A 57671-nucleotide genomic window follows, 5' to 3' on the forward strand; every position below is an offset into this window, starting at 1 on the left:
GGTCGCCCTCGACGGCGTGGTCCGCTGGCCGCTTCCCGGCAGCGAGTTCCCGCCGAGCGTGCTGCGCACGCTGAGCCAGGACCGCCCGGTGCGGCTGGCGTTCGGCTCTTGCCGGGTCGCCGAGATCGCCCCGCGGAACCTGAGCAGGCGCGTTCGCGAGCAGGCCGCGAAGGAGCAGGCAGCGGCGGGTACCTGCGCGCTGAACGCCGAGGCAGCCACGCTGGCCGGCGTGCCGCGCGACCGCTGGCCTGACACGCTGCTGATGATCGGCGACCAGGTCTACGGCGACGAGCCGGGCCCGGCCACGCGGGAGTTCATGGCCGCGCACCGCCAGCGGGCGGCTGCTGCCCCGGTGCCGGACAACGCAGTGGCGCCGGACAACGAGGTCGCGGACTTTGAGGAGTACTGCGCCCTGTACCGGGAGGCGTGGAGCCAGCCGGCAGTCCGCTGGCTGTTCTCTGTCATCCCGACGGCGATGATCTTCGACGATCACGACGTGCACGACGACTGGAACACCTCCGCCCAGTGGCGGGCCGAGGCCACTGCCAAGCCGTGGTGGGGCAGGCGGATCGAGAGCGCCTTCCAGAGCTACTGGGTGTACCAGCATCTCGGCAACCTGCCGCCGGCCGAACTGGCGACCGACGACACGTGGGGCAAGGTGCGCCAGCAGGGCGACGCGGCACCAGTTCTCGCCGACCTGGCCCGCCGGGCCGACGAGCGGGCACCGGGTGTCCGCTTCTCCTTCGCCCGCACGTTCGGCGCGGTCCGGGTCATCATGCTCGACTCGCGCAGCCGCCGGGTGGTCGACGGTACCCGGCTGATCGTCGACGACGCGGAGTGGCAGTGGTGCACCGACGCGGTCGCCGGTGACTGGGCGCACGTGGTGCTCGCCTCCTCGGTGCCGCCTCTGCTGCCGCGCGGCATCCACACCCTTGAGGCGTGGAACGAACGGGTCAGCGGCGGTGCCTGGGGGCGCGGGGCGGCACGCTTCGGCGAGCGGCAGCGGCAGGCGCTCGACCTGGAGCACTGGCCCGCGTTCGGCCAGTCGTTCATCAGGCTGGAGCGGCTGCTCGGCGAGATCGCCACCGGCCAGCGCAGCCCGGCGGGCCGCCCGCCGGCCTCGCTGACGATCATCTCCGGCGACATCCACCACAGCTACCTGGCCGCGGTGGACCTGCCCAAGCACATCGCGGGCGCCCCGTCGGCGGGCACCGCGGCTGACGGCGCGATCCGCAGCGCGGTCTACGAGGCGGTCTGCTCGCCGTTCCACCAGGCGATGCCGCCGAAGATGGTCACCGCGCAGAAGCTGGCGAGCAGCCGGCTCGGCGGGCTGATCGGCACCGCCATCTCCTCGCTGGCCGGCGCGCACATCCCGAAGATGCGCTGGCGGATCACCGAGGGCCCGTGGTTCGAGAACATGATCGCCGTCCTCGAGTACAACGGCACCACCGCCCGCGTCCGCTTCGACCGCTCCCGCAGCGACGAAGCGGGCACCCCCCGCCTGGAACTGGCCCGCGCCGCCCGCCTCACCTGACGCCCCAGCGCCCGCCTCACCTGGCCTGGCCCGGCCCGGCCCAGCCCGAAGACAGTGGATATTTAGCTACATCCGGGTGTACCTAAATATCCACCATCCTCAAGATCGTTGATAACAGCATCAAGCGGCGGCAGCCGCCGGTCGGCGCGGCGGCAGCCGCCGGTCGGCAGGGCGGCAGCCGCCGGTCGGCAGGTCTTAGTTCGCCGGGAACGCGTAGGCGAGGGCGTCCGCGATCGCAGTGGCGCGGTGCGCGTAGCCGAGCGACGTGTAGTGGATGCCGTCGTTGATGAACCAGGCCTTCTGCGCGACGGCGGGCCAGTCGTAGATGCGCATGTTCGGGTGCTGCGGCAGTTCCTTCTTGAGCGCGTCGTTCCACAGCCGCATGTTCGCCTCGGCGTACGGGCCGGAGGACAGCAGCGAGCTGACCTCGACCCACATGACCGGCTGGTTGCCGATGAGCTTCATCATCTTCTGGATTCGCTGCACCCGGCCGATGTTCGAGCCCACGTACACGTCTGCCGTGTCGTTGGTGCCGAGCGCGAGCACCCAGCAGCCGTGGTAGCCGGTCTTCAGCAACTCGCTGGCCATCTGGTACGCGTTCGGCGTGCCGGGCAGCGCCTCGACGATCGAGGTGGCGCCGACCACCTTCATGATCGAGTGCCTGATGCCGACGTCCGCGTAGCGCGCCATGATCCGGTTGGCCGGGTTCGGCTCGTAGTCGGCGGAAACGAGACCGTCGGACGTCGAGTCGCCGATGTGCACCACCTGGGTGCAGGAGGTCCGCGGCGGCGGCGTCGGCAGCGCGGGCACGATCGCCGCCGAACCGCCTGCCGCGACCGGGTCGACCCCGGCCGAGGTCACCGGCACGGCCGCGGCCGGCTGCTTGCCCTGGCCGGAGGCCGCTCCGGTGTTGGAGAGCTGTGCGCTTGCCGCGGAGCCCGCCTGCGTGTCTCCGCCGGCAGTACCGCCCGCCGCCGTGGTGCTGACCCGCCCGCCGGACGGCGTGCTGTTCGCGGCGAGCCGGGTCGACGCGCTCACGCCGGCAGCGAGCACCGCCGCGGCGAGCAGGCAAACCCCGGCGATCGCCTGCGGCGTTTCCGGCAGCCACGCACGCCAGGTCCGCCTGCCCCGCCCGCCCGAGCCGGCACCGCGGCCCGAGCCTGCACCGCCGGCCGGGCCAGCGCCCTCACCGACGGCGCGATCGTCCGCCGAGCCGTCATTAACCGGGCCGACGTTAGCCGGGCCGTCACTAACCGGGCCGTCATTCACGGTGCCCCCCTTCACGGTGTGCTTTGCGATGTGCTTCCCCGCCCCGGCCGGTGCGGTCAAGTGCTTGCGGAAGCCGGTCCTGATCGGTTCCTCGATGAGCGTCCAGGACGCCGCGGACACCGCGACGGTCCCGGCCACCACGGCAAGCGCCCGGAGCGGGCTCGCCGGGTTCGCCGCCGCGCCGACCGCGACGGTCAGCACGATCAGCGGGAAATGCCACAGGTAGATGCCGTAAGAACGGACGCCGGTCCAGCGCAGCGGCCCGATGCCGAGCGCCCGCCCGATGAGGCTTCCCGGGGTAACCGCCGCGGCGACCACCGCCGCGGTGGCGACGGAGAGCAGTTCGAGTCCCCCGCGGAACATGAAGTCCGAGTACTGGTTGGTCCGCCACACGAGCAGCACGATCACCGCCAGCCCGGCCAGGCCCGCGAAGTCGAGCGCCCACCGGGCGGCGGCGGGCACGCTGCGCCCGGCCGCTGTGCGCCCGTCGCCCGCCGCGATGCCGCGGGTGGGATACACCATGGCGAGCGCCGCGCCGATCAGCAGGCCGAAGGCCCGGGTGTCGGTCCCCTCGTAGATCCGCGTCGGGTCGTAGCCGGGGTGGAAGAGCCGGGCCATCAGGACGGCGGAGACTGCGCCGAGCGCCAGCGTCGCGCCAGCCATCCACCACCGGGCGCCGCGGCTCAGGTAGGACGCCTGCGGTCCCGCGAGCCCGCCGGGCTGGTCGGGCAGCGCCCGGCGCTTCTTGAGCGCCCGGTAGCCGAACGCGAAGACGAGCAGCAGCACCACCCACGGCCAGACCAGGTAGAACTGCTCCTCTACGGCGAGCGACCACAGGTGGTCGAGCGGCGTCGGCGGCGCGAACCGCGCGTAGTACGAGGCGTGCTGGCCGATGAACCACCAGTTGCTCACGTAGAACACGGACGCGACGACGTTGCCGCGGAACCCGGGCAGGAACGTCCGTGCCGACAGCGTCACCCACACCGTGACCACCGCCAGCATCACGAAGAGCGCGGGCAGCAGCCGCCGCGCCCGCCGCAGCCAGAAGTCGCCCAGCTTGATCCGCCCGCGCGACGCCCACTGGCCGACCAGGATGTCGGTGATCAGGTAGCCGCTGAGCGTGAAGAAGACGCCAACCCCGAGCAGTCCGCCCTGTGCCCAGCCGTACCCCAGGTGGTAAGCGACCACCGCCGCAACCGCGATCGCGCGCAGCCCGTCGAGCCCCGGCAGATACCTCTGGTCGTCCCGCACTGGTTGTGGCACAGCGTCCCCCGATTAACCGCCCGATTGCCAAGCCATGACTTATAGTTACCGTGCGGCTACATAGAGAAACCAGGGAGGGATGGCCGTGGTGGCCGGTCGCTGTCCCGCGGCGGCTTTCCGATCGGGTAAATCAGCCCATACCGAACGGGTCCGGGGCTTCCCCTACTCCCGGACCACCGCCGCCATCAGGCGTGGCAGGCCAGGAAACGTCATGCGTAGCAGGCTAGGAAGCGTCATACGTAGCAGGCCAGAAAACGCAGCAGCCGGCCGGTGAACTCCGCAGGCCGCTCCAGGTTGAGCAGATGTCCGCAGTCCGCGAATTCCTGCCGCTCGGCGTCCGGGATCTCCCGTGCGAGCACGCCGGCGATCTCCCGGTATCCGGCGACATCGAGCGCACCGCCGAGGATCAGCGCCGGCGCCGCGAGCCGGGGCAGGAAGCCAGTCAGCGGCGGCAACTGCGGGGCGGCGGGCAGCGCGCTGTCCCACTGGTGCGCGGGAAAGCGCGCGACCATCGCCGTCAGCTGCTCGCGGGCCGCGGGATTGCCCTGCGTGGCACGGAAGATCTCGTGGTTCAGCCACCAGTGCTTCGCCGCCTCGATGCCCTCGCGGCCTGCCACCGCGGCGGCTTCCTCGGGCGGCCGCGGCGTGCGCCACGGGTAGCCGGGCAGTCCGGGCGAGGCGAGGGTGATCGTGCGCACCCGGCTCGGGTGCAGCGCGGCGGCCGCCAGCGCGATGTTCGCGCCGAGCGACAGCCCCGCCAGGTGCGCCCGGCTGATGCCGAGCGCGTCGAGCAGCGCGACCAGGTCCGTCACATGGTCCCGGTTGGCGGCGGGAAGACCAGACTCGCCGAACCCGCGTAGGTCGTACCGGATGGTCCGGTACCCGCGGGCCAGGTCGGGAAACTGCGGGTCCCACATCGACCGGTCGAAGCTGAACCCGTGGATCAGCACCACCGGGTCCCCGTGGCCCGCCTCCTCGCCGGCCAGCAGGCCGTCGGGCACTCGCACCGGGAACCGCGCGTCGGCCGCGGCACCCGCCCCCGCCGCCCGCGCCTCACCCATGCGTCGCGTCCGCGCCGGTCGCCCGGGTCACCCCGCGACCGGGGCGCGCGCCGGGTCGCGGAACACCGGAATGATGCGCCGCTCGCTGATCCGCCAGCGCTCGTCGTCGCACCAGCTCAGCACGTCGTCGAAATCGGCGACCAGGTAGACGCCCACGTCGTCGACGGGAGCGGGCTCGTTGACCGCGTAGTTGACCCAGGTGGAACGGGCGCGGACCCGGGTCGGCCACCTGCCCGAGGGGCTGCCGGGGTCAGCGTCGCCGCCGTCCTCGCTGACCCGCAGGCCGCTGTAGATGTGCCTGGTGGATCGCAGCACAACCCGTTTGGCGTACCGCCTTTTGATCGCCGCCCGGCCGCGCAGCTCGACCGCGCCCGTGATGAACAGGGCGTCCTCGGTGAAGAGCCCGGCCACCGCGTCGTAGTCGCCGTGGTCGAGATGCCAGGCCCAGTCGGCGAGCACCGCGTCGATCTCCGTGCGCAGCAGCGCCCGCCGCCACGCCAGGGCCGCGAGCAGGGCGTCGCTCACGGCATCTCCACGGGGTTGCTGAGGGTGCCGATGCCGGAGATGGTGACCTCGATCGGGCCGCCGAGCCTTGTCAGGTTGACGTTCTGCACCGCGGCGCCGCCGGACGCGGACGCCTTCAGTGCGGTGCCCATGGCGATGATGTCGCCGGGCTCGAGCGTCTGGTAGCCGGACAGGAAGGAGATCACGCCGTCCACCTTGTGCGTCAGGTTCGCGGTGGAGTCCACGGTGATCACCCGGCCCTGGTGCACGCAGGTGACCGTGAGGTCGTGCGGGTCGGGTATCTCGTCGGCGGTCACGATCCACGGCCCGATCGGCCCGAAGCCGTCGGTCCCCTTGTACCGGCCGGAGTAGCTGACCCAGGTATCGACGTACTCGATGCCGTCGCCCCCGTCCTTCGCCGGGTGGATGGCACGGTAGTGGAACGTGTCCTCGGTCCGCATGTCGGGCGACGTCAGGTCGTTGATGATGGTGTAGCCGAACACGTGGTCCATGGCCCGGGACAGCGGGATGTCCGCTCCTTTGGTGCCGATGACCACGGCAAGCTCCGGCTCGGGGTGGACGCGGCCGAACTCCTTCTTCAGCCTGACCGGCCTGCCGTGGCCGAGCAGCGAGCTGGCCGGCTTGCTGAACGTGGCCGGGTGCCCGGGCCCGCTCATGATCCGGCTGGCGTTCGCGCTGTTGTTCAGCGCCACGCAGATGATTTTGCCCGGGCGGGGCAGCGGCGGCAGCCAGCTCAAGGAGGCGACGGGTACGGCCTCCTCGGCGCCGGCCTGCGCCGCCAGCTCGACCGCGGGCCCGGCGTTCGCCCAGTCGCCGATCAGGCCCGCCACGGTTGTGCCCGGCGCGAGCAGCACGGCGCGGGTGTCGTCGAGCGCGACCGCGACCCGCTGCGTGCCGTCCGCCTCCACGGTGCCAAGCTTCACGAGTTGACCTCCGGTTGCGTTGTCTCGCTGTCGTCAAGATCGGTGTCGTCGAGAGCGCCGGGCTCGGCCATCACCAGCGCGCCGCACCCGGTGATGGAGGGAACGGCCTGGAACGTGTAGACCGGCCTTGCCCGCGCCGACAGCGCCGCCCGCATCGCGAACCACAGGATCAGCTCCGCCGCATCGGTGCCGCCGAGCCGCATGTACTCGCGCACCGGGATCGCGGCGAGCTCGTCCAGGTGGTCGGGCAGCCGGGCGAGGAAGTACCGGTCGAGGTCCTCGTTGGCCATGCCGAACCGGCCGCCGCTGATCTGGTGCGACATGCCGCCGGTGGCGATGACGAGCACTCGTTCGGCGCCGGGGAACGCCTCCACGCTGGCCCGGATCGCGGCGCCGAGCGACCTGAGCCGGCTCGCGGCGGGCAGCGGCTGGCGGACCATGTTCACCGCGATCGGGGTGACGGTGACCGGCCATGCGCCGTCGGTGCGGCGGAACACGTACGGCAGCCAGGAGAAGACGCCGTGGTCGATCGCCAGGTCCTGGCTGACGGTCAGGTCGAACTCGCGGGCGGTGAGCTGCTCGGTGAGGTGCACACCCCACCGGGTGTCGCCCGCGAGGTCGGGCAGGTCGCGCGGACCCCAGCCCTCGTCGGCCTGGCGGAACCGCTCGCCGACACCGATGGCCAGTGCCGGGTAGTTGTCCAGGTCGAAGTAGTTGAGGTGGTCGTTGTACACGACGACGAGGTGGTCGGGCGCGAGCCGCACGAGCAGCTCCTCGACCCGCCGCGTGCCGTCGTACCAGGGCTGCCAGCGCGGGCTGAACCCGTCTTGCGCCGCCATGCCGCGGTCGTACTCCACGCCCATGGACGGGGTGTGCGAGATGCCGATCCCGCCGATCACCGTGGCCACGTCAGCGCCCGGCCTCGGGAAGCCCGCCCGTGCCGGGAAGCCTGCCGGCCTCGGGAAGCCCGCCCGCGTCGGGAAACCCGCCGGCCTCGGGAAGCGCGCCGGGCTCGGGAAGCGCGCCGGGCTCGGGCGGGCCGCTGGTGTCCGGCAGGCCGCTGACCCGGCGCGGCGTCGCCGCGATCAGCTCCTCGCGGGTGCAGCCCGCGTTGTGCGCGCCGATGGACCATAGGTCCTGGCCGACGGTGGCCGCGAGCTTGAGCATGGCGTGCAGGTGACCGCCCGCCTTGAGCAGCCCGGTCCAGTCCCTGCCGAGCACCAGCCCGGTCTGCTCCGCGGTGAGCCCGTAGCGCTCCAGGTAGGCGAGCTCGCCGGCCAGGAACTCCGCGCGGCTGGCTGGCGACCGCAGGCTCAGCGCGAACCGGTTGAGCGCTTGCCCGCGCAGCGCCCGCTCCGCGGTGAATTCGATCGTGCCAGGCTCATCGAGGTCGAAGCCGGGCAGGCCGAGATCTCGTCCCTGCACACGACCGATCCTAGGCACCGGACCGGCGCGAGGTAAGGGCCGCGGGACCGGCTCAGCCCGGACCCCAGGCCCCCGGCCTGCGCGGTTGTGCCCGCGTAATAGGCGGAGCACGGGGGCACGCAACCTGGCGGCGATTTGCGGCGTCTTTGGGTCGGTGCAAGACGGGATCTAACGCCCCGGGCGGGGGCAAAAGGGAAGGCGTGCCGTGTTCACAGTCAGGTCCATTCGTTTCCTCGGTGCGCTCACGGCGGCCAGCATGCTGGCCGCCTGTGCGGTCACTCCCGCCGCCGGCGCGGTGCACGCCAAGCATCCTGGCGTCGGCGCGACGCGGACCGTCAAGCAGCCTTTCCCCGGCAAGCGCCACGGCGGCGAGGGGCCCGCGGGGCCGCCGGCGAAGCGGCCGGGCGGGCGCACCGCGAAGGCGCCCGCCGCGACGCACCTGGTTTCGGCCGGCTGCACCGCCGCGCCGTACGGCGCGAACTTCTACGCGCCGGACCTCGGCGCCAAGACGGTGGCGCTCACCTTCGATGACGGCCCAGGGCCGAGCACGCCGGGAATCCTCGCGGTGCTGCGCGAGCACGGGGTACCCGCCACGTTCCTGAACATCGGGCAGAACGCGGCCGCCTACCCCGCCCTGGTCCGCGAGGAGGCATCGCACGGCTTCCTCGTGGGCAACCACACCTGGAACCACCCGAACATGCCGGGACTCTCCGCCGCGGCGCAGGCCGTCGAGATGGACGAGGCGAGCGCCGAACAGGAGAAGCTGATCGGCTGGGGGCCATGCGTCTTCCGGCCGCCGTACGGCAACTACAACGCGACCCTGCTGTCCCTGGCGCAGCAGCGCGGCATGGCGGTGTGGATGTGGTCGGTCGACACCGAGGACTGGAAGGCGGACGGGTCGGCCGCGAGCTCGTGGGTCAACCGGATCATCTCGCTCGCCGAATCGGAGGGCGGCGGCCAGCTGCACCCGGTGGTCCTGATGCACAACGCGCCGTCAGGCGACCCGGCGACGGTGGCCGCGCTGCCAACGATCATCAGCTACTTCCGGATGCGCGGCTACACGTTCGTCAACCTGGCAGGCGACACCGGCACCGGCTACTACGTGGCCACCTCGGCAGGCGCCGTGCACGGCTACCGCACGCCGCGGGCCGGCGGCTCGGTCGGCGGCCGGGCGGCCGGCCTGGCGACGGACCCGGACACCGGCGGCTACTGGCTGCTCAAGGCCAACGGCAGCGTGGTGGCTCACAACGCGCCGTTCTACGGCCAGCTGTCGGGCAGGCTGCCGAGGCACGTGACCGCGGTCGCGATCGCGGCGGATCACGGCGGCTACCTGGTGCTCACCTCAGACGGCGGCGTGCACGCCTTCGGCGCGCCCTACCACGGGCAGCCGAAGGGCAGGATGGGCAAGCTCAAGCCGGTCGGCCTGGCCGCCGACGCGGCCACCGGCGGGTACTGGATCCTGAACTCCGGCGGCGGCGTCTGGACCTACGACGCCACGGATTACGGCTCGCTGGCCGGCAAGCATTACCAGGTCACCGCGATCGCGGCCAGCGCGAAGGGCGGTTACCTGCTGCTGACGGCGGCCGGACGGGTGTTCGGCTTCCACGCCGACATGCACGGCTCGCCGGCGCACGGGGTCGGCCGCGGCGTCACCGCGGTCGCGCTTGCCGTGGCCCCGGCGACCGGCGGCTACCTGATCCTGCTGTCCAACGGACACATCCTCGGTTACGGCGCCCGCACGCACGGCTCGCCTGCCGCAGGCCTCCCGCCCCACCAGACAGCCACCGCCATAGCCGCGGCCTGACCGGGCCGCCGCCGCCTGACCTGGCCGCCGCCTGACCTCGCCGCCGCCCACCCCCCTCAGCGCCCGGACCTCTCTCTGCTTAACCGGCCGTCTCTGCTTAACCGGCCGTGCGACATTCACCGCAAATCGGACGTGATCGCGCGTGCTGCCACTCCACGGCTATGGATATTTCTGATGTTTAAGAGCACACTAAGCGCACATATCGGTTCGTGAGGGGAAACAGGTGCCCCATGTCGCGTTCGGTTCTGGTGCGAAAAATCCGTAGTCTCCACCGTCGCGGCCTCGGCGGCCGCTCCCGTTTCCTTGCGCTAGCGCTCGTGGCCGGGGGACTCGCCCTCGCCATGGCGCTCCCCGCAACCGCCGCCACGGCGACCCCGGGCGCGAAGAGCGCGCCGGCCGCGCAGAAAACCGCGGCACTCCCCAAGTCCGGCATCTGGACCGCGCTCAGCACCGGCATGACAACCGAGGCGCCCGCCCCCGCGCTCTGGGTCGCGCCGAACGGCGTCGGCTGGGACGTCTTCCCCCGCGAGATCTCGCCCAACGTCTGGACCTACGAGGCGACGCAGGTCGGCACCAGCGGCAAGGTCATCAAGGGCCCGGCCGACATCTTCGCCACCCACTGGGGTTCGCTTGAGTTCCCCGCCACGCTGCTCGGCGTCGGCGCCAAGCCGCTGCTTGTCTTCTCCGGCGCGCAGGGCAGCAGCGGCGTGTACAGCCTCGACTGCGTCTACGGCGCCCTGGGCAGCGGATCTGCGAAGTGGGCACTCGAGTCGTGGTCGCTGTCCGCCAGCTGCGTCAACCCGGTGGCGGCGGCCGCCGAGTCGAACGCGAACGCGAACGTGCTCGCCGCCGCCTGGCCTGGCGGCTTTCCCGGCGGCAACGGCGTCCTGTACCGGATCGGGCTGTCAACCATCATCCCCGCGGTGCCCGCTGACCAGCACATCGCGCTGAGCAAGGCCGACGCGGGCCAGGCCGCGACGGTCAACGACCAGGCGGGCAACCACCATTTCTACGTGGCCTGGACCCGGATCTTCTCCACCCCGGGCAGCGCGGACGGCATCTACGTCAAGGACGTCACGGCGAATGGCGTGATCCGCAAGGCACCGGGCAGCGGAACCGCGTCGTCGAGCACCGACTTCCCGGTGTTCGGCCGGCTCGCCTCCGTCAACAGGAACGGCAAGGGCGGCGGCGTCTACCTGGCCTACTGCGCCAACAAGTCGCCGTGCCCGCAACTCGAACTGTGGAAGGTAGGCGCGGCCAAGGCGTTGGCCGTGCCGTCGTCGGCCAACGCCCTGAACCCCACCCTGGCCCAGGGACCGGGCGGGCGCATCTGGGTGGCCTGGTCCAACAGGCAGTCGAACAGGGTGTTCGTCACCCGCACCAACAAGGCGGGAACCAGGTTCGGCGCGGTGCGCAGCTACGCCACGCCGTGCTTCGACGGCGGCCTGCTCGGCCTCGGCGGCAGCCCGCTCGCCAAGCTCGACATCGGCATGACGTGCGTGAACAACGCGCTCAAGCAGGAGCAGTACGTCACCCAGGTGCTCGCCGGCCTGAGCCTGTCCTTCCCCGGCACGGTGCACCTGGGCAGCAAGGGCGTGACGGTCAAGATCACGGTGACCGACGCCGGTGACCCGGTCGCGGGCGCCACCGTGAAGTTCGCGGGCAAGACGCTCAAGACCAACGCCAAGGGCCAGGTGTCGGTGACGCTGGCGAAATCCGCCAAGACCGGCGGCTACAAGATCTCGGTGACCGCGCCGAACTACGCCGCCGCCGGCGGCACAGTGTCCGTCAAGAAGTAAACGGGTGCGTAAAGAAGCAAGCAGTGCAGGCAGGAGCCGCGCGAGGACAACCCCGCGCGGCCCTCGCCTGACACAACGCCTAGTTCCTGCGGAACACGTCGCTGACCCAGTCCGCGATGTACGTGGACACGTACGGCAGGTTGTCGAGCCCGATGTGCTCCGCGCCGCCCTCTTCCTGCGTGAAGATCCGCAGCTCGCGCCGCGGGCTGGCGGTGGCCTGCTCGTAGGACTGGTGCGCGTAGGAAACCGGGATCTGCCTGTCGTTCGCGCCGTGGCAGATCAGGAACGGCACGGAAATCTGCGACACCACGCCGTCGAGGTGGATCTGGTCGGCGAACTTGATGAACGTGTCCAGGTCCGGCTGCCCCCACACCCACAGCACGTGCTCCCAGTAGTGCGGCACCGGGCGCTCGCCCTCCCGCTCGAGCCGCCGCCGCTGCACCGCGCCCCAGTTGTGGTTGGCGCCCCAGGCGACGACGAGCGCGAGCCGCTTCTCGAACGCGGCGGCGCGCGGCGCGTAGTACCCGCCGAGCGACCAGCCGGTCAGCCCGATGCGAGCCGGGTCGACGTCGGACCGGGTCAGCAGGTAGTCCACGCAGGCCGACGCCCACGCCTCGGTGTCCACCCGCGCGGGCAGCCCCTGCAGCCGCAGCGCCTCGCCCGATCCGGGGCAGTCCACCATCAGGCAGGAGATGCCGCGGGCGGCAAGCTCCGCCCAGTGTTCGCAGGAGTACATGTGCTCCTTGGTGGAGTCCAGCCCGTTCCACAGGATGATCACGGGGGCCGGCCCGGAGGCGGTGGCCGGCGCAGTGCTCGAGTGGGCGGGGCTGAAGTAGGCGGGCAGCGTGGTGCCCTCATACGGGATCGCCACCCGGGACACCAGCGGGTCCCGGTACTTGAACGACAGCGCCGCCAGTTCGAGCACCCGCCGGTAGACGGCGGAGCGGCCGGGTGCGGAGGCGCTCTGCATCCGTTCCGCCTGGCACAGGTAGTTGGTGGCGCGGAAGTACAGGTCGCCTGCGGTCTTAGTGTGGCCGGCCGCGAGCGCGGTCTCCGCCGCGCCGCACAGCTGGTCGGTGAGCGCCGTCCAGGCCGCGAGGAAGTCCCCGGTGCCCGCGTCCTCGCCGCGGGCGGCGGCGTCGCGGATCGGCCGGCAGGCCCGGTCCACCTCGTCGATGAGGCCGCCGCTGTTCAGCGTGGCGACCACCGACAGGTTCCACACGTAGTTGCCGGGAAAGTATTCAAACACCGTGGCTTCTCCAGTTCAGGCGGCTGGCGGTCTGTCGTACGGATCGGCGTCAGACCGGCGGCGCGGTGAACAGGCCGCGGTCGGGGTCGTTGAACGACTTCTGCGCGACGAACTCATTCATCTGGTTCGCGGTGCCCCACTGGTCGGCGACCTCCGGGTTGCTGAAGTCGTACAGGTGCGGGTGCCAGGTGTCCTCGTCGATCTGCTCGAGCTCGGTGGTGTACTCGACGGTGTTCCCGTGCGGGTCGAGGAAGTAGCTGAAGGTGTTGTTGCCGGCCAGGTGGCGGCCGGGTCCCCAGATCTTCTCTACGCCGGCGCGCAGCAGCCGGCCGGTGCCGCGCATGTACTCGTCGATGCCGCGCAGCTCGAACGAGGCGTGGTGCAGCGACGGGTGCGGGCCGCGGGCGAACGCGAGGCTGTGGTGCCAGGAGTTGATCCGCATGAACCACATCATCTCCCCCATGCGCGGGTGCATGAGGGTGTCGGTGAGCGCGAAGCCCAGGTGCCGCTCGTACCAGGCCCTGGTCTCCTCGGGGCTGGCGGAGTTGACGACCACGTGCGACAGCCGGACCGGGATGGACTCGCCTTCGGCGATCTTGCGGTGCGTGCGCACACCGACGCCCGAGCTGACCTCGATGGTGCGGCCCTCGTTGTCGAAGAACCGGAAGCCGTAGCCGCCGCCAGGCGTCTGCAGCGCGGCAGGCTCGCTGACGAGCCGGACGCCGTTGCCGGCCAGCCGGGCGGCGAGCGTGTCGACGTCGGCATCGCTCGCCGCGCCGAACGCGATCAGGTCGGTGCGCTTGTCGTCGGCCTGCCGCAGCCGGACGACGTAGTGCTCGGGCGAGCCCTCGGCGGCGAGGAAGGTCAGCCCGGTGTCGCTATGCTCGGCGGTCAGGCCCCAGGTCCCGGTGAAGAAGTCAAGCTGCTTCGCGTGGTCGGGCACCGCGAGGTCGATATGGCGCAGGTGGGTGATGAGCCGGTCTGTCACGGCGTTCGCTCCTTGGTGTGTCAGGCGGGCTGGCTGACCAGCGCGGCGATGCTGGCCATCAGGCCGGGCAGGTCACCCTGCACGTGGTCGAGCTGCCACTGGCCGAGCTGGCAGGACGCCTCGACGACGGTCTTGGCCCGGTCGAAGCGGCGCGCGGTGAACGCCGCCCACAGCGCGTCGTCCGGCGCGTCGTGCGACAGCAGCAGCTCGGTGAGCACGGCGGCGTCCTCCAGGGCCTGCGCTCCGCCCTGGGCGAGGGTGGGCGGGCAGGCGTGCGCGGCGTCGCCGATCAGCACGACCCGGCCGCGGTTCCACGGCGCGGGCACGACAAGCGACTCGAACAGCGTGTAGCTGATCACCGACGGGTCGGTCAGCGTCGCCCTGATGTCGTCCCATGGCCCGTGGTAGTGCTCGGCCAGTGCGCGCATCGCCGACAACCGTTCCGCAGGAGTGAGTGAGGAACGGTCCGTGGCGTCCTCCACCAGGTACGCGTAGAGCGTGTCCGCGCCGGTGGGGCAGTACCCGGCGATGTACGCGGGGCCGCCGTAATACAGGTCGGTCCGTGTGACGCTCGCGGGCCGCGGCCCGAACGCGCGGAAGATGCCCATGCCGGTGGGCCGGGGCTCGTCGGTGACGCCGATCATGCCCCTGGTGGCGGACCTGATCCCGTCCGCGCCGACGACCAGGTCATAGCGCCCGGCCGAGCCGTCGGAGAACGTCACGTCCACGCCGGACTCGTCCTGGGCGAGCGAGCGCACCGAGGTGCCGAACCTGAGCTTCGCGCCTGCCGCGACCGCGCGGTCCGCCATGATCCTGGCGAGGTCGGGCCGGGGCAGGCCGAGCGTGGCGGGCAGGTCGCCGCCGCCGGTGCGCGCGTCGGGGAACTCGGCGATCAGCGTGCCTGCCGGGTCGGGCGCGCGCAGCCCCAGGTCGTTGAACGGGTAGCCGGCCGCGAGTACCTCATCGAGCATGCCGAGGCGGCGCAGCTCGCGCAGGCCGTTGCCCTGCATGGTGATGCCCGAGCCGACGGTGGTGATCTCGGGCTTGACCTCGATCAGGTCGACGTCGGCGCCGGCGGCGGCGAGGCCGGTCGCGGTCGCGGTGCCTGCCAGGCCGGCCCCGGCGACAAGCACGTGTCTGACAGCGGGCATACGGGGTTACCTCCACGTCTTCGTGTGACCACAACTATGGACCGGCCAGCAGGATTTATGAAATCGATTATACAAATTGGTACCATTCACCGGCCGAATACCATCGCCGGTATAAACCTCGCTGCCTTAGTCCAGCCGCATAAGTCGGTAAAGTCTCACGCTTCGGCCGCGCACCGGACATCGATGACGGCGTGCCGCCCACCTAGGTACCCGGGTGTCGCATACTTTGTATGCCATGGCAGAGGACTGGATGCAGGACGCGACTAGAAGGGCGAAGGCGGCGCTTATCAGCACCACCGAGCCCAACGCGGCGCGCGTCGCTGACTTCCTGTACGGCGGCCAGAGCAACTTCGAGGCAGACCGCAAGGCGGCGCGGACCCTGGCCGCGGCCGCGCCGTCGATCGTGGACATCGCGCCCGCGGTCCGCGCCTTCCAGCGACGCGCCCTGACCTTCCTGGTCGCAGAGGCGGGAGTCACGCAGTTCCTCGACATCGGCTTCGGCCTGCCCCTGGTGGGCGCCACCCACAACGTCACGCAGTCACTGGCCCCCGAGTCCCGCATCGCGTACGTAGACAACGACCCCATGGTGCTGTCGCATGCCAGGGCACTGCTGAAGTCCGCGCCAGGCGGTGCCGTCGGCTATGTCGACGCGGACGTCCGCGATCCGGGCTCGATCATCGCGGGCGCGCAGCAGATCCTCGACTTCAGCCGTCCTGTCGCGGTCCTGCTGCTGTTCACCCTCGCCTACGTGCAGGACCCGGCGCAGGCCGCCATGGTGGTGTCCCTGCTCATGTCGTCCGTGCCGCCCGGCAGCTGTTTCGCCATGTACCACCTGACGAGCGACCTGGACCCGGCGCTCGCGGAGGCGGCGCGGCAGTGGAACAAGATGATGCCGCTGCAGCCCATCACCCTGCGCTCACGCGCGGAGGTAGCCGACCTGATGACCGGCCTCGAGACGGTTCCGCCGGGCGTCGCGCCGATCACTGAATGGCGCGCCGCTCCTGACGACCCGCATCTGGAGCACACCGTCCCCATCTACGCCGCGATCGCCCGCAAGCCCTGACTGGGCCTCCGGGTCAGGCCGCCGGCTTCGGGTCCTTCAGGTCGCTGCGAACCTCGTCGGCGAGTTCGTGAATCCGCTGCTCGGTCTGCATCAGTTCCGCCTCGGCCCGTGCGGTGCGCTGGGCGGCTCGCCGCTCTGCCCAGCTCGGTTTCCGCGCGTGGCGCGCATGCCGCGCACGCGACTTACGGAAAAGTCCCATGATCCCGTCCCTTTCCCGCCCGTCATCCGGCGGTGTCTCAGCAGCACTGGTACCCACGTCTGCCGCTTCCATGCCGGGTTCTCGCAGGTCGGACGGGACACGGATGCTCCCGCCCGGCGCTCGTTATTGTGGACCTGTGCGAGTGGCGACCTGGAATGTCAACTCGGTCAGGCAGCGGGTTCCCCGGCTGCTGCCGTGGCTGGACGAACGGCAGCCCGATGTGGTGTGCCTGCAGGAGATCAAGCTCACCGGGGAGGCGTTCGGCGACCTGCTCGGCGCGGATCTCGCGGACCGCGGCTACCAGTTCACCGCCCACGGCCAGTCGCAGTGGAACGGCGTTGCCATCCTGTCGCGGTCCGGCCTCGACGACATCCGGGCCGGCCTGCCCGATGAGCCGGGCTTCCCCGACGCCGAGGCACGGGCGGTCTCCGCGACCTGCGGCGGCGTCCGGGTGCATTCGGTCTACGTGCCGAACGGCCGGGTACCCGATTCCGATCACTACCGCTACAAGCTCGACTGGCTCGCCGCCCTGCGCGCGGCGGTCGCGACGGGCCCCCAGGCGGTGCTTGTCTGCGGCGACATGAACATCGCGCCCGCCGATGCGGATGTATTCGACCCGGCCGCCTACATCGGCCAGACGCACGTCACGCCGCCCGAGCGGGCCGCGCTCGCCGAACTTCAGGCGGCAGGCCTGCACGACGTGATGCGCGACCGGTGGCCTGACAGCCGGGTTTTCACCTATTGGGACTACCGGGCCGGCATGTTCCACCAGGACCTCGGCATGCGCATCGACCTGGTCCTGGCGAGCACCCCGGTGGCATCCCGCGTCCGCGCGGCCTGGGTGGACAGGAAGGCACGCAAGGGCACCGCGCCGAGCGACCACGCGCCGGTCATCGTCGACCTGGACGAGGCGCCCGACGGCGACATCGGCCCGGTCGTGCCGCCGCCCTCCGCCCCTCGCACCTCACGCGGCACCGCAAAGCTCCCCCAGTCCCGCCAGTAAACCCAGTACGCCCCGCCCCTCGATTGTCGGTCCTCACCCGGCAACGATGACCTGTGCCGTTCCGTTCATCAACGGCGAAAAATGCAACGATTGACGCCGCCAGTGAATCAATCGGTTTCCCCGGGAGTCGCACGGAAGCTCGCCGTTCACGACAGAATGTCGTCGCTGGAAACTTTTCTTATTGCGGATCAGACCGGATACTTGACGCGCATGGCCGATGAATGCCGAGCGCTGAGGACGGGATCGCGGCCGAGCCTGGGGGAGGGCTGTTGAGCGAGTATGTCCCGGACCGGCCGGGCGGATACGGGCCAGGCTCGGTGCTCGCCGGATACCGGCTGGAGAGCCAGGTCGGGGCCGGCGGAATGGCGGTCGTATTCCGCGCCAGGGATGAGCGGCTCGGCCGCCTGGTGGCGATCAAGATCCTTTCACCGGCGCTGGCGACCGACTCCGGATTCCGCAGGCGGTTCATCGCGGAATCGGTGGCCGCCGCCGCCGTGGACGACCCGCACATCATTCCGGTGTACGAGGCCGACGAGGCCGACGGCGTGCTTTTCATCGCGATGCGGTTCGTCCAGGGCGGCGACCTGCGGGATGTGCTGGCGCGTGAGGGGGGCAGACTGTCGCCGGCGCAGACGGCTGAGTTCATCTCACCAGTGGCCTCGGCGCTGGACGCCGCGCATGCCGCGGGCCTGGTGCACCGGGATGTCAAGCCGGGGAACGTCCTGGTGGACACCCGGCCAGGACGTCCCGATCACGTGTACCTGTCGGACTTCGGCGTGAGCAAGGGCGCGCGGTCGTCGGGAACGCTGACCGGAACGGGGCAGTTCCTCGGCACGCCGGATTACTCGGCGCCGGAGCAGATCGAGGGCGGCACGGTCGACGGGCGCACCGACCAGTACGCCCTGGCCTGCGTCGCCTTCCAGCTGCTGACCGGGGCGCTGCCGTTCCAGCGGGACACCGTTATGGCGGTCCTGATGGCGCACATGCGCAACCCCCCGCCCCCGGCCACCTCGCTGCGGGACGACCTTCCCGGCGCGGTCGATGACGTCATCGCCAAGGGGATGGCCAAGGATCCCGACGACCGGTACGCGTCCTGCGGCGACTTCGCCGACGCGCTGCGCGAGGCCCTCGGCCTGGTGACCTACCGCCCCGCCAGCCAGCAGACGAACCCGCCGCGTCCCGCGCCGGCGGCAGGCGCGCACGACGTGACCGCGCGCGCCGAGACGCCTGCCCCCGTTGCGGCCGGTCCCGATGCCTCCGCCGCGCGCGCCGCGACGGCTCGCGCGGCTGCGCAGTCGGCCGGGCAGCCGCCGGCCGCGTTCCGCAAGCCTGACGTGCCACCGGTGCCGTCGGCCGCGCCGTCCTCCGCGACGCCGCCGCCGGTCACGGCGCCGGCCGCGCCGTCTTCACCATCGCCGCCGCATGCAACGCCACCGCCTGCCACGCCGCCGGCGGCGACGGCGCCGGCCCGGCCCGCCGCGCGCGAGGCGATTCCCGCCACCGTGGCGGTTCCTCCGTCAGCCAGGGCGACCGAGACGGCGGGAGCCGGCGAGCCGTCGGCTCCGGCCCCGGGTTCCGCCGGCGGCCCGACTTCTCCTGGCTGGCCGTCCCCGGGCGGCGTCACCGTGCCGCCCGCCGCGGGCGCCGGCCGCCGTCGCCTCGTGACGATTGCCGCCGGCGCGGTGATCGTCGTGGCGGCGGGAGCCATTCCGTTCGCGCTGCTGCGCAACGGCCACCAGGGCAACCCGGGAAGCTCTGCGGGCGCCACGACCGCCGCCAGCTCAGCGACCCCGGCGAACTCCTCGACCCGGACCAGCCCGGCGATCGCGCAGAATTCCGGCGGCTCAGCAAGCTCGACGAACACAGCGAACTCAACGAGCACGGCGGGCGCCGCGAAGTACAGCCTCGCGGGCAAGAACCTGACGTCCGCCTATCCTGGCGCCTTCATATCGTCGCTTGCCTTCAGCCCTTCCGGTGCCGCGCTGGCGATAGCCGACCCGGGGCCGCGCGCGGGCGCGGGAACATGCCTGTGGCGCATCGCCGGGGCCAGCTGCACCACGTTCAAGATGAACGCGTACGCCGTCGCGTTCAACCACCAGGGCACCGTCCTCGCGACCAGCGGTGAGCTGGCCTTCAGCGGGCAGAGCCAGGCCACGGTCAGCGGCGTCACCCGCCTGTGGAACGCCGCAAGCGGGACGCAGCTCCGCATTGTCACCAACCCCGGCAGCAAGGGTGCGCTCTCCGTCGCGTTCAGTCCCGACGGCAAGACGCTGGCCGTCGGCGACCGCAACGGCAAGATCTACCTGTGGGACGCCGCCTCCGGCCAGGTGGTCGCGACTCTCACCGATCCGGTCAGCAAGGGCGTGAACTCCGTCGCGTTCAGTCCCGACGGCGCGGCGCTCGCCGCCGCCGACGCCAATGGCTTCAGCTATCTGTGGAATGTCGTCTCCAGGCAGGTGAAGGGCGTTCTCGCCGATCCGGTCAGCAAGGGCGCGGATTCCGTGGCGTTCAGTCCCGATGGCAAGACGCTGGCGGTCGGCGATCTCAACGGTCGCGGCTACCTGTGGGATGTCGCCTCTGGGCACCGTGCCGCCACCCTGGATGACCCCACCGCCACCGGCGCGCTCTCCGTGGCGTTCAGCCCCGATGGCGGCACGCTGGCCGTCGGCGACTTCAGCGGGGGCAGTCGCCTGTGGGACCTCACCACGAACAGGCTGATCGTCACCATTCAAGATCCGGGTGGCAAGGCCGTGGGCTCGGTCGCGTTCAGCCTTGACGGGGCGACCCTGGCGACCGGCGACGCGGGCGGCTCCGCCTTTCTCTGGCATGTGAGCCTGCGTTAATAGGCATTCGTATATCGATTATCAAGGGCAGGTCGGTTGATTATGTTCAAAAATGATCGGCTTGCTCCCACTTAACTCTTCCTTTACTATCGTCACAGTGCTTAATACGATCAGCGGCATCCGTGTCGCCGAGATCGAAAATGGTCGATCGGCCGCGGTTGACGTTCGTCATGCGGCTATGCCTATATGGCTTATTGGGGAATAGAGATTTCCAGGGCTCGGGGAAGGGATCTCGGTGAAATTTCGGCTTGCATTGCGGCGCGTGACGTTGTCGGTCGCCGTTCTTGCTGTGCTCGGCGGCATTCCCGCCGCCGCTTCTGCCGCATCCGCGGCGGCTGGCACCGGCTGGATCAGGATCGGTAACCTCTCGACGGGCAGTTCGCCCGTTGACGTGTACGTGTCGTCTGGTTCCACCGTCGCGATGGTGCAGCATGACGTCGCCTATCCGACCGTGCTGTCGTACCAGACCATGGACGCGGGCAGCTACAGCGTCGACATGCGGGCCGCGGGTTCTGCCGTGTCGAGCACGCCCCTGCTGTCCGGCACCGTCGCGGTCAAGGCCGGTCACGCGTACACGGTGACCTCGCTGCAGGGCAAGCTCAAGGTCCTTGACGATAGCCTGACCGCCCCGGCGGGCCAGTCGCTCGTCCAGGTCATCCAGGCCTCGGGCCAGTCGAAGGTGACCTTCCACTGCAGCTGCGCGGCCGGCGCGCCCGGCAACGTGACGAACGACGCGGCGCCCGGCTCGGTGAGCCCGTACGCCAAGATCCCGCCGGGTCAGTGGACCATGACCGCGACAGGACCTGACCAGAACGCGAGCCGTTTCGTCCCGCTCACGGCGAACACCGTGCACACTGAGGTCGTCGTCAGCACGTCGTCAGGCCTCGGCATCCTTGACCTGCTCAGCGCCGCGGGCGACCAGCCGACGCTTGGCGGTGTCGGCACCGGCTTCGGCGGCACCGCGCCGCACGGCCCAGGATCGCCGCTGCCGTGGCTGGCGGTCATCGGCGCCGGGCTCGTGCTCATCGCCGGCGGCCTGAGCCTGTCCCGCGGCCGGCTGCGCCGGCTGACCGCCAGGGGATAACGGACCTGGGATACCGGATGCGCGTCACGAGGCCGACCGCTGCGATCGCGATCGCGGCGGCCGGCTTCGCCATCGTCGCGGCGGGCACCACGGGCCTGCTGCTTACCAGGCAGGCTGCCCCCGCCATGCGGCCGCCGCCGCGCGGGGTGGCAACCGTCCCCGCCCCCGCGACCGCGGTTCCTGGCGTCGCGTCCGCGGCCCCCGTTGCCTCGGCAACGCCCCAGGCCGGGTCGGCGCGCTCCGCGTCGCCGGCCTCCCGCCGGGCGGGGTTCCAGACCGTGGCCCCGTCCGTGCTCGCGGACCCGGTTTCGCTGACCATCCCGCTGATCGGGGTGCGCACCTCGCTTGTCACGCTGGGCCGGGCGACCGACGGCTCGATGGAGGTGCCGGCGTCAACCACGGTGGCAGGCTGGTACACCGGCAGCGCGCTGCCCGGCGCCATCGGCCCCGCCGTCATCGTCGGCCACGTCGACTCGGTGTCAGGACCGGGCGTGTTCTTCCGCCTGTCCCAGCTCCGCCGCGGCGACCGCGTGTACGTCACGCGGGCCGACGGAACGACGGCGGTGTTCCGGGTGACGTCCGTGCGGACGTACGCGAAGGATGTCCTGCCAGTGAAGGCTGTGTACGGTGCGACGCCAGACCCGGAGGTCCGCCTGATCACCTGCGGCGGCGCGTTCGACGACGCCACCGGCCGCTACCTGAGCAACGTGGTCGTCGACGCCACCGAGGCAACCTGACCAGCCAGCGCCGCTAGCCCGATCGCGCCCGAGCCGCCCGCCGGGCGGTACGGTGGGCAACCGTGAGCGCCTTCCCATCTCCCGTCATCCATTCCGCACGCCTGGAACTACGCGAATACGAGCCCGACGACGCCGGGCTCGTGCTCGAGCTGCTCGGCGGCAGTGAGCCCGAGGCGCTGCCGCCCGGCGCGCCGTCAGACCCGGCCGAGGTGCCAGCCTGGCTCGCCGACGGCGCGAGCCGTGGCCGGCGCGAGGGGACAAGCCTGCACCTGATGATGCTCGACTCCGCGAATGACCGGATCGTCGGCTCGATCGGCCTGTTCCACGCCGACTGGGATGTCCGCTCGGTGGAGATCGGCTACGGAGTCCGCGGCGACGAACGCGGTAAGGGCTACGCGACCGAGGCACTCGCCGCGGTCGCCAGATGGGTGCTCACCGAGGGCGGCGTCCAGCGCGCCTGGCTGACCGCGAACACGGACAACGTAGCGTCGGTCCGGGTGGCGGAGAAGGCGGGCTTCCACCGCGAAGGAACCCTCCGCCGCACCGGCCTGGAAGACGACGGCCTGCACGACCAGGCCCTCTTCTCGCTGCTCGACGACGACCTCTGACCCGCCCGCCCGGTGCCCGGACGGTCCAAGGCTCCGGGCAGGTGGGTCCGGCCGGCGTAGACCGGCGGAGCCACGCACCCGTTCGGGATGAGGATTCTCGAAGTTTCCGCAGGGTAGCGCCGTGCGGGACCGCGCTCGCCGCGGCCAGCGCGCCGTCCCCCGATTGTCTCGCCCGTGCAACGTTCTTGTGAAACCGCCGCGGACCCCCTTGACGGAAATATGTAAGTAGGGTCAACTAACAAAAAACCTGGGCCGCCGCGTCGGACGGCCCGGCTCATTGCACAGAGAAGAGACCCCCTGATGGACAAGAAGTTCGCGAGGCGCATCTGCGGTGGCGCAGCGCTCGCCGCCGCAGCCACGCTGGCTCTGGCCGCGTGCAGCAGCGGCGGCTCGTCCGCCGGTGGTGGCGGCGGCACGACCACCCTCAAGCTCGTGGTCGCCGACTACGGCACCGGACCGAGCAACGCGAGTGCTAAGTACTGGGACGGAATCGTCTCCGCCTTCGAGAAGGCCCACTCCGACATCAAGGTGAACGTCACCTCGATCCCGTGGACCAACTTCGACCAGCAGGTCCAGACGATGGTCCAGAACAAGCAGTACCCGGACATCACCGAGGGCGACTACTACGCCAACTACGCCCAGGACGGACTGCTCTACTCCGCCTCCGACGTGCTCTCGGACCCAGGCAACCTGCTGCCGGCGTTCAAGGCGCAGGGCACCGTGAACGGCACCCAGTACGGCATGCCGTTCACCACCTCCAGCCGCACCCTGTTCTACAACAAGAAGCTGTTCACGCAGGCCGGCATCACGGCCGCCCCGCAGACCTGGGCCGACGTCGAGGCCGACGCGGCGAAGATCAAGGCCCTGGGCGACGTGGGCTTCGGCCTTCCGCTTGGCGCCGAGGAGGCGCAGGCCGAGTCGCTGCTGTGGATGCTCGGCAACGGCGGCGGTTACCAGACCGCCGGCAAGTACACCATCGACAGCCCGGCCAACATCGCGACCTTCACCTATCTCAAGGGCCTGGTGGCCGCCGGCGATACCGAGCCCAACCCGGGCACCGTCAACCGCACCGACCTGTGGCAGAAGTTCGCGCAGGGCACCGTGGGTATGATCAACGGCTCCCCGGCCCTCATCCCGATCATCGAGTCGGCCGGCGTCCTGAAGGACTCCGACTGGACCTCGGTCCCGATCGCCGGCAAGACCGGCCCGCTCACCGTCACCCTCGGAGTCTGCGACAACGTCGCCGCCTTCAAGGCGAACGGCCACCAGGCACAGATCAAGGAATTCCTCGACTTCGCCTACCAGGACAAGTACCAGCTGGCCTTCGACAAGGAGTACGACCTGCTCCCGGCGACGACCACCGCCACCAAGGCGCTGTCCACCGACGCGGTGTTCTCCCCGTTCCTTACCGCGCTGCCGAACTCGGTACAGTACCCGAGCGACACCGCGTGGGCCAACGAGAAGACCAAGATTCAGCAGACGATCGGCACCGCCGTCACCGGCGACCCGAAGACGGTGCTGACCCAGCTGGAGCAGTCGGCCACGGCCGCCAGCTAACCAGCTGAGCAACACCAGCATCAGCTAGCGATTCGCGTGTGGGGCCCGGCCTCCGGGCCCCACGCACCCCCCGAACCACATGAGGATGTACCCGATGCCCGCCCTCCGCCGCCTGGCGCCATTGCTATGGCTCGGCCCCGCCGTCGCACTCATCGGCGTGGTCGTGCTCTGGCCGGTCGTGGTCATGGTGCAGTCGTCGTTCCAGCGCATCGGCGGCGAGGGTTTCGTCGCCGGCTACAACGGCACCGACAACTTCCGGCATCTCTTCGACGAGCCCGACTTCCTCTCGGTCCTCCTGCGCACCGTGATCTGGGTCGTGGTCGTCGTGGCCGTCACCGTGCTGATCTCGCTGGGCCTGGCCCAGCTCTTCAACCAGAAATTCCCCGGTCGCCAAGTGACCAGGTGGGCGCTGATCATCCCCTGGGCCGCCTCGGTGATGATGACCGCGCTGATCTTCAAGTGGGCGCTCGACCCGAACGTCGGCGTCATCAACGTGATCCTGCACCGCATCGGCGTGGTCAAGACGCTCGGCTCGAACCAGGCGGACTGGCTCGGCAACCCGACAAGCGCCCTGCTGTGGATGATGGGCGTCGCGGTCTTCGTCTCGCTGCCGTTCACCACCTACGCCATCTTGTCCGGCAGGCAGGGCATCCCCCAGGACGTGTACGAGGCGGCCTCCATCGACGGCGCGACCTCATGGAAGGCCTACCTGCGGGTGACGCTGCCGCTGCTGCGGCCGGCCATCCTGGTGGCGACGCTGATCAACGTCATCAACGTGTTCAACTCCTTCCCGATCATCTGGGAGATGACCCGCGGCGGCCCCGGCTACCAGACCGCCACGAGCACCATCTTCATGATCGACCTCAAGCAGGGCAACGTGGGTGAGTCGGCGGCCATGTCGGCCATCAACTTCCTGCTCGTGATCGTCATCGTCCTCGTCTACCTGTCCACCACTCGCTGGAAGGAGCAGGTCGACCGATGATCACCGAGACCAAGCCCGCCCCGCGCCTGCGTGCCACGGCGAAGCCCGCCTCCCTGGCCCGCCGGCCGCTGCGCACCTGGTTCATCGCCGCAGCCGCCTACCTCATCGCCCTGATCTTCCTGCTGCCGTACCTCGAGATGCTCGTGATGGCCGGGCGGCCGAACAGCGAGCTCGGCGACCCGACCATCCTCCCGAAGCACTTCACGTTCACCAACTTCACCACCCTGTGGTCGGGCGGCGGCCTTGGCGGCAGCATCGGCACGAGCCTGCAGATCGCGGCGGGCGCCACCGTGATCGTGCTGCTCGTCGCCCTGCCTGCCGCCTACTGCACGGCGCGCCGCAAGTTCCGCGGCCGTACCGCGTTCCTGCTGCTCGTGCTCGCGACCCAGATGTTCCAGCCGGCGGCCATGCTGGTCGGCATTCAGCGGGAGTTCACCAACTTCGGCGTGCCGCCCACGCTGTCGCTGATCATCATCAACGCCGGCTTCAACCTCGCCTTCGCGGTGTGGATTCTCAACGCCTTCTTCTCCTCGATTCCCGAGGAGCTCGAGGAGGCGTCCATGGTCGACGGCCTGGGACGGTTCGGCGCCCTGCTGCGGATCACGCTGCCGCTGGCCGCGCCGGGCATCGTGACCGCGCTGATCTTCACCTTCATCTCGGCGTGGAACGAGTTCCTCGTCGCGCTCACGCTCAGCCTCGGGCAGCAGCCGTCTCAGCAGCCGCTTACCGTCGCGATTAACCAGTACATCGGCGAGTACTCTGTCGACTGGGGGCACCTGTTCGCGGCCGGCCTGGTCGCCACCGTGCCTGTCATCATCTTGTTCGCATTTATCGAGCGGCGTGTCGTGAGCGGACTGACAGCGGGAGCGGTTAAGTGAACTCAGGCGGAGTGCGTCCCCGCCCGCTGCGCCCGATGGGCAAGCTGCTCGCCGAGGACACCAGACGCCACCACCGTTCACTCCTGCTCCAGCACCTGTTCGCCGAGGGCCCCGCCTCCCGGGCCGACCTCGCCAGGGCCACCGGCCTCACCAGGGTCACCGTCTCCGACCTGGTGGGCGCGCTCATCGCCGACGGCCTGCTCGGCGAGCTCGGCACGCCGGCCGAGAGCAAGGTCGGCAAGCCGCCGACGCTCGTCGGCCTGCTCGCCGACGCCACCTGCATCATCGCGCTCGACCTGTCACCGGACGACCGGATGACCGGGGCGGTGGTCAACCTCTTCGGCCAGGTCAAGGCCCGCGCGGAGGCGCCACTCGACGGCGCCAGCGGCGAGGACGCGGTCCGCATCGCGGTCGGCCTGGCGGAACGGCTGCGCGATACCGCCGACCGTCCGGTGCTCGGCGTCGGCGTCGGCACGCCCGGCGTGGTCGACGGGCGCGGCGTGATCCTCGACGCGCACAACCTCCACTGGGCAGGCGTCGACCTGACCGGCATCCTGCACCGCCGGCTCGGACTGCCCGTCTACGTTGCCAACGACGCGAACACGGCGGTGCTCGCCGAGTACACATTCGGCGGGACGACGGCGGCGGACCTGATGCTGCTGCGGATCGGGACCGGCGTGGGCGCCGGCCTCGTCGTCGGCGGCTCACTTGTCCAGGGGCACGCCTGGGCCGCGGGCGAGATCGGTCACGTCGTCACCGATCCGTCCGGCGTGCGCTGCGCCTGCGGTAAGACCGGCTGCCTGGAGACCATCCTGTCCGTGCCGCACCTGCGGCAAAGCGACCGGTCGCTCGGCTCTGTCGGCACCGTGGTCGGCGAGGTCGTCGCGCCGGTTGTCGCCGCGCTCAACCTGCACGAGGTCGTCCTCGCGGGCCCGCCTGACCTGCTCGACGGCGAGCTGCGGGAGGCTCTCGACCGGTGTGTCCGCGACCGGGTGATGGCCACCTCGTCGGCCGACCTGGTGGTGCGCATGTCGCCGCTCGGCGACGACGTGGTGCTCGTCGGCGCCGCGGTGCTGGTGCTCTCGGCTGAACTGGGTGTTTCGTGAACGGTGACTTGCGGGTCGGCCTCGATATCGGTGCGACCAAGGTGCTCGGCGCGGTGGTGGACAACGACGGCGCTGTCGTCGCGCAGTCGCGGCAGCCCACCCGGCTCGGCGCCGAGGGCGTCCTCACCACCGCGACGAGCGTGCTGGACAGTCTCGCCAAGGATCTCGACGGCGTCCTGCCCGCGCACATCGGCATCGGGGTGTGCGGGATCGTGGACCGCGACAGCGGCGCGGTCAGTCACGCGGTCAACCTCGGCATCGGCGAGGCGTTCCCCCTTGCCGCACTGCTGGCCGACCGGACCGGTGCCGAGGTCCTGATCGAGAACGACGTGCTCGCCGCCACGTGGGGCGCGCACGTGGTCAGCGGCATCGACGACCTGGCCTTCCTGAGCGTCGGCACCGGACTCGCGGCCGGCTTCGTCCTGTCGGGAAAGCTGCGGCGCGGCGCACACGGCGCGGCCGCCGAGGTCGGGCACCTGCCGGTGGACCCGGACGGTCCGCGCTGCTCGTGCGGGCAGCGCGGCTGCCTGGAGCTGAGCGCCTCGGGCTCCACCCTGGCCGCCGCCTGGCCGACGGACGGGCAGGTGCCGCCGGCCGCGGCACTGTTCGCCGCCGCCGCCGCGGGAAACACCGAGGCGGTCATGATCCGTGACCGTTTCGCGGGAAGGCTCGCCGAGGGGATCAGGATCCTCGAACTGTCGGTGGGCCCGGACGCCATCATCATCGGCGGCGGTGTCTCCCATGTGGGCGAACCGCTGCTCGCGGCGGTCGCCGCCGCGCTGCGCGCCCAGGCCGCCGGTTCGCCGTTCCTCACCGCGCTCGACCTGGCCGGCCGGACAAGGCTGCTGCCCGGCCAGGAGCCCGTGGGCGCGATCGGCGCGGCCCTGATCGGGAACGCGGGCCTGACCGGGAACGCGGGCCTGACCGGCAGCGCTGGCCTGACCGGCAGCGCTGGCCTGACCGGCAGCGCGGGCCTGACCGGCAGCGCGGGCCTGATCGGCAGCGCCGGATAGCGCACGCGCATCATGGACATGATCAGGAAAGGAAGCTGCTGATGGAGGTCGTGCCGCTCGGGTCGGCCCGCGAGATAGCGATGGCCGCGGCGGACATCATCGAGTCTGTCGTCCGCCGCAAGCCCGCCGCGGTACTCGGGCTGGCCACCGGGTCCACGCCGCTGCCCGCCTACCAGGAGCTGATCCGCCGCCACGAGGCCGGCACCGGCCCGTCCTACGACGGTGTGACCTGCTTCAACCTCGACGAGTACGTCGGACTGCCCCCCGGGCACGAGCAGAGCTACCGGGCGACCATCGCCCGCGAGCTGACCGACGGCCTCGGCATCAGCCCGGACCGGGTCAACGGACCTGACCCGGACCTCGACGGCCTGCAGGGCGCGGGGGAGCGCTACGAGGCGCTGATCGCGGCGGCCGGCGGTGTCGACGTGCAGTTCCTCGGCATCGGCTCCGACGGCCACCTGGCATTCAACGAGCCAGGGTCGTCGCTGGCCAGCCGCACCAGGATCAAGACGCTCACCGAGCAGACGCGCAAGGACAACGCGCGCTTCTTCGGCTCCCCGCAGGAGGTGCCGACCCACGTGCTGACGCAGGGGCTCGGCACCATTCTCGAGGCCCGCCACCTGCTGCTCATCGCCACCGGCGAGGGCAAGGCGGCCGCGGCCGCCGCCGCCGTCGAGGGCCCGGTCTCCGCGTCCTGCCCGGCGTCGGTGCTGCAACTGCACCCGCACGTCACGGTGCTGCTCGACCCGGCAGGTGCGGCACGGCTCGACCGCCTCGACTACTACACCGAGGTACTCGCCGCCAAGCCCGCCTGGCAGGGCTTCTAAGCGCACGCCACCGCCCTGGCGGCAACGCCGCGCCGCGGCGGTGGCCGCGGTCCCGCCACTGCGGCAGCCGCGACGGCGAACGTCCAGACCTATCCCGAACGGTTGCGTGGTTCCACTCGCCGGCACCGGAATGCCCGAGGATGGCACTGCCATGACGGCGGCCTGCCCTCGTTAGTCAGTCTCGGTTAGTCAGTCCCGGTTAGTCAGTCTCGGGGAGCGGCGGAAACGCGAGCGTGAACGTCGACCCGCCTGGCCCGGTCCGCACCGTGACGGTGCCGTCGTTGGCCCGCGCGACGCCGCCGACGATCGCGAGCCCGAGCCCCGCGCCCGGCGTGCCCCGGGCCGCGGGCGCCCGGTAGAAGCGCTCGAAGATGCGGGGGAGGTCCGTGTCGGGGATGCCAGGGCCCTGGTCGGTCACCGACACCTGGCCGTTCTCGACGACCACCCGCACGGTGTCGCCTTCCGGCGTCCATTTGACCGCGTTGCCGATCAGGTTGGTTATCGCACGATCGAGCCCGGCGGGGTCGGCGTGCACGAGGCACGGGTGCAGTTCGGAGTCGATGGCCGGGTGCGGCTCGCGCTGCCGCAGCCTACGCACCGCCTCCTCGGTCAGCAGGTCGAGGCGGACGGTCTCGCGGTGCGGCGGCGACTCGCGGTAGCGGGCGAGGTCGAGGAGGTCGGTGATCAGCTGGTCAAGCTCGGCTGCCTGTTCCCTCGCGGCCCGGACCAGGGCGGGTGCCTGCGGGTCGGCGAGTCCGGCCCCGTCCTCGAGCAGGTCGAGGTTCGTGGTCAGACTCGTCAGCGGGGTGCGCAGCTCGTGTGACGCGTCGGCGGTGAGCTGGCGCTGCGCGGTCAGCGACTCGTGCAGTGCGGCAAGCATGGTGTCGAAGGACGACGCAAGCCGCCCCACCTCATCATTGGCCTGCGGGAAGCCGAGCCGGGAGGTGAGGTCGCGCGTCTTGGTGACGTGCTCGGCGGCCTCGGTGAGCTCGCCGATGGGCCGCAGGATGCGGCCCGCGGTGAGCCGCGCCGCGCCGTAGGTCAGGCAGGCGGCCGCGACGGTGAGCCCGGCCAGCAGCAGCGCCGCGTCGCGCAGCGCGCCGTCGTCGGCGTTGGCGGGCCGGCTGGTGCGCACCAGCCCGCCGGGGTTGTCGGCCCAGGCGACGGTGTAGACGCGGAACTGCTGGCCGTCGTGGTGCTCGTCGGCGAAGTAGGCCGGCTGCGCCTGCCCGGCTACCGCGACGTCGTGGCCGTCAAGCGGGCCGAACCGGTTGGGCTGCCCGGGTGTCACCGGGCCGGGGATGAGCTGGACCTGCACGCTGCCCACGGTGACCGGCGTGCTGATGTCGGGGACTGTCCCGCTGCCTCTGCCGCCGGACTGCTTGAGGCTCCGTGCGATGCCGGCGGCCTGCTGGGCCGCGTCGACAAGGGTCGCATCGACGCGAGACCGCAGGCTCGCGGCATAGAACAGGTAGAGCGCGGTGCTCACCGCCGCGACGACGATCAGCACCCCGGCCGCCGCCGCCACCGAGACCCGGTTCCGCAGGGTCACCGGGCATCCCGCAGCACGTAGCCGAGCCCGCGCACGGTGTGCAGGACGCGCGGTTCGCCGGCCGCCTCGAGCTTGGCGCGCAGGTAGCTCATGTAGACCCACAGATTGTCCGAGCGCAGCCCGAAGTCGTATCCCCAGACCGACTGGAAGATCTGCGAGTGGCTGAGCACCCGGCCGGGATTGCGCAGGAACAGCTCGAGCAGCAGGTACTCGGTCCGGGTGAGGGACACCTCGCGGCCGCCTCGTGTTACCTGGGCCGCGGCGACGTCGAGCACCAGGTCGCCGTGCGTGAGCCGTTCCGCGCTCGCCGCGTTGCGGCGCAGCAGCGCCCGCAGCCGGGCCCGCAACTCGGCGAGCGCGAACGGCTTGACCAGGTAGTCGTCGGCGCCTGCGTCCAGCCCGGCGACGCGGTCGTCGACCAGGTCGCGGGCGGTGAGCATGAGGATCGGCGTGGAGTCGCCGCGGGCGCGCAGCCGGCGGCATACCTCGAGCCCGTTCGGTTCCGGCATCGCCACGTCGAGCACGATCGCGTCGACGCTGGCGGCCATGAGGCAGGCGAGCGCGGCGCCGCCGCCGTCCGCCGCCTGCACCTCGTAGCCGTCACGCCCGAGCGCGGTGGACAGCGACCGGCGCACGGCCGGATCGTCGTCGACCACGAGGACCCGCACGTGACTCATTATGCGCGGGTATCGTGCCGGCCGCCGCCGCTCAGCCGCAGGCCGCTGGTCAGCTGATCGCTGCCCACGCGGCGGCCAGCTGGGCGGGGCTCACGCCGATACTGGCGGCTATCCCCGCGAATGCCGCGCTGGCGGTGTCCAGCCGGCCGTTCTGCATGATCAGGCCGCCGATCTGCTTGAACGCACGTCCCGCCGCGTCGTAGCCGACGCTGAGCCGCGCGGCGAACGCGCGCACCGCCGCGGGCCCGCTCGGACCCTGCTGCGCCGCCGCGGACGCCGCCGCCGCCGCTTTGCTGGCTCTGGCCGCCGCCTGCTGCGATGGCCCGGGCGCGGGCTTGCCGCCGCCGCGCCCGATCACCGTCAATGGCGGCTTGCTCGGGTCGGGCGAGCTGGTCGCGTTCGGGCCCGGCTTGGCCGGCGGCGAGTCGGCCCCCGCCGCCAGTGCGGCGGCAGGGACCGCGATGACCGCCGCGGCGATGACTCCCGCCGCTGCAACCCGGTGACGCTGAATGAACATGGGGTGCTCCTCTCGCCCGATCGGGCACTCCGGATCGGGCACTGCGAGTCGGACACTCCGAGTCCATCGGCGGCCCCCAAGATCGGCCCTGCGATGACCTTAAAGAAGCCTAAGAAGCGTTGGAGTCCCACGCGATCTCGAAAAGATGGCCGTCGGGATCGGTGAAGTACCCGGAGTAGACGCCGAACGGCCGCATGTGCGCGGGCGCGGTCAGCGTCCCGCCCGCGGCCTCGACCTGCCCGAGCAGGCTGTCGACTTCTGCCTGCGAGCCGGCCGGGAGACCCAGGCTGAACTCGGTGGAGCTTGGCGGCCCTGGCGGCAGGCCGGAGTCCTTGGCGAGGTTGGCCCGTTCGTACAGGCCGAGTAGCAGCCCGCCGTCGAGCTTGAAGAACGCGATGGTTCCGTCGGCGCCGGTGACCTCGTCGTGAAACTCCTGTCCGACGATGCCGTCGGTCGGCCAGCCCAGGCCGTCACGGTAGAAGGCGACTGACCGGTTGAGGTCGGTCACGGCCAGCGTGATGAAGAAGATCTTCGGCTCCATTGCGTCTCCCGTCGGTCGCGGCCGGCCGCCGGTCGCGACCGGTATTAGGGTCGGTCCCGTGTCCAACCGTGACTTGGTCGTACTCGGCACCGCGAGTCAGGCACCTACTCGTACCCGCAATCACAACGGGTATTTCCTGCGCTGGGACGACGAGGGCCTGCTGTTCGACCCGGGTGAGGGCACCCAGCGCCAGATGCTGTTCGCCGGGGTGACCGCGCACCAGGTCACCCGCGTCTGCGTCACCCACTTTCACGGCGATCATTGCCTTGGCCTGCCCGGCGTGCTGCAGCGGATGGCACTGGACCGAGTCACGGGCACCGTCGAGGTCGCTTACCCGGCTTCCGGCGCGGACATCTTCGACCGCATCAGGAAGCTGTCGCTGTTCCACGACACGCTATCGCTGCGCGAGCGTCCGGTGCCGGAGGCGGGCGGCGTCCTGGCCGACGGCCCGGCGTTCCGTCTTGAGGCCCGCCCGTTGTCGCACCGGGTTCCCGCCGTCGGCTACCGGCTCAGCGAGCCGGATGGCATCCGCATGCTGCCCGCGGAACTGGCGGCCCGCGGCATCACCGGCCCGGACATCGGCCGCCTGCAGCGCGATGGAATGATCGAGCAGAACGGCAGCCGGTTTCACCTGGCCGACGTCAGCGTGCCGCGGCGCGGCCAGAAGTTCGCCTTCATCATGGACACGCGCCTCTGCGACGCCGCCTTCGAGCTGGCCGCGGACGCGGACCTGCTGGTCTGCGAGTCCACCTTCGCCGACGCCGACGCCGGCCTCGCCGAAGACTACGGTCATCTCACCGCCGGCCAGGCCGGCCGGATCGCCGCCGCCGCGGGCGCCCGCCGCCTGGTCCTCACCCACTTCTCCCAGCGCTACGCCGACGCGGCCCTGCCGCAGCTGCTGCGCGACGCGGCCGCCGTATACGACGGCGACATCGTCCTCGCCGCCGGCCTCGACCGCATCGCTGTCCCGCCCCGCTGAGGCCGGGCTCGCGCGCTGCGCACCGTTAACGATTCGTTGCGCAATTGCCCGCCATATTGATGTTCATTAACGCTTCGTGCCTGGTCAAACCCGCTGCGGGGCTGGTCGCGTTAACACATTTTTATGAGCACCCGGCCCGGGTTGCGCAGGAACAGCTCGAGCAGCAGGTACTCGGTGCGGGTGAGCGAAACCTCGCGCCCGCCCCGCGTCACCCGCGCCGCGGCGGCGTCGAGCACCAGGTCGCCGTGGGCCAGCCGCTCCGCGCCCGCCGTGCCGCGGCGCAGCAGCGCACGCAGGCGGGCCCGGAGCTCGGCGAGCGCGAACGGCTTGACCAGGTAGTCATCGGCGCCCGCGTCCAGTCCGGCGACGCGGTCGTCGACCAGGTCGCGGGCGGTCAGCATGAGGATCGGCGTAGCGTCGCCGCGGGCGCGCAGCCGGCGGCACAACCTCGAGGCCGTTCGGTTCCGGCATCGCCACGTCGAGCACGATCGCGTCGACGCTGGCGGCCAGGAGGCAGGCGAGCGCGGCGCCGCCGCCGTCCGCTGCCTGCACCTCGTAGCCGTCCCGCCCGAGCGCGGTGGACAGCGACCGGCGCACGGCCGGATCGTCGTCAACCACGAGCACCCGCACGAGACTCATTATGCGCGGGTACGGCGTTATGCGCGGGTGAGGCAATGGCCCAGGCCGGCGCCGCTCATCCGCCGGCCGCCCGCTAGCTGACGGCGTGCCACGCGGCGGCCAGCTGGGCGGGGCTCACGCCGAGTTGCCTGGCGATGCCGGCGAACGCCTGGCTGGCCGGGTCGAGTCGGCCGTTCTGCGCGATCAGCGCGCTGATCTGCTTGAACGCGCGTCCCGCCAGGTCAGCACTGACGCCGAGCCGTGCGGCGAGTGCGGTCACCGCCGCCAGGCCGTTCGAAGACTGGGACGCCTGTGCCGCCGCCGCCCCCGATTTGCTTGCTCTGGCCGCGGCCTCCTGTGAGGACCCCGGCGAGGGGCTGTCGCTGCTGAAGGCGGTGGGCTTGCTGGTGGGCTGGCCGGTCGCCTGCGCTGGTGCCGGCTTGGCGCCCGGGGAACCGCTCCCTGCCGCCAGTGCGGCGGCGGGGACGGCGACGACGGCCGCGGCGATGACTCCGGCTACGGCCACACGGTGACGCTGAACGAACATGAGGTGCTCCTCTCGCCTGATCGGACACCCCAAGTTCACCGGCGGCCCCCAAGATCAGCCCTGCGACGACCTTAAAGAAGCCTTGGAAGCGCCGTTCAGGCCTGCGGGTAGTGCCGTCCGCCGTCGCATCCGAGATCGGACATTCCAGTTACCCGGAGATCCCGGCGGCCTGGCACGCGGACGCGTACTGGCCGGCGCAGAGCTGGGATGCCGCAACGAACTTGTCCTTGACCACCGTGTCGTTCATGTTCGCCGTGTTGACCCACTTCGGGATGGCGAGCACGGACGGGACGAGGGCCTTGGAGGTGGTGTCCTGGACCGAGCCGTTGACGAGCGAGGCGGGCGGGGCCTGCCCGGCACGCACGTACATGGCCAGGGCGGCGGTGGCTCCGGCCTCCAGGTAAATCGGCTTGTAGACCGTGCCGCACTGGTAGCCGGCCAGGATGTTCTGCAGGCCGGCCAGCGAGGCGTCCTGCCCGGTGAGCGGGAAGGTCTCCGGCTTGACGCCCTGGCTCCGCAGGTAGGGGATGATCGCCGCGGCGTTGGAGTCGTTCGGCGTCAGTGCCGCGTTGATGCTCTTGTGGGCGGTGGACTGCTCCTGGAATTCGCCGAGCGAAACGGTCGGGTCCCAGGAGCCAGGCGGGTTGCTGACGTTCTTGTACTCGCCGGAGGAGAAGTACGGTGCGAGGACGCTGTCATAGCCTTGGGCGAAGAGGATGGCGTTGTTGTCCGTTGGCGCGCCCTTCATCACGATGACGTTCGGGTCCTTGACGTGCCAGGCCTTGACGCAGGCAGTGAAGCCGCCGCCCATGACGGTGCCGACTCGCACGTTGTCGAAGCTGACGTAGTAGCCCCGGGTGCCGCCGAGGGTCAGCCGGTCGTAGTCGATGACCGTGACGCCGGCCGCCGCGGCGAGCTGCTCGATGTGCGCGCCCGTGCCCGAGTCGAGCGGGCAGATGATCAGGACGGTCGCGCCCTGGGTGATGTCCGACTGCGCCATGCTCACCTGGGTGGCGTCGCTGCCGTGGGCGTTCTGCACGGTGAGGTTGGCCGGCGGCAGCCCGGCGGCCGCGAAGGCGGCCTTCAGGTACGGCGCGTCGAATTCAGTCCACCGGGTCGACGACGTGGTATCCGGCAGGATGACCGCCACGTTGCCCTTGCCCTCCGGGGCGAGCGGGGCGAGCGTCTTTAGGGCACTGAACGAGGGGCCGATGTCACTGACAGTGAGGGACGGCGCGCCGGTGCTCGAGCGTGCGGGCGCGACGCTCGTCGCGGCCGGCGCCGCGGTAGAGCCGCTGCCCGAGCTGCAGGCCGCGATCAGCAGCGCGGCGCTAAGGCCCGCCGCTGACCGGCCTGATCTTTTCGTAAGAGAAGACAAGAACGTACCTCGCGTTTCACTTCCCTCGCCCGGCAGCCACGGTGGAACCGGGCCTGCCGGGCGAGCGAGTCTGTCAACCCTGGCCATCGGTGAACAGGCAGTACCCGGTGAATCGTAAGATCAGCGGCGCAGGAACGCTCGCTTACATGAGCGCGAAAGCCGTAAAAAAACGTTAATGAATGTCGGGGTGCTGGAATTGTATTGCTTGTGAGATCGGCTGGAAGCCGTTTCGTTACCGGGGGCGTGCCCGGGGGGCAGGTACACGTCGGTCGCTCGTGCCGAGGCATGGCAGCAGATCACGCTGCTATGCGTTGGAGTCCCACGCGATCTCGAACAGGTGGCCGTCGGGATCGGCGAAGTACCCGGAGTAGACGCCGAACGGCCGCATGTGCGCGGGCGCGGTCAGCGTGCCTCCCGCGGCCTGCACCTGCCGGAGCAGGCTGTCGACCTCTGCCTGTGATCCGGCGGGAACGCCAAGGCTGAACTCGGTGGAGCTTGGCGGCCCCGGCGGCAGGCCGGCGTCCTTGGCGAGATTGGCCCGTTCGTACAGGCCGAGCAGCAGGCCTCCGTCGAGCTTGAAGAACGCGATGGTTCCATCGGCGCCGGTGACCTCGTCGTGAAACTCCTGTCCGACGATGCCGTCGGTCGGCCAGCCCAGGCCGTCACGGTAGAAGGCGACTGACCGGTTGAGGTCGGTCACGGCCAGCGTGATGAAGAAGATCTTCGCCTGCATTCACCTACTAGTACCCGCAACCACGACGGGTACTGCCTGCGCTGGGGCGACGAGGGCCCCGCTGTCCGACCTGGGCGAGGGCGGTAACGTTAACGATTTGTTGCTGAATTGGGTGTGATATTGACGTTCGTTAGTCTTTCGTGGCTGGTCACACGCGCTCCGCAGCGCCCTGCGTTAACAAATTTTTTACGGAAAATAGCGTCATTTAACTGGCTTGTTACTAGTTCTAGTCGTAGCGTCTGGCGGACGAAACCGAGTTTTCTCCTGCGTCCTCGACCTAACAGGCCGTTCGCTCTCCCGATAGCGCGGTGTCGCCCGGCGGGACCCAGGAAGTCATGCCTGCCGGGGGCACGGAGGGTGAGTGATGGGAAACCATGATGCCGCCAGCGCGAGAGCGCGGGTCGGCGCGGCCGGCGACAGCGCCGCGCCGCAGCAGGGCGCCAGGCCAGGCGGACAGCAGCTGATGAAGCTGTCGAACTGGCCGGTGTCACGTCGGCTGTACGCGGTGATCGCCCTCGCGCTCGTCATGGGCCTGGTCTTCGGCGGCCTCGAGGTGGCCGCCGCCGAGAGCAGCGCGACGCAGTTCGGCCGCGTGCTGCACCTGGCCCAGCTTGGCCAGCAGGACGTGCTCCTGACACAGGAACTGCAGAACGAGCGGGACTACTCGCTCGGCCTTACCTACGGCGGCGCAAAGGGCGACCTTCCCGCGCTCCGCAACGCCACCGATGCCGAGGCCGCCAATGTCCTTGCGCTTGGCGCCGGGGTCGACGGCTCGTACCCGGCGAACATCCAGGCGAGCGTGGCCGCTCTCCGGTCGAAGCTGGGCAGCCTCGCGAAGCTGCGGGATACCGTTCTGACGCAGTTCTGGGACCGGTCCCATGGCTCGGGCATCGAGGGGCTTGGCGTACTCACCCAGTACGCGCCGCTCATCAACAACCTGATCACGCTCAATGACGAACTCGCGCAGGGCATCTCCGACTCGCGCCTGGCCATCGACGTCCGGGAACTCAACCTGCTGTCGCTGGAGAAGGATCAGGTCGCACAGCAGCGCGGCCTGTTCTATAACGCCTTCACCCAGCAGTTCTTCTCCGACGGTGCGCTCCAGGCATTGATCTCCGCGCGGTCCGCCGAGCAGTCCGACGAGGCCGCGTTCCTCGCGGCTGCCACGCCGGCCGTGCAGCACGCCTACAGCACGGCGGCCGCCGGGCTTGGCGTGAAAGAGGTGAAGAGAGTAGAGGACTTCTTCTTCATCGACGGCAACGACGAGCAGGCCAATCCGTTCTTCAGCCCAAACATCAACAAGGAGACGGTGGGCTTCGCGGTGGCCCAGGCCCCGCAGGCCTGGTACCAGGCCTCCTCGCAGAAGATCGACGGGATGCAGGCCGTCGAGTCGGGGATCGCGCAGGACATCGTGGCGCGGGCTGAGTCGCTGCAGCACGGCGCCGGGCAGTCCGCGCTGATCGTCTCGGTCATCGTCGTCGCGGTCCTGCTGATCGTGCTGGCGGCGGCGCTGATGGTCGCCAGGTCCCTGGCGCTGCCGCTGCGCCGGCTGCGGGCGGGCGCGCTCGACATCGCCACCGTCCAGCTTCCGGAGCGGATGCGGCGGCTGAGCGAGGCGCCGGACGAGCCTCTCGAGGTGGCGCCGATCGACGTGCTGAGCGTCGACGAAATCGGGCAGGTCGCCCGTGCCTTCGATCAGGTGCACGCCGAGGCGGTGCGGCTCGCGGGCAACGAGGCCATGCTGCGCACCAGCTTCAACGCGATGTTCGTCAACCTGTCCAGGCGCAGCCAGACGCTCATCGAGCGGCTGGCGCGGACGATCGACTCCCTTGAGCAGAACGAGGACGACCCCGAGCGGCTGTACAGCCTTTTCTCGATGGACCACATGGTCACCCGGATGCGCCGCAACTCGGAGAACCTGCTGCTGCTTGCCGGTCACGAGGGCGCGCGCAAGTGGAGCGACCCGGTGTCGGTCGCGGACGTGGCACGGGCCGCGGTCTCGGAGATCGAGCACTACGCCAGGGTGGTGCTCAGCATCCAGCCGGGCGTCGCGGTCGTCGGCCCCGCGGTCTCCGACGTGGTGCACCTGCTCGCCGAGCTGATCGAGAACGCCACGCTGTTCTCGCCCACGGATACCGCGGTCCAGGTGTCGGGGGCCGAACTGGCCAGCGGCGGCGTGCTGCTCGAGATCACCGACAAGGGGATCGGCATACCCGAGGAACGGCTGGCCGAGATGAACTGGCGGCTGCGCAGCACGCCCGTGATCGACGTGTCGGTGTCGCGGCACATGGGCCTGTTCGCGGTGGCGCGGCTGGCCGAGCGGCACGGCGTGCAGGTCCGGCTGCGTCCCGCCAGCCCCCAGGGGCTGAGCGCGCTTGTCTGGCTGCCCGACGCCGTCATCGAGCACATGGCCCGCCCGTTCGCCGGCCCCCGGCCGCCGCTCGCCGCGCAGGCCGCCGGCCTTCAGGTCAGGCGGTCGCCCGGCCAGAGCGGCATCACCGCGCCGGCCGCGGCCGGCCAGGAGCCGGTGGACTGGTTCCGCGGCAAAAACCTTCCGTCGTAAGTGACCAGGTCGGCAGGTCATGAGGCATGTGTGCATATGCGTTGACCAGTACGCCATTTGGATCTAAGTTTCCTGAATGCAAGGCCAATGGCTTGCCGAAATTCTTTCGGTCGTCCGAAGCGGAGATGATCCATGACGACGATGAGTAATACGATGGTCACAACAAAGGTGCTCATCATCGAAGACGATCCAAACATCGTCGACCTCATCCGCTCCAACCTCGTCGTGCGGGGCTTCGCCACGGTCGTCTCCGCGGGCACCAAGGTGCTTGCGCTGCTCGAGGAGGAGCAGCCGGACATGGTGCTGCTCGACCTTATGCTGCCCGAGGCCGATGGCTTTGAGCTGTGCCGCCAGATCCGCGAGCGGTCACCCGTCGCGATCATCGTGGTGTCGGCCCGGGGCGGCGAGCGGGACAAGGTCACGGCGCTGAACATGGGCGCGGACGACTACATGACCAAGCCGTTCGGCATCGAGGAGCTGCTCGCCCGGATTCTCGCCACGCTGCGCAGGACCCGGCCGGCCGCCGAGGCCACCCTCGGCACGGCGCCGACGAGCATCACGGTCGGCGATCTGTGCATCGACTTGGCGGGCGAGCTGGTGCGGATCGCCGGGGCCGAGGTGCACCTTACGCCCACCGAGTTCGCGCTGCTGCGCGAGCTCGCACTCAACAGGGGGAAGCTGCTGTCCCGCACTCACCTGCTGCGCCAGGTGTGGGGTCGCGCGTACGAGACGGAGACCGAGTACGTCCGCGTCTACATCAGCCGGCTGCGGGCCAAGCTGGAGCCGCCGGGCAGCCGGCCGCTGATCATCACCCGGCAGGGGGCCGGCTACCTAATTCCGGCGTAACGGACTTGGCCGGCCGCGGTTGGCTCCCCGGATTCCGCCGACTGCGGACGGTCATGCCTGGCACTCCGGCCCAGTCGCGGGTAACAATATGGCTTCTTACCGATCTCACAATCCATACAATTCAGGCGTAACGCCATTCATTAACAATTTTTTACGGGTTTGACCGCTTGATGTCCAGTCTCCGAAACATCTACGTTTCAACGCGTAAGGACACACGTGTTCAGCGGTGTCCTGCGTCGGTGTATCCGCTCGCATTGCGGCGAAAGGTGTATGGGATGCTACTAGGCAACAGAAATAGGCCACTCTCCCGTTTGGGATGGGTGGCTGTGGCGGGGGTCGCTGCCCTGATGGCTGCGGGCTGCTCGTCGTCCACGTCGACCTCATCGGCTCCGGCGACTTCGTCGGCTCCCGCGTCTTCGTCGGCCCCGGCGTCCTCCTCGGCCCCGGCCGCGGCCGGAGTTCCGAACGTGAGCGTCAGCGACTTCTCCGTTGACATCGCCGGGACGATGTCCAAGTTCAAGGACCTGGCCACGTCCGCCACCAAGGGCGCGAGCAGCCTGCAGATCGGGGTGATCCTGCCCGACACCACGTCGTCGACCCGGTGGGTTGACTTCGACGCGCCGTACATCAAGCAGGCCTTCACTGCCGCCGGCTTCAGCTCGTCGCAGTTCCGCATCGACAACGCCCAGGGCAGCGACACGACCGAACTGAGCGACGCGACCGCCGACATCAACCTCGGTGCCAAGGTCCTCATCATGTGCCCGCTCGATGGCCCGACTGGCGTCGCGATCGCCAAGCTCGCCTCGCAGAAGGGCGTGACCCTGATCAGCTACGACCGCGCCACCTTCGAGGGCTCGAAGACCTACTACGTCAGCTTCGACAACGAGAAGGTCGGCGAGCTGATCGGTACCGGCTTCAACCAGTGCCTCGCCGACTGGAAGGTCGCCAGCCCCAAGGTCTACGTGCTGAACGGCGGCCAGGACACCGACCCCAACGCGATCTCCTTCGCCACCGGTTACAACAAGGTCGTCTTCGGCCAGGCGGCCAAGACGGTCGCCGCAGGCGCGAAGGGCACGGCTGGCGGCGCCACGCTCGTTGCCGAGAACTTCGCTCCGGGCTGGGACAACACCAAGGGTGGCACCATCTTCCAGCAGGCGTACACCGCCACCCCGTCGATCAACGCCACCATCGAGGCCAATGACGGTCTCGCCAACGCGGTGATCACCGACCTGAAGACCGCCGGTGTCAAGGCCAACACCGTCCCGACCACCGGACAGGACGCCACGGCCCAGGGCATGGCCTGGGTCCTCCAGGGCTACCAGTGCGGCTCCGTCTACAAGGCCGTCTACAAGGAGGCGCAGGACGCGGTTGCCCTGAGCATCATCCTGCTGGCCGGCCAGACGCCGCCCGCGGCCCTGCTGAACGGGACGACCGTCGACCCGGCCAACTCCAGCATCACCGAGCCGGCGTCGCTGATCACCCCGGTGTGGGTGAACAAGACCAACATGGAGTCGACCGTCGTCAAGGACGGCTTCGACACCGCCTCGGCCATCTGCGCCATCGCGGGTGCGAGCGCCTGCTCCGCGGCCGGGATCAAGTAATCACAGTAAACATCTGACCGGGGTTGGCGGGCCCGCCATTGCGGCGGGCCCGCCAGCCCCGCCACGATGAGATGGCTATGCAGACCAACCTGGGCAAAGCTACTGACGGGTACTAAAGATGACAGAAGTGAACGGAGCCCCGGAAGGCGCGAGCCGCGGCGGGGACGGGGCGGAACCCCTGCTGAAGCTGCGGGGCATCGACAAGCACTTCGGGCCGGTGCAGGCGCTCTACGGGGTCAACCTTGACCTGCCCGCGGGCCAGGTGACTGGCCTGTGCGGTGACAACGGCGCGGGGAAGTCGGTGCTCACCCGCTGCATCGCGGGCGCCCACCAGCCGGACCATGGCGAGATCTTCTTCGAGGGGAAGCCGGTACACATCCGGAGCACCAGGGACGCCTCCGCGCTTGGGGTCGAGACCGTCTACCAGGACCTGGCGCTCGCCGACAACCTGGACATCGTCCAGAACATGTTCCTGGGCAGGGAGCGGCTGCGCTACGGCCTGCTCGACGAGGACTCGATGGAGCTGCAGGCGGCCGAGACCCTGAGCACCTTGCGGGTGACCACGGTGCGCTCCATCCGGCAGCCAGTGGCCTCGCTCTCCGGCGGCCAGCGGCAGTCGGTGGCGGTTGCCAAGGCGGTGATGTGGAACTCCAAGCTGGTGCTGCTTGACGAGCCCACCGCCGCCCTCGGCGTGGTGCAGACCCGGTCAGTGCTTGACCTGATCAGGCGGCTCCGCGACCACGGTCTTGCGGTGATGGTCATCTCCCACAACCTCAACGACGTCTTCGAGGTCGCGGACCGGATCGCGGTGCTGTACCTGGGGCGGATGGTGGCCGAAGGGCCGGCATCGGACTTCGACCGGCAGAGCGTGGTGGAGTACATGACGACCGGTGCCGCCAACGGGCGGCCGCACGAGCCTGCCGCCGCTAGTGGCAAGGGCTGAGATCGATGGCCAGAATCGAGAAGCGCCCGTGACCGCGGACCCGGGCGAGACCCCGGCAGGGAAGGCGGGCGCCGGGACGACCGACCTGACCCTTGACGCCACGGTGGCCGCGGCCGACGTCCCGCCCGAGATCCTCGCGCAGTCGCTTGGCCAGTACATGCGGGCCTCGTGGCTCCGGATCCGCAGCGGTAACAGCGGTATCCTGCCCGTGCTGCTGGCCATCGTGATCGTCGCCGTCGTCTTCGAGATCATCACGCCCGAGCACGCCTACCTGCGGCCGAGCAACCTCGTCTACATCTTCGGGCTGAGCACCGTGTACATGGTGCTGGCGATTGCCGAGACGATTGTCCTGCTCCTCGCGGAGGTCGACCTGTCCGTCGGCGCGGTCGCGCTCATCGGCGGGGTGATCGCCTTCAAGCTGGTACAGCAGCCCGGGCCTGACTGGCCGTGGTGGGCGGCGCTGCTTGCCGCGCTCGTCATCTGCGGCGGGATCGGCGCCCTGCAGGGAGCGCTGGTCGCGCTGCTGCGAATCCCGTCCTTCGTGGTGACCCTGGCCGGGTTCCTGCTCTTCTCCGGAATCCTCATCGTCATCCTCGGCGGTGCCGACTCCACGGTGAGCCTCGACACCTCGATACCCAACCAGAACATCATCTACGACATGGTTCAGGGGCTCATCCCTCCCGGCTTCGGCTGGGCAATCCTGTCGACGGTGGTCGTGGTCGCCGGCATCGTCCAGCTGCTGCGCACGTTCTCGCGCCGGCGACGGGGCCTGACAGCTCCGCCGCTGGCACTGATCGGGATCAGGATCGCGCTGCTGGCGATCGTCGGGGCGGCAGTGGTGATCATCTGCTCCGTCAACCGCGGCAGCTCACTGAAGTCGGTCACCGGGATCCCGTGGGTGATTCCGATCGTGCTGGTTGTGCTCGGCGCCTGGACGCTGGTTCTCCAGCGGACCCGCTACGGCCGCTACATCTACGCGATCGGCGGCAACCCGGAAGCCGCTCGCCGCGCGGGCGTCAGCCTCCCCTTCATCCGGATCTGGGCGTTCGCGCTGTGCTCGGCGACCGCGGCACTCGGCGGCATCCTGCTCGGGTCGTTTTTCTTGGGTCAGTACAGCTCCAACATCGCCGACCCCGGCCAGCTCGTCCTGTACACCGTCGCCGCCGCGGTTATCGGCGGTGTCAGCCTCTTCGGCGGCCGGGGCAAGGCCATCCACGGCGTTCTCGGCGGCCTCCTCATTGGCGGTATCGCCTACGGCGTGACCCTGCTCACCCTTGGGTCACTGTCCACGCCGTTGCAGTACATCCTGCCGGGTGGCGTGCTCCTCATCGCGGTGCTGATTGACGTATCGTCACGGCGCGGGAGCGGGGGCGTGACCCGTGTCTGACCAGATGCGAGGGACAAGCAATGAGGAAGTGCCCGTGACCGCGGACCCAGGCAAGCCCCCAGCCGGGACGGCGGGTGCCGGGACGGCCGACCTGACACTCGACGCCACGGTCGCCGCCGCCGAGGTCCCGCCCGAGCTCATCGCCCAGTCGCTTGGCGAGTACGTGCGGGCCTCGTGGGCCCGGGTACGCGCCGGCAACAGCGGCGTCCTGCCGGTGATCCTGGGCCTGGTGGTGGTCGCCGTCGGCTTCCAGATCGCGAATTCGAAGTTCCTGTCGGCGCTGAACCTGGTCAACCTCTTCGAGCAGAGCACCGTGTACATGCTGCTGGCGATGGCCGAGATCTTCGTCCTGCTGCTGGGAGAGATCGACCTGTCCGTCGGCCTGGTCATGGGGCTCGGCAGCGTCGTGGTCGCCGAGCTCGTGCAGCCGACCGGCGCGAACTGGCCGTGGTGGGCGGCGATCATCGCGACGTTGCTCGCCTGCGCCGCGGTCGGCGCCATCCAGGGCACGCTGGTCGCCCGGCTGAAGATGCCGTCGTTCATCGTCACGCTCGGCGGGCTGCTGATCCTGGAGGGCGTGGCGATCATCGTCCTCGGCGGGTCGCTCGTCGGCATCGGCAACGGCGGGTTCGTCAACGAGGTCTACCTCTACAACATCTTCTGGGGAACGTTCAGACCGGTGGTCGGCTGGATCTTGCTGGTCGTGCTGGTCGGAATCGCGGGCACCGGGCTCTGGCTGCAGGACCTTCGCAAGCGCCGACGCGGCCTGGAGACCGCGCCGCGCAGCCTTGTCGCGGCGAAGATCGTCCTGATGGCGGTCGCGGGGGCTGCGGTGGTCGCCATCTGCAACGTGAACCGGGCCCACTCCGGGACGATCGAGGGAGTTCCCTTCATCCTCCCGATCGTCCTTGTCGTGCTCATCGCCTCGACGGCCCTGCTGCAGCGAACCCGCTTCGGCCGCTACGTGTATGCAATCGGCGGCAACGCGGAGGCGGCGCGGCGCGCCGGCGTCCGCCTGGCCTCGGTCCGCATCTGGTGCTTCGTCCTGGCGGGGCTGATCTCCGGGATCGCGGGCATACTGTTCGCCTCGTGGCAGGTGTCGCTGACCACCAACATCATCAAGGCCTCCAACAGCTACGTGCTGCTCGCGGTGGCGGCGGCGGTCATCGGCGGCACCAGCCTGTTCGGCGGCCGGGGCAAGACCATCCACGGCGTCCTTGGCGGCCTCGTCATCGGCGGCATCTACAACGGCCTCTACCTGCTTGGCGTGTCGAGCCAGTGGATTGACGTCGTGGTAGCAGGTGTCCTGCTCGCGGCGGCGCTCATCGATGTCCTCTCCCGCCGGGGCGCGCCTGGCAGGGCATGACCCGGGCCGCGGTGCTAGCGCGCCGGTGATGGCTGCGGCCGGCGCGCTAGCGACCACGTGGCCCGCTGTCATCGTGGCTGCCAGGCGCGGAAAAGTGAAAAGCGAGGAAGTTCTTGTCTTCCCTTAGGAAAAGAGCAGGCCTGACAGCGGCGGGCGTTACTGCCGCGCTGCTGATCGCGGCCTGCAGCCCGGGCGCCGGCTCCACCTCGGCGCCGGCGGCTACGAGCTCGGCAGCTTCAAGCTCGGGCGCCGGCGCACAGTCCCTGACTGTCAGTGACATTGGCCCCTCGTTCCGCGCCCTGAAGCCCCTCGCCTCCCTCGCCCCGGAGGGCAGGGGCAATGTGGCGGTGATCCTGCCGGACACCACGTCGTCCACCCGGTGGGTTGAATTCGACGCGCCGTACCTGAAGGCCGCCTTCGCGGCCGCCGGGCTGCCGCCGGCGAACCTCATCGTGCAGAACGCGCTCGGCAGCGACGCCACCCAGGTGAGCATGGCGCAGTCGGATATCACCCAGGGCGCGACCGTCCTGATCATCTGCCCGCTCGACTCGGGCACGGGTGCGCACATTGAGCAGCTCGCCAAGGCGGCCGGTGTCTTGGTCATCGACTACGACCGGCTGACTCTCGGCGGCACCCGGGGCTACTACGTCAGCTTCGACAACGTGCGAGTCGGCACGGTCATGGGCGGCGGCTTCACTGCCTGCGTCAAGGCCTGGCACGTCAAGGACCCGAACGTCATCGTGATGCAGGGCGCGCCGACCGACAACAACGCGACCCTGTTCGCGCAGGGATACCTGGGCGTGCTGAACCCGCTGTTCAAGGCCGGCACGTACAAGGACATCAGCAATCCGCCTGGCTCATGGGACCCGCCGACGTCGCTGAGTGAGTTCCAGCAGCAGTCCACCGCGCACAAGAACATCAACGCGGCGCTGATCCCGAACGACGCGAACGCCGCGGCCATCATCCACTACTTGCAGGGCCAGGGCGTCAAGCCGCAGACCTTCCCGACCACGGGGCAGGACGCCTCGCTGGCCGGCCTGCAGAACATCCTGGCCGGCTACCAGTGCGGCACGGTCTACAAGCCGATCTACCTGGAGGCAGGGGCCACCGCCGCGCTCGCGATGTACCTGCGTGCCGGCAAGAGCCCGCCGTCCTCGCTGGTCAGCGGCTCGGTCATGGACACCATCGCCAAGGTTTCCATCCCGTCCGTGCTGGCCACCCCGGAGTGGGTCAACACGGCGAACATGAATGACACGGTGATCAAGGACAAGTTCGTCCCGGTCTCCCAGCTCTGCACCGGCCAGTACGCGTCCGCGTGCCAGGCCGCCGGGATCTCCGGATAACGAGATGACCGCGGACAACACACCCGTGCAGGCGCAGCAGCCTCTGTCGGTACCCGAGGAGCTGAGCTGAATGGCCGACCTGAAGTCTCCGCACGATGACATCATCGACACGACCCAGGCGGCTACCTCCGGCGAACTGCTCGCCGGCTCCACCGGCGACTACGTTCGCATCTGGGCGAAGCGGATCAGGAACGGGGAGAGCGGCGCCCTGCCCGTCGTCGTCGGCCTGATCGTGATCGTCATTTTCTTCTGGTTCAAGAGCCCGGCGTTCATGACGCCGCCCAACCTGGTCAACCTGATGACGCAGTCCGCGTTCATCATCACGCTCGGCATGGCAGAGATCTTCGTGCTGCTGCTCGGCGACATCGACCTCGCCGCCGGGTTCACCGCGGCCTGCGCCGCGGTGATCTCGCTGTGGATGCTCGCGCTCGGTGACCCGTGGTGGATCTCGGTCCTCGTGGGCCTGGTCACGGCCGCCGCCTACGGGGCCTTGCAGGGGACCATCACCGCCCGGCTCGGGCTGCCGTCGTTCGTGGTCACCCTGGCCGGCCAGCTCGGCCTGTCCGGCCTGCTGCTGTTCCTCGTCAACCAGACCGGCAGCATCGGAACCGGCGGCGTGATCACCCTGCACGACCCGGTGATCAACGCGATCGAGGGCAGCCAGCTCAGCGAGAGCTGGACGTGGATCGTCATGATCGTGATCGCGGTGCTCGGCGCGCTCGGGCTCTTCGTCGGTGACTTCCGCCGCAGGAGCAGCGGGCTTGTCGCGCCGCCGGTGTCCATCACGGTGCTGAAGATGCTGGCGATCGTCGTCGCGTGCCTGCTCGTCGCGTACGTCGCGGACCTGAACCGGGGCCGCATCATCGCCATCGAGGGCATGCCGTGGGCGGTGCTGGTCGTGCTGGCGATCCTGGTGGTGTGGAACGTGCTGCTCGGCCGGACCCGATTCGGCCGGTACGTCTACGCGATCGGCGGCAACGCGGAGGCGGCCAGGCGAGCCGGCATCAACGTCAGCCGTGTCCGCACGATGGCGTTCACGATGTGCGGCCTGACGGCGGGCATGACCGGCATCATCTACGCCTCGTACCTGGGCTCGATCTCGACCAGCGTCAACGGCGGGCAGAACGTGCTCAACGCGGTCGCCGCGGCGGTCATCGGCGGCACCAGCCTCTTCGGCGGGCGCGGCAAGATGATCCACGCGGTCCTCGGCGGCCTGGTGGTCGGCGTCATCTACAACGGACTCGAACTGCTCGGCCTGTCCGCGTCGGCACAGCTGATGTGGACCGCGCTCGTGCTGCTCGCCGCGGTGATCGTCGACCGGCTCACCCGCCAGGGGCGGGCGACCTGACGGCCCGCGACGCCCGGGATTAGGCTCTGCGTGACGTGAAATCGTGTGACGGCGAGCGGCTTGGCAGGCGCCACCGGGTGCTTGCGGCAACGGGCGGCGCGGCTGCCGTCGTCCTCGGGCTCGCCGCCTGCTCAGCGGCGTCCCCGGCGCCGTCCCGCGCATCGTCGCCGCCGGTCCCGTCGTCAGCCGCGCCCGCGGCCAGCGACGCCGGTGCGGACTTCGCCGTGAGCTGCACGACCATGCCGCTAAAGCCGCAGCTGACGGCGGCGATCGGGGCCGGGGCGTCGGTGATAGTGGCCGTCGGCACGCCGACGGGGAAGTCGGTGAAGGGGAGCCAGGCGGCGGCCGGAGCGCCCGCGTTCTACGCGATGACCCTCCGGTCGGCGCGGACCTTGCGCGGTCCCGCGGTGGCGTCCGGCGAGACCGCCTGGAGCCCAGGACCCGCCACGGGTACACCCGCCACCCCCGTGAACAGCGAGCTGCTCGCACCGGGCGGCAGGCTGTTCGCCATCGTGTGGCCGAGGGCGGCGGCGCACGATCTAGTCGGCCCGGTGCTGCAGCTCGCGCCGATCGCGGGCGCGGACGTGGTTTTCACCCCGTACGGCTGCTGGGACCTGACCGGGCTTGAACCGGGCCAGTACCAGGCAAGCACGCCGCTGCGGCCGGTTCCCGGTGGCGCGGACTTCGGCGGCGTGCACCAGGCAGCGGAAAACGGCCTGTACACGGTCCCGCTAGCCACCGTCGAGCGGATCGCCGCGTCGGCCTAGGCCGAAAATGTCCTTGTCATCACCGGGGTCCTGACACCGGAAACAGCAAGGGAACCCGCTTAACCCTGGGCGACCAGGCGGATGACGGGCAGTTCGCGGTCGGTCTTGCGCTCGTACTGAGCGAAGCGGGGTGCCGCGGTGGTGATCTGCCGCCATGCCTCGTCGCGCTCCGGCCCGTGGAGCTGCTGAGCGGTCACGGCGACCTGACGGCCGGCCATCTCGATGCGCACCCGGTCCGGATGGGCGGCGATGTTGTAATATCACGCCGGATTTTTCGGCGCACCGCCCGCCGACGCGACGATCAGCCAGCTGTCGTCCTTGCCGGGGAACCATGCGACAGGACTGGAGCGCTCGGTACCGCTCTTGCTGCCGATGGTCTTCAGGACCAGGGCGTCCATGCCCATGAACTTGCCGCCCTTGCGGCTGAGCCGGTTCATGGTCCGCTGATTGAACCACCGCAGCATGAGCCCGGCACGAGGCTGACGAGCGCCGCGGGTTCCGTTTGGCGTGTTGAAGCTCATCTGGCTCCTCTTTGCTCCGCTCGGTCAGGCCGTCGCGACCTGTGCGCTCAGCGTAGCCGCAATGGCACTGGCCAGTTCCGCCCCCTTGACCTCGAAGTGACGAGCGAAGTAGGCCAGGTGCTCATCGTGCTCGTGGAAGTGATGCGGGGTGAGGACGGCGGAGAACACCGGCACGTCGGTGTCGAGTTGCACGCGCATGAGCGCGTCCACCACCGTCGCCGCCACGAACTCGTGCCGGTAGATGCCGCCGTCGACGACGAGGGCGCAGCCGGCCAGCGCCGCATACTCACCGGTGGACGCGAGCCTCTTGATGCGCAAGGGGATCTCGAAGGCGCCGGGTACCTCGATCACGTCGACTGCGGTGAATCCGCGCTCGCCCAGGCCGACGCGGCAGGCGGACACCGCCACGTCGACGATTTCGGCATGCCAGCGGGCGGCGACAATTGCGATGCGGTGCGAAGCGGGTGACATGGTTTCCTCCTGTTGGCTATGTCACCCAGGGCATGACACGCGAACAGGAACCACCCGCGCTCGGATGGGCCGGCGTCGCGTTCTCTTTCATCCGGACTATGACCGTCGGCTCCGGGATCGCACCGGAATCTGCTCGACCCGCGGCCTCCGAAGAGGCTGCGGCGCTCGCGGGCTCGGCCATCCGGCTCGGACCGGATGCCACTACCGCCGGTGGGGAGTTTCACCCCGCCCTGAGAACGTGTACACCTCGGACCTTAGCAGGTACGCGGTCTGGCAGGCTCTACCTAAAAGCAAGACCGCGCCGACAGCGGCCGCGCGCTATAGGCCCAGTCGTGACGCCGGAGCGCGCTTGCGAGATTCGCCGCAGACAATGATGTTGCATAATAGCAGCGATGGCAGCATAATGCTGCTATGAGCGTGTCCATCACCGTCCGGGATGTTCCGGACGAGACGCGCAACGAGCTTGCCGCGCGGGCCGCCCTGGCCGGGCGGTCGCTTCAGGAGTACCTCAGGGCCAAGCTCATCGAGCTTGCCGGGCAGCCCGATGCCGAGGCACTAGTAGCGCGCATCAGGGCGCGGAAGGCCGCTCATCCCGTGTCGCTTACCGCCGAGCAGATCCTCGCTTACCGCGACGAGGACCGCCGGTGACCCTGGTTATCGACGCCTCCACGGTGGTCGCCGGGCTCATCGACAGCGGGACGGACGGCAGGTGGGCTGAGGCTCTGCTCGCCAGCGATTCACTGGCAGCCCCCCACATGATGACAGCCGAGGCGGCGAATATCCTGCGCCGCTCTGCCGCCGCTGGCGGCATCTCCGCAGAACAGGCATCGCTGGCGCATGCTGATCTACTCGACCTGCGCGTGGAGTTCTTCCCTTACGCGGCCTTCGCGACAAGGATCTGGGAGCTCAGGGACAACGTGACCTGCTACGACGCGTGGTACGTAGCGATCGCGGAAGCTCTTGGCGCGCCGCTTGCCACGCTAGATGTCCGGCTCGCGAACGCGCCTGGCCCCCGCTGCAGGTTTGTGGTCAGTGAAGCGTCCGGCTGACCGCGGGCTGCCGCATGGCCATCATCGGTGTGGTCAGGCTACGTGAGCTAGCTCCGGACGCCCGTTAACTCCGGATGAAGGCATCGCCGACGGTGTCGCCGGCCGCGCAGAACCGGGCGGACCGGCAGGACACCGACATCAGGAATACGAGGACCGGCTCGCCGACAGATTTAGCGGCCTTGGCGTCGATGTTGACGGCCGCGCTCCAGGTACTGCCGTCGAAGGTGACCACGTTCCCGTCGGCGCCGTCGACGGCGGCGCAGAAGTCGCTGGCCGGGCAGGACACCACCGGCCACGAGATACCGCCCTCTCCCATGGTCAGGCCGTTCGGCAGGGCGTTGACCGCTGCGCTCCAGGTGCTGCCGTTGAACGTGAACGCGTTCCCCCTGCGGTCGATGGCAACGCAGAAGCTGGCCGACGCGCACGACACCGCCTGCAGGTAGCTGCCCGGGTCGATGGCCGTGGCGGAACTCCACGAGGTCCCGTTGAACGTGAACGCGTTGGAGCCGTAGTCGACGGCGGCGCAGAAGGAGGCGCTCGGACAAGACACCGTGCTCAGCCGGCCGCCGGGATCGATGGCGGTGGCGGAGCTCCAGGAGGTCCCGTTGAACGTGAACGCGTTGGAGCCGTTGTCAACGGCGGCGCAGAAGCTCGGTGACGAGCACGATACCGATGCCATGCCCGTCCGGTCAGGGACGGGATCCTTGATGCCGGCGGCAGAGCTCCACGCGCTGCCGTCGAACACGAAGGCGGCCGTGTCTTGCGCGTCTACGGCCATGCAGAAGCTGACGGCAGGGCAGGACACCGAGTCGGGCTGGCCGGCGGCGGACGACAGCCCGGTGGGCGGGCTCCAGCTGGTTCCGTTGTAGGTGGCCGCGTAACCCGATCCGAGCACCGCCATGCAGAAGCTCGCGGACGGGCACGACACGGATGTGGGGTCTTCGCTGGCATTGCTCCGGTCGAGGTGTGCCGCCGCTCCCCAGGCCGGCGCGGCGCCTGGCTGTGCGGTCCCAGGCTGTGCGGTGCCGGGCTGTGCGGTGCCTGGCTGTGCGGCGCCGGGCGACCCGGTGCACCCGGCGACCGCGCCTGCGAGCAGGATGATCACCCAAGCAACCGCCAGCCGCGGCCGCTCTACGTCTCTTGTTCCCACGGTCAGACAATCTCCGCCAGCAGGCCGCATCGTCAACCCGTCATCCCGAACGGTGCAGTGCTTCGCCGATCCTCAGCCGGTGGCCCCGATGGCGGTCAGCCGAAGCCGTTCGTCCGGCGACAGGCTTTCCGCCACGGACAGGGCGCCCAGGTTCGCGGTCTCGAGGCGTTTGTTCGCCTGGCTAACCTTTGGGCGAAAAATAATGCCGGCCGCAGCGGGCCAAACCGTACGATAGCCACGTGGCGTCACGCGGATACCTGAGATTCCCCCATGTCACTAATGACCTCGTGGTCTTTGTCGCTGCCGACGACGTCTGGCTGGCACCGGTCGGGGGCGGGCGGGCCTGGCGGTTCACCGCGGACGAGGCGGCCGCCTGGACGCCGCGGCTGACGCCGGACGGCACGCACGTCGCCTGGGTCAGCTCACGGGACGGCAGCGCGGAGGTCTACACGGCCGGCCTCGACGGCGGTGTCAGCACCCGGCTTACCTACTGGGGCATGCGGTGGGCGCACGTCAGCGGCTGGACCCCGGACGGAGAGGTGCTTGCCGTCAGCGCGGCGCACCAGCCGTTCGGACACTACGTAAGGGCTCGTGCGCTGACGACAGAGCTGTCGGGCAGTCCCGGCGCGGAGCGGGTGCTGCCGCTCGGCCCGGTGTCCGACCTGTCGCTTGGCGCGAGCGGGGCAAACGCCGGCGGCGCTGACACGGTCGCGCTGCTCACCGGCACCTGGGGAAGCTTCGGCACCGACCTGGCCGAATGGAAGCGCTACCGTGGCGGCACGGCCGGGCGCTTGTGGACCGGCACCGCGACGGCGGTACTGTCCGGTGCGCCGGGCGGCACCCCGAGTCCGTTCCTGCGCGTGCTCGCGGACCTGCCGACGCAGTTCGCCAGTCCGATGATCGTCGGCGGCCGGCTCGCGTTCCTCAGCGACCACGAGGGCACCGGCAACGTCTACTCCTGCGCGCTTGACGGCACCGACCTGCGACGGCACACCGACCACGAGGGCTGGTACGCGCGGCAGGCCAGCACCGACGGGCAGCGAATCGTCTACGCGCGCGGCGGCGAGTTGTGGCTTCTGGAAGATCTGCGGGCACCCGGTCCCGTCCGGCTCGACATCACTCTCGGCTCGCCGGCGCGCGGCCGGGCACCCCGCCTTGTCACGGCCGAGGACCACGTCGGCTCGCTGTCTGTCGACCAGGGCGGGCGGGCCAGCTCGGTTGAGGTTCGCGGGACCGTGCACTGGCTGACCCACCGGGACGGCCCCGCCCGGGCCGTGTCGGTCGTGCCCGGCGTCCGGGCGCGTTTCCCGGAGGTACTCGGGACCGGGGGACAGGTCATCTGGGCGACCGACGCCGATGGCAGCGACGCCCTGGAGATCGGCTCAGGTGATCCGGCGAGCAGCGCCGGCCCGGCCGAGGCTCCGCGGCGGATCGCGGTCGGCCAGGTTGGCCGCGTCACCGGGCTGGCGGCGGCGCCCGACGGCAAGACGGTCGCCGTCGCGGCGCAGGACGGCCGGCTGCGGGTCGTCGACATCGAGTCCGGCCAGGTGCGGGAGCTCGCGGCGTCGGACAACGGGATCGTGACCGGGCTTGCCTGGTCGCCGGATTCCGCCTGGCTGGCATGGTCGCAGCCGACCGAGCATCCTGCCGACAGCAACATCAACCAGCTTCGCAGGCTGCGGCTGGCGCGGATCGCCGACGGCGCGGCTTTCGACGCCACCGACGGGCGGTTCACCGACACCGAGCCGGTCTTCACCCTCGACGGCAAGTACCTGGCGTTCCTGTCGCTGCGCGACTTCGACCCGGTCTACGACTCGCACTTCTTCGACCTCACGTTCCCGTACGGTGCCAGGCCGCACCTGCTGACCCTCGACGCGGCGACGCCGTCGCCCTTCGCACCGGAGCTCGGCGGGCGGCCCGTCGGCGAGCCCGCGGACAAACGCGCCGACGTCCTGTCGGCTGCCGGTGAATCCGCGAGTGCCGACGGCACCGCCGCGAACGCGGCCGCCGGTACTGCGGCAAACGCGGCCGCCGGTACCGCGGCAGGCACTGCCGACGGTGACCGGCCGTCCGTCCCGCCGGTGCCGGTTGAGCCCGCCAGGATAGCCGAACGGATTGTGGCGATCCCCGTCCCCGAAGGACGGTACTCGGGACTGCGCGCGGTGAAGGGCGGCCTGGCCTGGCTGCGCAAGCCGGTGACGGGTGAACTCGGCATCGGCGGCGCGCAGCCGGGCGACGACGCGCCGCGCCCGAGTCTCGAGCGGTTCGACTTCGCCAGGCGCGACGTGTCCGAGCTCGCCGGGGATGTGGACTGGTTCGCGGCGAGCGGAGACGGCACCAGGCTGGTCATCAACGATCACGGCAGGCTCACGGTGATTCCGGCGGAACGCAAGGCCGACGACGGCAATCCCGACGACAGGATCGAGATCGACAGGAGCCGGGCCAGGTTCCTGCTCGATCCGACCGCGATGTGGCGCCAGGCCTACGCCGAGGCGGCCCGGATCATGCGGCACGACTTCTGGGTGCCCGACATGGCGGACGTGGACTGGGACGCCGTGCAGGACGAGTACCGTCCGCTGCTCGACCGGATCACCACCAGCTCCGAATTCATCGACGTGCTGTGGGAGCTTTTCGGCGAGCTCGGCACCTCGCATGCCTACGCCCGTCCGGCGGGCGGCGGCACCGCGCCGGACAGCACGTCGACAGGCACGCCCGGCCTGCTCGGCGCGGACATCGAGCGCAGCGGCGACACCTGGCGGCTGTCCCGCGTCATCCGCGGTGACACCTCCGACCCCCGCGCCCGCGCGCCGCTAGCGTCACCCGGCGCCGGGATCGCCGCCGGCGACGTGCTGCTCGCCGTGGACGGCCGGCCGGTCGGGCCCGACGGGCCGGGGCCGCTGCTGGCGGGCGCCGCGGGCAAGCCCGTCGCGCTCACCGTCGCCCCCGCTGACGGCGGCAGCCCGCGCAGCGTGCCTGTCGTACCGCTGCGCAGCGAGGTCAGGCTGCGCTACCTGGACTGGGTCAGCGCGAAGCGCGCACAGGTCAGGGAACTCAGCGGCGGCCGGATCGGCTACCTGCACGTGCCGGACATGGTGAGCCAGGGCTGGGCGGACTTCCACCGGGACCTGCGCACCGAGATGCTGTGCGACGCGCTGATCGTGGACGTGCGCGGCAACACCGGCGGGCACACCTCGGCGCTTGTCGTGGAGAAGCTGGCCCGCAAGGTGATCGCCTGGAACGTGCCGAGCGGCATGAAGCCGGCCACCCATCCCGAGGACGCGCCGCGGGGGCCGGTCGTCGCGGTCGCCGACGAATGCTCGGGATCCGACGGCGACATCGTCACCGCCGCGGTCCGCCTGCTCGGGCTCGGCCCGGTGGTCGGCGCCAGGACCTGGGGCGGCGTCATCGGGTACGACGACGACCACGAGCTGGTCGACGGAACGAGGATGACCGTCCCCCGGCTTGCCTTCTGGTTCGATGAGCTCGGCTGGGGCGTGGAAAACTACGGTGTCGACCCGGACGTCGAGGTCATCATGTCGCCAGACGACTGGGCCGCGGGGCGTGACACCCAGCTGGAGACGGCGGTCAGCCTCGCGCTTGACGCACTGGAGCAGCGGCCCGCGGCGCGACCGCCAGACACGCGCACCAGGGCGTCAAGACGCCGCCCGCCGCTGCCGCCGCGCGCCTAGTAGGGGAGCTCTGCGTTCTGCAGGAATGCCGGGCAGGCGGAAGCGGGGCGGTTGCCGGTCAGGACGCATAGTTCGGCGGTGAGCGAGTCCGCCTCGGCGAGCAGGGCCGCGCCGAGGCCGGTCTTCGGCTGGCGGAGTGCGGCGGCGATTTGCGTCCACGACTTGCCTGCCATCAGCTGCGATGGGATGGCACCGGAGCCGATCTCGACCGCGTGGTTGCCGAAGTCAAGGAACGGGGTCGCACGGGACTTGTCGTACTTGGCGAAGAGGGCCTTCTGCGCGGGCGTGAGCTGTTGCAGCACGCGGTAGCTCCGGCCGGCGTTCGGGTTGGCTTCGCCGTTCACCAGGACGTTTGAGTATCGCTCGACGGGGACGAAGAAAAGGTAGCGGCTGGTGTAAAGCGAGCCGTAGAAGGTCCAGCTGTCGACAGGCGCGATGTGCTCGAACCGCGGCGACCGGCTGGTGGCCAGGCCGGTGAACTTGCCGAACCGGCTGAGCGCGACGATCAGCGGCCAGTTCTCCATCGCGCAGTAGGGGCAGTACTCGGTGGCGACGTAAAAGACCTCGGGCTTGCCGCTGCCAGTGAGCGGCGGGCCACTGACCGGGCTAAGGGTGTTCGAGACGATCAGCGTCCATGAGGACGCGCCGTCCGCCGAGGCGGACGCGGGAAGCACGGGGAGGCCGGGCGCCGACGTGCCGACGGGCACCGTGGTGACCTCGGTGACTAGCCGCGCCAGCGCCGGGTCGGTTCGCGGGCCTTCGGTCAGCCGGAACGTCACCAGCGTGGCGGCGGTGACGATCAGCGCGCACGCGGCTGCGATGGCGACGATCCGGCGGCGCCCGGTGCCGGTGACGCCGCGAAGAGCGCGCAGCCCAGGGACGGCGGGAAAGTTGACCTGCCGGGGTACCTGCTCGATAACGTCCGCGTCGTCCGGCTCGGACATGGCGCTCCCTCGTCGTGCGTCGAGGGCAATCGTACCCACCGCGCAGGCGGCTTCGCCGGCCCGGCCGACGGGCGGCAAGCGCTTACCCCACCGCGACTCCCAGCCGCTTGATCAGATCTCGATGATCGCCCGGCCGAGAATCCGGCCCTCCTCCAGCGCGACGCGGGCCTCCTCGATCTGTTCCAGCGAATACCGGTTGGTCACCAGCTTCGCTAGCGGGAACTTGCCCTCGCGCACCCATTCCAGGAAACGCGGGAAATCGTACTCGGGCTTCGTGGCGCCGAGGCTCCCGCAATAGCGGCGCTGGTACAGCAGAATCTCGTTCAGGTCGACCGAGACATCGGCGACGGGAATCCCGATAAGCACCGCCATGCCACCCTGGTTGTCCGCCCTCGGGCCGCCCTGCCTGACTGCCCGCAGAATCTGGAGAGCGGTCGTCGGCGCGCCGACGGCGTCCAGGGCGAAGTCGACTCCGCCCGGGCAGATCGCCCGAATAGCGGTGACCGGGTCGGCATCCGAGGCGTTGATACCGTGGGTAGCACCGAACTCCTTGGCGAACTGCAGCTTACGGTCGACCAGGTCCACCGCGATGATGGGATCAGCGCCCGCGATAACAGCGGCGCCAATCGCGGACAAGCCGACGCCTCCGACGCCGAATACGGCCACCGACTGGCCAAGCCCGACCTTCGCGGTATGCAGCACCGCGCCAGCTCCCGTCAGCACGGCGCAGCCGACGAGGCAGGTGATATCGGTAGGGTCGGACGGTGACATGGGTACGACCTTCTCGGCGAACGTCACCATGTGCTCGCTCCAGGTATACACATCGCCGTCAGCGATGAGGGGCCGGCCGTGCAGGGTAGCGCCGGTGGGCCTGGAAACAGGCAGTCCGCGAATGGGAATCCGGGGCACCCATGTCGTGATGACGTGATCGCCTTCTTTTACGTGGGTGACTTCGCTTCCCACCTGCGTGACGATGCCGCTGCCCTCATGGCCGAGGCCCATCGGCCGGGGCGAGGCGGTGCTGCGCAACTGGTGCACCTGTGAGTAGCAAACACCGCTCGCGAAGTTGCGGACCGTGACCTGATTCGGACCGGGATCGGGAATGTCGATTTCCTCGATCACCAACGGCCCGCCATGCTCTACCTGTACGGCGGCCTTGCTCTTCATGACCGTTCCCCCGATCGATCGAGCCCCGCCTGCTACGTGTCCAGGCAGCTGACCAGGCAAACGCGCCGTGCCGGGATCCGCGG

The 57671-nt window shown here is 70.1% G+C and carries 51 protein-coding genes, 1 pseudogene and 1 riboswitch (1 of these 53 running past the window's edge); of the genes and pseudogenes, 28 read left to right on the forward strand and 24 right to left on the reverse strand.

Annotated elements, in window-relative coordinates:
• Nucleotides 1-1534 carry the 3' portion of an alkaline phosphatase D family protein gene (locus EAS64_RS19265; RefSeq protein ID WP_145854518.1) on the forward strand. Its footprint begins 218 nt before the window's first position, so the window shows 1534 of its 1752 coding nt (coding positions 219-1752); the start codon falls outside the window, past its left edge; it ends in the stop codon at nt 1532-1534.
• Between the two features lie 195 nt (nt 1535-1729).
• Here the strand turns inward: EAS64_RS19265 and EAS64_RS19270 are convergent, their stop codons facing one another.
• From EAS64_RS19270 to EAS64_RS19295, 6 genes are all read right to left on the reverse strand, one after another.
• A complete protein-coding gene (locus EAS64_RS19270) occupies nt 1730-4054 on the reverse strand; it encodes an acyltransferase family protein (RefSeq protein ID WP_187366016.1) in 2325 nt (774 codons plus the stop codon).
• A gap of 245 nt (nt 4055-4299) precedes the next feature.
• Entirely contained in the window at nt 4300-5127 is an 828-nt protein-coding gene (locus EAS64_RS19275; RefSeq protein ID WP_145854522.1) for an alpha/beta fold hydrolase, read from the reverse strand.
• Between the two features lie 27 nt (nt 5128-5154).
• Nucleotides 5155-5652 carry a nuclear transport factor 2 family protein gene (locus EAS64_RS19280; RefSeq protein WP_145854524.1) on the reverse strand — a complete coding sequence of 166 codons (498 nt, stop codon included), beginning with the start codon at nt 5650-5652 and terminating at the stop codon, nt 5155-5157.
• Nucleotides 5649-6575: a fumarylacetoacetate hydrolase family protein gene (locus EAS64_RS19285; RefSeq protein ID WP_145854526.1), complete on the reverse strand. Its 927-nt coding sequence runs from the start codon at nt 6573-6575 to the stop codon at nt 5649-5651. Before EAS64_RS19285 ends, EAS64_RS19280 begins: the two co-directional genes overlap by 4 nt.
• On the reverse strand, nt 6572-7483 hold the full coding sequence (locus EAS64_RS19290; RefSeq protein ID WP_145854528.1) for a DODA-type extradiol aromatic ring-opening family dioxygenase: 912 nt from the start codon (nt 7481-7483) through the stop codon (nt 6572-6574). The genes EAS64_RS19285 and EAS64_RS19290 overlap by 4 nt, the downstream gene beginning before the upstream one ends.
• 1 nt (nt 7484) lies before the next feature.
• Entirely contained in the window at nt 7485-8000 is a 516-nt protein-coding gene (locus tag EAS64_RS19295) for a hypothetical protein (RefSeq protein WP_145854530.1), read from the reverse strand.
• A 205-nt stretch (nt 8001-8205) separates the two neighbouring features.
• Here EAS64_RS19295 and EAS64_RS19300 point away from each other — a divergent pair, with 205 nt between their 5' ends.
• Both EAS64_RS19300 and EAS64_RS19305 read left to right on the forward strand, forming a co-directional pair.
• On the forward strand, nt 8206-9804 hold the full coding sequence (locus tag EAS64_RS19300; protein ID WP_145854532.1) for a polysaccharide deacetylase family protein: 1599 nt from the start codon (nt 8206-8208) through the stop codon (nt 9802-9804).
• Between the two features lie 317 nt (nt 9805-10121).
• Nucleotides 10122-11603: an Ig-like domain-containing protein gene (locus EAS64_RS19305; protein WP_145854534.1), complete on the forward strand. Its 1482-nt coding sequence runs from the start codon at nt 10122-10124 to the stop codon at nt 11601-11603.
• A 79-nt stretch (nt 11604-11682) separates the two neighbouring features.
• Here the strand turns inward: EAS64_RS19305 and EAS64_RS19310 are convergent, their stop codons facing one another.
• Genes EAS64_RS19310 through EAS64_RS19320 form a run of 3 tightly spaced genes read right to left on the reverse strand, consistent with a single transcriptional unit; the run spans nt 11683 to nt 14991 of the window.
• Nucleotides 11683-12852: an alpha/beta hydrolase family protein gene (locus EAS64_RS19310; protein ID WP_145854536.1), complete on the reverse strand. Its 1170-nt coding sequence runs from the start codon at nt 12850-12852 to the stop codon at nt 11683-11685.
• Between the two features lie 49 nt (nt 12853-12901).
• Nucleotides 12902-13840, reverse strand: coding sequence for a VOC family protein (locus tag EAS64_RS19315; protein WP_145854538.1), 939 nt, complete (start codon nt 13838-13840; stop codon nt 12902-12904).
• Between the two features lie 20 nt (nt 13841-13860).
• On the reverse strand, nt 13861-14991 hold the full coding sequence (locus EAS64_RS19320) for an FAD-dependent monooxygenase (protein WP_145854540.1): 1131 nt from the start codon (nt 14989-14991) through the stop codon (nt 13861-13863).
• 235 nt (nt 14992-15226) lie between these two features.
• Here EAS64_RS19320 and EAS64_RS19325 point away from each other — a divergent pair, with 235 nt between their 5' ends.
• Entirely contained in the window at nt 15227-16054 is an 828-nt protein-coding gene (locus EAS64_RS19325; protein WP_145854542.1) for an SAM-dependent methyltransferase, read from the forward strand.
• A 13-nt stretch (nt 16055-16067) separates the two neighbouring features.
• On the opposite strand, the gene EAS64_RS19330 is transcribed toward EAS64_RS19325, so the two are convergent.
• Nucleotides 16068-16253: a hypothetical protein gene (locus EAS64_RS19330; RefSeq protein ID WP_145854544.1), complete on the reverse strand. Its 186-nt coding sequence runs from the start codon at nt 16251-16253 to the stop codon at nt 16068-16070.
• A 136-nt stretch (nt 16254-16389) separates the two neighbouring features.
• Between EAS64_RS19330 and EAS64_RS19335 the strand changes: the two genes are divergently transcribed.
• The 11 genes from EAS64_RS19335 (at nt 16390) to nagB (ending at nt 28891) form a co-directional block, all read left to right on the forward strand.
• The gene (locus EAS64_RS19335) at nt 16390-17256 is read left to right on the forward strand and encodes an exodeoxyribonuclease III (protein ID WP_222849409.1); all 867 of its coding nucleotides are present in this window, start codon (nt 16390-16392) and stop codon (nt 17254-17256) included.
• A gap of 269 nt (nt 17257-17525) precedes the next feature.
• A complete protein-coding gene (locus EAS64_RS19340; RefSeq protein WP_187366017.1) occupies nt 17526-20099 on the forward strand; it encodes a WD40 repeat domain-containing serine/threonine protein kinase in 2574 nt (857 codons plus the stop codon).
• 262 nt (nt 20100-20361) lie between these two features.
• Nucleotides 20362-21183, forward strand: coding sequence for a DUF4397 domain-containing protein (locus EAS64_RS19345; protein ID WP_187366018.1), 822 nt, complete (start codon nt 20362-20364; stop codon nt 21181-21183).
• A 17-nt stretch (nt 21184-21200) separates the two neighbouring features.
• Nucleotides 21201-21920, forward strand: coding sequence for a class F sortase (locus EAS64_RS19350; protein ID WP_145854549.1), 720 nt, complete (start codon nt 21201-21203; stop codon nt 21918-21920).
• A gap of 62 nt (nt 21921-21982) precedes the next feature.
• Nucleotides 21983-22528, forward strand: coding sequence for a GNAT family N-acetyltransferase (locus tag EAS64_RS19355; protein ID WP_145854551.1), 546 nt, complete (start codon nt 21983-21985; stop codon nt 22526-22528).
• Between the two features lie 300 nt (nt 22529-22828).
• Nucleotides 22829-24085 (forward strand): extracellular solute-binding protein, encoded by a 1257-nt coding sequence (locus EAS64_RS19360; protein ID WP_145854553.1) that lies wholly within the window; start codon nt 22829-22831, stop codon nt 24083-24085.
• Between the two features lie 94 nt (nt 24086-24179).
• Nucleotides 24180-25067 (forward strand): carbohydrate ABC transporter permease, encoded by an 888-nt coding sequence (locus tag EAS64_RS19365; RefSeq protein ID WP_145854555.1) that lies wholly within the window; start codon nt 24180-24182, stop codon nt 25065-25067.
• Nucleotides 25064-25945 (forward strand): carbohydrate ABC transporter permease, encoded by an 882-nt coding sequence (locus EAS64_RS19370; RefSeq protein WP_145854557.1) that lies wholly within the window; start codon nt 25064-25066, stop codon nt 25943-25945. The genes EAS64_RS19365 and EAS64_RS19370 overlap by 4 nt, the downstream gene beginning before the upstream one ends.
• A complete protein-coding gene (locus EAS64_RS19375) occupies nt 25942-27051 on the forward strand; it encodes an ROK family transcriptional regulator (protein WP_222849410.1) in 1110 nt (369 codons plus the stop codon). The genes EAS64_RS19370 and EAS64_RS19375 overlap by 4 nt, the downstream gene beginning before the upstream one ends.
• A complete protein-coding gene (locus EAS64_RS19380; protein WP_145854559.1) occupies nt 27048-28064 on the forward strand; it encodes an ROK family protein in 1017 nt (338 codons plus the stop codon). Before EAS64_RS19375 ends, EAS64_RS19380 begins: the two co-directional genes overlap by 4 nt.
• 41 nt (nt 28065-28105) lie before the next feature.
• Nucleotides 28106-28891, forward strand: a complete 786-nt coding sequence (gene nagB / locus EAS64_RS19385; RefSeq protein ID WP_145854561.1) for a glucosamine-6-phosphate deaminase — start codon at nt 28106-28108, stop codon at nt 28889-28891.
• A 199-nt stretch (nt 28892-29090) separates the two neighbouring features.
• On the opposite strand, the gene EAS64_RS19390 is transcribed toward nagB, so the two are convergent.
• From EAS64_RS19390 to EAS64_RS19405, 4 genes are all read right to left on the reverse strand, one after another.
• Complete coding sequence (locus tag EAS64_RS19390) at nt 29091-30443, reverse strand: HAMP domain-containing sensor histidine kinase (RefSeq protein WP_187366019.1); 1353 nt, start codon at nt 30441-30443, stop codon at nt 29091-29093.
• Nucleotides 30440-31120, reverse strand: coding sequence for a response regulator transcription factor (locus EAS64_RS19395; RefSeq protein WP_187366020.1), 681 nt, complete (start codon nt 31118-31120; stop codon nt 30440-30442). Before EAS64_RS19395 ends, EAS64_RS19390 begins: the two co-directional genes overlap by 4 nt.
• Nucleotides 31121-31169: 49 nt before the next feature.
• A complete protein-coding gene (locus EAS64_RS19400; RefSeq protein ID WP_145854567.1) occupies nt 31170-31637 on the reverse strand; it encodes a hypothetical protein in 468 nt (155 codons plus the stop codon).
• Between the two features lie 109 nt (nt 31638-31746).
• Nucleotides 31747-32178, reverse strand: coding sequence for a VOC family protein (locus tag EAS64_RS19405; RefSeq protein WP_145854569.1), 432 nt, complete (start codon nt 32176-32178; stop codon nt 31747-31749).
• A gap of 58 nt (nt 32179-32236) precedes the next feature.
• On the opposite strand from EAS64_RS19405, the gene EAS64_RS19410 reads away from it, so the two are divergent.
• On the forward strand, nt 32237-33157 hold the full coding sequence (locus tag EAS64_RS19410; protein WP_145854571.1) for a ribonuclease Z: 921 nt from the start codon (nt 32237-32239) through the stop codon (nt 33155-33157).
• 110 nt (nt 33158-33267) lie between these two features.
• Here the strand turns inward: EAS64_RS19410 and EAS64_RS45945 are convergent, their stop codons facing one another.
• From EAS64_RS45945 to EAS64_RS19430, 5 genes are all read right to left on the reverse strand, one after another.
• Nucleotides 33268-33558, reverse strand: coding sequence for a response regulator transcription factor (locus EAS64_RS45945; RefSeq protein ID WP_246115749.1), 291 nt, complete (start codon nt 33556-33558; stop codon nt 33268-33270).
• Nucleotides 33497-33781, reverse strand: a complete 285-nt coding sequence (locus EAS64_RS45950; RefSeq protein WP_246115750.1) for a response regulator — start codon at nt 33779-33781, stop codon at nt 33497-33499. The genes EAS64_RS45945 and EAS64_RS45950 overlap by 62 nt, the downstream gene beginning before the upstream one ends.
• Before the next feature lie 88 nt (nt 33782-33869).
• A complete protein-coding gene (locus EAS64_RS19420; RefSeq protein ID WP_145854573.1) occupies nt 33870-34322 on the reverse strand; it encodes a hypothetical protein in 453 nt (150 codons plus the stop codon).
• A 148-nt stretch (nt 34323-34470) separates the two neighbouring features.
• Complete coding sequence (locus EAS64_RS19425) at nt 34471-35700, reverse strand: sugar ABC transporter substrate-binding protein (protein WP_187366021.1); 1230 nt, start codon at nt 35698-35700, stop codon at nt 34471-34473.
• Nucleotides 35701-36004: 304 nt separating this feature from the next.
• The gene (locus EAS64_RS19430; RefSeq protein ID WP_145854577.1) at nt 36005-36433 is read right to left on the reverse strand and encodes a VOC family protein; all 429 of its coding nucleotides are present in this window, start codon (nt 36431-36433) and stop codon (nt 36005-36007) included.
• 364 nt (nt 36434-36797) lie between these two features.
• On the opposite strand from EAS64_RS19430, the gene EAS64_RS19435 reads away from it, so the two are divergent.
• The 9 genes from EAS64_RS19435 to EAS64_RS19475 all read left to right on the forward strand — a co-directional run bounded on the left by EAS64_RS19435 (nt 36798) and on the right by EAS64_RS19475 (nt 48597).
• Entirely contained in the window at nt 36798-38996 is a 2199-nt protein-coding gene (locus tag EAS64_RS19435) for a sensor histidine kinase (RefSeq protein ID WP_145854579.1), read from the forward strand.
• A gap of 153 nt (nt 38997-39149) precedes the next feature.
• Entirely contained in the window at nt 39150-39842 is a 693-nt protein-coding gene (locus EAS64_RS19440) for a response regulator transcription factor (RefSeq protein WP_187366022.1), read from the forward strand.
• 467 nt (nt 39843-40309) lie between these two features.
• The gene (locus EAS64_RS19445) at nt 40310-41443 is read left to right on the forward strand and encodes a substrate-binding domain-containing protein (protein ID WP_187366023.1); all 1134 of its coding nucleotides are present in this window, start codon (nt 40310-40312) and stop codon (nt 41441-41443) included.
• A 118-nt stretch (nt 41444-41561) separates the two neighbouring features.
• Nucleotides 41562-42386, forward strand: a complete 825-nt coding sequence (locus tag EAS64_RS19450; RefSeq protein WP_145854584.1) for an ATP-binding cassette domain-containing protein — start codon at nt 41562-41564, stop codon at nt 42384-42386.
• Between the two features lie 28 nt (nt 42387-42414).
• Nucleotides 42415-43773: a sugar ABC transporter permease gene (locus EAS64_RS19455; protein ID WP_145854586.1), complete on the forward strand. Its 1359-nt coding sequence runs from the start codon at nt 42415-42417 to the stop codon at nt 43771-43773.
• A 34-nt stretch (nt 43774-43807) separates the two neighbouring features.
• Complete coding sequence (locus tag EAS64_RS19460) at nt 43808-45139, forward strand: sugar ABC transporter permease (RefSeq protein ID WP_187366024.1); 1332 nt, start codon at nt 43808-43810, stop codon at nt 45137-45139.
• A 341-nt stretch (nt 45140-45480) separates the two neighbouring features.
• A complete protein-coding gene (locus EAS64_RS19465) occupies nt 45481-46482 on the forward strand; it encodes a sugar ABC transporter substrate-binding protein (RefSeq protein WP_187366025.1) in 1002 nt (333 codons plus the stop codon).
• Nucleotides 46483-46552: 70 nt separating this feature from the next.
• Complete coding sequence (locus EAS64_RS19470; protein WP_145854591.1) at nt 46553-47830, forward strand: sugar ABC transporter permease; 1278 nt, start codon at nt 46553-46555, stop codon at nt 47828-47830.
• 35 nt (nt 47831-47865) lie between these two features.
• The gene (locus EAS64_RS19475; protein WP_222849411.1) at nt 47866-48597 is read left to right on the forward strand and encodes a hypothetical protein; all 732 of its coding nucleotides are present in this window, start codon (nt 47866-47868) and stop codon (nt 48595-48597) included.
• 59 nt (nt 48598-48656) lie between these two features.
• Here the strand turns inward: EAS64_RS19475 and EAS64_RS45955 are convergent.
• Nucleotides 48657-49118, reverse strand: a pseudogene (locus EAS64_RS45955) (nitroreductase/quinone reductase family protein).
• Between the two features lie 24 nt (nt 49119-49142).
• Entirely contained in the window at nt 49143-49589 is a 447-nt protein-coding gene (locus EAS64_RS19485; RefSeq protein WP_145854594.1) for a 6,7-dimethyl-8-ribityllumazine synthase, read from the reverse strand.
• A 75-nt stretch (nt 49590-49664) separates the two neighbouring features.
• A riboswitch (FMN riboswitch) is annotated at nt 49665-49831 on the reverse strand.
• 169 nt (nt 49832-50000) lie between these two features.
• Here EAS64_RS19485 and EAS64_RS19490 point away from each other — a divergent pair.
• Both EAS64_RS19490 and EAS64_RS19495 read left to right on the forward strand, forming a co-directional pair.
• Nucleotides 50001-50237 (forward strand): FitA-like ribbon-helix-helix domain-containing protein, encoded by a 237-nt coding sequence (locus tag EAS64_RS19490; protein ID WP_145854596.1) that lies wholly within the window; start codon nt 50001-50003, stop codon nt 50235-50237.
• Nucleotides 50234-50638 carry a type II toxin-antitoxin system VapC family toxin gene (locus tag EAS64_RS19495; RefSeq protein WP_145854598.1) on the forward strand — a complete coding sequence of 135 codons (405 nt, stop codon included), beginning with the start codon at nt 50234-50236 and terminating at the stop codon, nt 50636-50638. Before EAS64_RS19490 ends, EAS64_RS19495 begins: the two co-directional genes overlap by 4 nt.
• 64 nt (nt 50639-50702) lie before the next feature.
• Here the strand turns inward: EAS64_RS19495 and EAS64_RS19500 are convergent, their stop codons facing one another.
• Nucleotides 50703-51788 (reverse strand): hypothetical protein, encoded by a 1086-nt coding sequence (locus EAS64_RS19500; protein ID WP_145854600.1) that lies wholly within the window; start codon nt 51786-51788, stop codon nt 50703-50705.
• A 239-nt stretch (nt 51789-52027) separates the two neighbouring features.
• On the opposite strand from EAS64_RS19500, the gene EAS64_RS19505 reads away from it, so the two are divergent.
• Nucleotides 52028-55477 carry a S41 family peptidase gene (locus tag EAS64_RS19505; protein WP_145854602.1) on the forward strand — a complete coding sequence of 1150 codons (3450 nt, stop codon included), beginning with the start codon at nt 52028-52030 and terminating at the stop codon, nt 55475-55477.
• Here the strand turns inward: EAS64_RS19505 and EAS64_RS19510 are convergent.
• Together EAS64_RS19510 and EAS64_RS19515 are read right to left on the reverse strand one after the other, a co-directional pair.
• Entirely contained in the window at nt 55474-56421 is a 948-nt protein-coding gene (locus EAS64_RS19510; RefSeq protein WP_145854604.1) for a DUF929 family protein, read from the reverse strand. The two genes, EAS64_RS19505 and EAS64_RS19510, sit on opposite strands and share 4 nt — an antisense overlap.
• Nucleotides 56422-56532: 111 nt before the next feature.
• Nucleotides 56533-57588 (reverse strand): zinc-binding dehydrogenase, encoded by a 1056-nt coding sequence (locus tag EAS64_RS19515; protein ID WP_145854605.1) that lies wholly within the window; start codon nt 57586-57588, stop codon nt 56533-56535.
• Nucleotides 57589-57671: the final 83 nt, after the last annotated feature.

It is taken from the genome of Trebonia kvetii (genome assembly GCF_007827045.1).
GTDB classification, from domain to species: domain Bacteria; phylum Actinomycetota; class Actinomycetes; order Streptosporangiales; family Streptosporangiaceae; genus Trebonia; species Trebonia kvetii.

What these genes read in the sequence shown, in the direction of transcription:
- EAS64_RS19330 (WP_145854544.1), bottom strand. Translation starts at nt 16,253, where the DNA reads ATGGGACTTTTCCGTAAGTCGCGTGCGCGGCATGCGCGCCACGCGCGG.
- EAS64_RS19275 (WP_145854522.1), bottom strand. Translation starts at nt 5,127, where the DNA reads ATGGGTGAGGCGCGGGCGGCGGGGGCGGGTGCCGCGGCCGACGCGCGG.
- EAS64_RS19435 (WP_145854579.1), top strand. Translation starts at nt 36,798, where the DNA reads ATGGGAAACCATGATGCCGCCAGCGCGAGAGCGCGGGTCGGCGCGGCC.
- EAS64_RS19430 (WP_145854577.1), bottom strand. Translation starts at nt 36,433, where the DNA reads ATGCAGGCGAAGATCTTCTTCATCACGCTGGCCGTGACCGACCTCAAC.
- nagB (WP_145854561.1), top strand. Translation starts at nt 28,106, where the DNA reads ATGGAGGTCGTGCCGCTCGGGTCGGCCCGCGAGATAGCGATGGCCGCG.
- EAS64_RS19515 (WP_145854605.1), bottom strand. Translation starts at nt 57,588, where the DNA reads ATGAAGAGCAAGGCCGCCGTACAGGTAGAGCATGGCGGGCCGTTGGTG.
- EAS64_RS19370 (WP_145854557.1), top strand. Translation starts at nt 25,064, where the DNA reads ATGATCACCGAGACCAAGCCCGCCCCGCGCCTGCGTGCCACGGCGAAG.
- EAS64_RS19450 (WP_145854584.1), top strand. Translation starts at nt 41,562, where the DNA reads ATGACAGAAGTGAACGGAGCCCCGGAAGGCGCGAGCCGCGGCGGGGAC.
- EAS64_RS19320 (WP_145854540.1), bottom strand. Translation starts at nt 14,991, where the DNA reads ATGCCCGCTGTCAGACACGTGCTTGTCGCCGGGGCCGGCCTGGCAGGC.
- EAS64_RS19420 (WP_145854573.1), bottom strand. Translation starts at nt 34,322, where the DNA reads ATGTTCGTTCAGCGTCACCGTGTGGCCGTAGCCGGAGTCATCGCCGCG.
- EAS64_RS19470 (WP_145854591.1), top strand. Translation starts at nt 46,553, where the DNA reads ATGGCCGACCTGAAGTCTCCGCACGATGACATCATCGACACGACCCAG.
- EAS64_RS19440 (WP_187366022.1), top strand. Translation starts at nt 39,150, where the DNA reads ATGGTCACAACAAAGGTGCTCATCATCGAAGACGATCCAAACATCGTC.
- EAS64_RS19405 (WP_145854569.1), bottom strand. Translation starts at nt 32,178, where the DNA reads ATGGAGCCGAAGATCTTCTTCATCACGCTGGCCGTGACCGACCTCAAC.
- EAS64_RS19490 (WP_145854596.1), top strand. Translation starts at nt 50,001, where the DNA reads ATGAGCGTGTCCATCACCGTCCGGGATGTTCCGGACGAGACGCGCAAC.
- EAS64_RS19325 (WP_145854542.1), top strand. Translation starts at nt 15,227, where the DNA reads ATGGCAGAGGACTGGATGCAGGACGCGACTAGAAGGGCGAAGGCGGCG.
- EAS64_RS45945 (WP_246115749.1), bottom strand. Translation starts at nt 33,558, where the DNA reads ATGCTGACCGCCCGCGACCTGGTCGACGACCGCGTCGCCGGACTGGAC.
- EAS64_RS19350 (WP_145854549.1), top strand. Translation starts at nt 21,201, where the DNA reads ATGCGCGTCACGAGGCCGACCGCTGCGATCGCGATCGCGGCGGCCGGC.
- EAS64_RS19510 (WP_145854604.1), bottom strand. Translation starts at nt 56,421, where the DNA reads ATGTCCGAGCCGGACGACGCGGACGTTATCGAGCAGGTACCCCGGCAG.
- EAS64_RS19365 (WP_145854555.1), top strand. Translation starts at nt 24,180, where the DNA reads ATGCCCGCCCTCCGCCGCCTGGCGCCATTGCTATGGCTCGGCCCCGCC.
- EAS64_RS19400 (WP_145854567.1), bottom strand. Translation starts at nt 31,637, where the DNA reads ATGTTCATTCAGCGTCACCGGGTTGCAGCGGCGGGAGTCATCGCCGCG.
- EAS64_RS19395 (WP_187366020.1), bottom strand. Translation starts at nt 31,120, where the DNA reads ATGAGTCACGTGCGGGTCCTCGTGGTCGACGACGATCCGGCCGTGCGC.
- EAS64_RS19485 (WP_145854594.1), bottom strand. Translation starts at nt 49,589, where the DNA reads ATGTCACCCGCTTCGCACCGCATCGCAATTGTCGCCGCCCGCTGGCAT.
- EAS64_RS19360 (WP_145854553.1), top strand. Translation starts at nt 22,829, where the DNA reads ATGGACAAGAAGTTCGCGAGGCGCATCTGCGGTGGCGCAGCGCTCGCC.